The organism is Cyanobium sp. ATX 6A2 (genome assembly GCF_024346355.1).
Lineage (GTDB): Bacteria > Cyanobacteriota > Cyanobacteriia > PCC-6307 > Cyanobiaceae > NIES-981.
This window is the reverse complement of record NZ_JAGQCU010000008.1, coordinates 54072-108935: the sequence shown is the minus strand read 5'-3', so window position 1 is coordinate 108935 and position 54864 is coordinate 54072. Positions and strand designations below refer to the sequence as shown.

52 protein-coding genes and 1 pseudogene (1 of these 53 cut by a window edge) are annotated in these 54864 nt (G+C 72.4%); 22 read left to right on the top strand and 31 right to left on the bottom strand.

Going from position 1 to position 54864, the window contains the following annotated elements:
* A protein-coding gene (locus KBY96_RS09330; protein ID WP_254979084.1) for an alpha/beta fold hydrolase crosses the window boundary here: on the top strand, positions 1-267 show its final stretch. The gene continues 672 nt to the left of window position 1, outside the view; 267 of the gene's 939 nt are visible here — the last part of the coding sequence; its start codon lies beyond the left edge, outside the window; its stop codon occupies positions 265-267.
* Here the strand turns inward: KBY96_RS09330 and KBY96_RS09325 are convergent.
* Positions 197-1414 (bottom strand): FAD-binding oxidoreductase, encoded by a 1218-nt coding sequence (locus KBY96_RS09325; protein WP_261358277.1) that lies wholly within the window; start codon positions 1412-1414, stop codon positions 197-199. The genes KBY96_RS09330 and KBY96_RS09325 overlap by 71 nt on opposite strands.
* A 17-nt stretch (positions 1415-1431) precedes the next feature.
* On the opposite strand from KBY96_RS09325, the gene KBY96_RS09320 reads away from it, so the two are divergent.
* Positions 1432-2952 carry a four-carbon acid sugar kinase family protein gene (locus KBY96_RS09320; RefSeq protein ID WP_254979082.1) on the top strand — a complete coding sequence of 507 codons (1521 nt, stop codon included), beginning with the start codon at positions 1432-1434 and terminating at the stop codon, positions 2950-2952.
* Here the strand turns inward: KBY96_RS09320 and KBY96_RS09315 are convergent.
* From KBY96_RS09315 to KBY96_RS09250, 14 genes and pseudogenes are all read right to left on the bottom strand, one after another.
* The gene (locus tag KBY96_RS09315) at positions 2882-4459 is read right to left on the bottom strand and encodes a metallophosphoesterase (protein ID WP_254979081.1); all 1578 of its coding nucleotides are present in this window, start codon (positions 4457-4459) and stop codon (positions 2882-2884) included. The genes KBY96_RS09320 and KBY96_RS09315 overlap by 71 nt on opposite strands.
* Positions 4460-4480: 21 nt before the next feature.
* Positions 4481-5800: a diacylglycerol kinase family protein gene (locus KBY96_RS09310; RefSeq protein WP_254979080.1), complete on the bottom strand. Its 1320-nt coding sequence runs from the start codon at positions 5798-5800 to the stop codon at positions 4481-4483.
* Positions 5801-5810: 10 nt separating this feature from the next.
* Positions 5811-6851: a lytic transglycosylase domain-containing protein gene (locus KBY96_RS09305; RefSeq protein WP_254979079.1), complete on the bottom strand. Its 1041-nt coding sequence runs from the start codon at positions 6849-6851 to the stop codon at positions 5811-5813.
* A 31-nt stretch (positions 6852-6882) separates the two neighbouring features.
* On the bottom strand, positions 6883-7383 hold the full coding sequence (locus KBY96_RS09300) for a hypothetical protein (RefSeq protein ID WP_254979078.1): 501 nt from the start codon (positions 7381-7383) through the stop codon (positions 6883-6885).
* Positions 7384-7389: 6 nt separating this feature from the next.
* Positions 7390-8070, bottom strand: coding sequence for an MnhB domain-containing protein (locus tag KBY96_RS09295; protein WP_315859485.1), 681 nt, complete (start codon positions 8068-8070; stop codon positions 7390-7392).
* Positions 8067-8324, bottom strand: coding sequence for a hypothetical protein (locus KBY96_RS09290; protein ID WP_254979077.1), 258 nt, complete (start codon positions 8322-8324; stop codon positions 8067-8069). Before KBY96_RS09290 ends, KBY96_RS09295 begins: the two co-directional genes overlap by 4 nt.
* The gene (locus tag KBY96_RS09285; RefSeq protein ID WP_254979076.1) at positions 8321-8725 is read right to left on the bottom strand and encodes a Na+/H+ antiporter subunit E; all 405 of its coding nucleotides are present in this window, start codon (positions 8723-8725) and stop codon (positions 8321-8323) included. Before KBY96_RS09285 ends, KBY96_RS09290 begins: the two co-directional genes overlap by 4 nt.
* Positions 8713-10242, bottom strand: coding sequence for a proton-conducting transporter membrane subunit (locus KBY96_RS09280; protein ID WP_254979075.1), 1530 nt, complete (start codon positions 10240-10242; stop codon positions 8713-8715). The genes KBY96_RS09285 and KBY96_RS09280 overlap by 13 nt, the downstream gene beginning before the upstream one ends.
* Complete coding sequence (locus KBY96_RS09275; RefSeq protein ID WP_254979074.1) at positions 10239-10631, bottom strand: cation:proton antiporter subunit C; 393 nt, start codon at positions 10629-10631, stop codon at positions 10239-10241. Before KBY96_RS09275 ends, KBY96_RS09280 begins: the two co-directional genes overlap by 4 nt.
* A 49-nt stretch (positions 10632-10680) precedes the next feature.
* Positions 10681-11649 (bottom strand): annotated as a pseudogene (locus KBY96_RS09270) (PQQ-dependent sugar dehydrogenase); the annotation flags it as partial.
* Positions 11650-11721: 72 nt separating this feature from the next.
* A complete protein-coding gene (locus tag KBY96_RS09265) occupies positions 11722-12558 on the bottom strand; it encodes a transglutaminase family protein (RefSeq protein ID WP_254979073.1) in 837 nt (278 codons plus the stop codon).
* A gap of 109 nt (positions 12559-12667) precedes the next feature.
* A complete protein-coding gene (locus KBY96_RS09260) occupies positions 12668-13417 on the bottom strand; it encodes an NYN domain-containing protein (protein WP_254979072.1) in 750 nt (249 codons plus the stop codon).
* Entirely contained in the window at positions 13414-14751 is a 1338-nt protein-coding gene (locus KBY96_RS09255; RefSeq protein ID WP_254979071.1) for a (Fe-S)-binding protein, read from the bottom strand. The genes KBY96_RS09260 and KBY96_RS09255 overlap by 4 nt, the downstream gene beginning before the upstream one ends.
* Positions 14752-14776: 25 nt before the next feature.
* The gene (locus KBY96_RS09250; RefSeq protein WP_254979070.1) at positions 14777-16219 is read right to left on the bottom strand and encodes an NADP-dependent isocitrate dehydrogenase; all 1443 of its coding nucleotides are present in this window, start codon (positions 16217-16219) and stop codon (positions 14777-14779) included.
* Between the two features lie 131 nt (positions 16220-16350).
* Between KBY96_RS09250 and KBY96_RS09245 the strand changes: the two genes are divergently transcribed.
* From KBY96_RS09245 to kdsB, 6 genes are all read left to right on the top strand, one after another.
* The gene (locus tag KBY96_RS09245; protein WP_254979069.1) at positions 16351-16794 is read left to right on the top strand and encodes a hypothetical protein; all 444 of its coding nucleotides are present in this window, start codon (positions 16351-16353) and stop codon (positions 16792-16794) included.
* A gap of 78 nt (positions 16795-16872) precedes the next feature.
* Positions 16873-17592 (top strand): heme oxygenase (biliverdin-producing), encoded by a 720-nt coding sequence (locus KBY96_RS09240; protein WP_254979068.1) that lies wholly within the window; start codon positions 16873-16875, stop codon positions 17590-17592.
* Positions 17593-17639: 47 nt separating this feature from the next.
* Complete coding sequence (locus tag KBY96_RS09235) at positions 17640-18713, top strand: glycosyltransferase (protein ID WP_254979067.1); 1074 nt, start codon at positions 17640-17642, stop codon at positions 18711-18713.
* 10 nt (positions 18714-18723) lie between these two features.
* The gene (locus KBY96_RS09230; RefSeq protein ID WP_254979066.1) at positions 18724-21144 is read left to right on the top strand and encodes a UvrD-helicase domain-containing protein; all 2421 of its coding nucleotides are present in this window, start codon (positions 18724-18726) and stop codon (positions 21142-21144) included.
* A gap of 16 nt (positions 21145-21160) precedes the next feature.
* A complete protein-coding gene (locus KBY96_RS09225; RefSeq protein WP_254979065.1) occupies positions 21161-22387 on the top strand; it encodes a CCA tRNA nucleotidyltransferase in 1227 nt (408 codons plus the stop codon).
* Entirely contained in the window at positions 22387-23184 is a 798-nt protein-coding gene (gene kdsB / locus KBY96_RS09220) for a 3-deoxy-manno-octulosonate cytidylyltransferase (RefSeq protein ID WP_254979064.1), read from the top strand. The genes KBY96_RS09225 and kdsB overlap by 1 nt, the downstream gene beginning before the upstream one ends.
* A 6-nt stretch (positions 23185-23190) precedes the next feature.
* Here kdsB and KBY96_RS09215 read toward each other — a convergent pair whose 3' ends face one another.
* The 8 genes from KBY96_RS09215 to KBY96_RS09180 are packed head-to-tail and all read right to left on the bottom strand — an operon-like array spanning position 23191 to position 32634.
* Positions 23191-23760: an HAD family hydrolase gene (locus tag KBY96_RS09215; protein WP_254979063.1), complete on the bottom strand. Its 570-nt coding sequence runs from the start codon at positions 23758-23760 to the stop codon at positions 23191-23193.
* 23 nt (positions 23761-23783) lie between these two features.
* Entirely contained in the window at positions 23784-24605 is an 822-nt protein-coding gene (gene kdsA, locus KBY96_RS09210; protein WP_254979062.1) for a 3-deoxy-8-phosphooctulonate synthase, read from the bottom strand.
* Positions 24602-25648: an SIS domain-containing protein gene (locus tag KBY96_RS09205; protein ID WP_254979061.1), complete on the bottom strand. Its 1047-nt coding sequence runs from the start codon at positions 25646-25648 to the stop codon at positions 24602-24604. The genes kdsA and KBY96_RS09205 overlap by 4 nt, the downstream gene beginning before the upstream one ends.
* A gap of 28 nt (positions 25649-25676) precedes the next feature.
* A complete protein-coding gene (gene selD, locus KBY96_RS09200; protein WP_254979060.1) occupies positions 25677-27872 on the bottom strand; it encodes a selenide, water dikinase SelD in 2196 nt (731 codons plus the stop codon).
* Between the two features lie 41 nt (positions 27873-27913).
* Positions 27914-28837: a pentapeptide repeat-containing protein gene (locus KBY96_RS09195; RefSeq protein ID WP_254979059.1), complete on the bottom strand. Its 924-nt coding sequence runs from the start codon at positions 28835-28837 to the stop codon at positions 27914-27916.
* Positions 28834-30729: a DUF3488 and transglutaminase-like domain-containing protein gene (locus KBY96_RS09190; protein ID WP_254979058.1), complete on the bottom strand. Its 1896-nt coding sequence runs from the start codon at positions 30727-30729 to the stop codon at positions 28834-28836. The genes KBY96_RS09195 and KBY96_RS09190 overlap by 4 nt, the downstream gene beginning before the upstream one ends.
* 23 nt (positions 30730-30752) lie before the next feature.
* Positions 30753-31754, bottom strand: coding sequence for a hypothetical protein (locus KBY96_RS09185; RefSeq protein ID WP_254979057.1), 1002 nt, complete (start codon positions 31752-31754; stop codon positions 30753-30755).
* A complete protein-coding gene (locus KBY96_RS09180; protein WP_254979056.1) occupies positions 31741-32634 on the bottom strand; it encodes a MoxR family ATPase in 894 nt (297 codons plus the stop codon). The genes KBY96_RS09185 and KBY96_RS09180 overlap by 14 nt, the downstream gene beginning before the upstream one ends.
* 63 nt (positions 32635-32697) lie before the next feature.
* On the opposite strand from KBY96_RS09180, the gene KBY96_RS09175 reads away from it, so the two are divergent.
* The gene (locus KBY96_RS09175) at positions 32698-33816 is read left to right on the top strand and encodes a histidinol-phosphate transaminase (RefSeq protein ID WP_254979055.1); all 1119 of its coding nucleotides are present in this window, start codon (positions 32698-32700) and stop codon (positions 33814-33816) included.
* 41 nt (positions 33817-33857) lie between these two features.
* On the opposite strand, the gene KBY96_RS09170 is transcribed toward KBY96_RS09175, so the two are convergent.
* Entirely contained in the window at positions 33858-34931 is a 1074-nt protein-coding gene (locus KBY96_RS09170; RefSeq protein WP_254979054.1) for a glycosyltransferase, read from the bottom strand.
* A 62-nt stretch (positions 34932-34993) separates the two neighbouring features.
* Between KBY96_RS09170 and KBY96_RS09165 the strand changes: the two genes are divergently transcribed.
* Positions 34994-35803, top strand: a complete 810-nt coding sequence (locus KBY96_RS09165; RefSeq protein ID WP_254979053.1) for a hypothetical protein — start codon at positions 34994-34996, stop codon at positions 35801-35803.
* 1 nt (position 35804) lies between these two features.
* Here the strand turns inward: KBY96_RS09165 and KBY96_RS09160 are convergent, their stop codons facing one another.
* Positions 35805-36086 carry an EF-hand domain-containing protein gene (locus tag KBY96_RS09160; RefSeq protein WP_254979052.1) on the bottom strand — a complete coding sequence of 94 codons (282 nt, stop codon included), beginning with the start codon at positions 36084-36086 and terminating at the stop codon, positions 35805-35807.
* Positions 36087-36167: 81 nt separating this feature from the next.
* Here KBY96_RS09160 and KBY96_RS09155 point away from each other — a divergent pair, with 81 nt between their 5' ends.
* The 3 genes from KBY96_RS09155 (at position 36168) to KBY96_RS09145 (ending at position 38598) form a co-directional block, all read left to right on the top strand.
* Positions 36168-36893, top strand: a complete 726-nt coding sequence (locus KBY96_RS09155) for a response regulator (RefSeq protein WP_254979051.1) — start codon at positions 36168-36170, stop codon at positions 36891-36893.
* Complete coding sequence (locus tag KBY96_RS09150) at positions 36871-38181, top strand: ATP-binding protein (protein ID WP_254979050.1); 1311 nt, start codon at positions 36871-36873, stop codon at positions 38179-38181. Before KBY96_RS09155 ends, KBY96_RS09150 begins: the two co-directional genes overlap by 23 nt.
* Before the next feature lie 117 nt (positions 38182-38298).
* Positions 38299-38598 (top strand): glycine zipper 2TM domain-containing protein, encoded by a 300-nt coding sequence (locus KBY96_RS09145; RefSeq protein WP_254979049.1) that lies wholly within the window; start codon positions 38299-38301, stop codon positions 38596-38598.
* Here KBY96_RS09145 and KBY96_RS09140 read toward each other — a convergent pair.
* A complete protein-coding gene (locus KBY96_RS09140; protein WP_254979048.1) occupies positions 38595-39464 on the bottom strand; it encodes an NAD(P)-dependent oxidoreductase in 870 nt (289 codons plus the stop codon). The genes KBY96_RS09145 and KBY96_RS09140 overlap by 4 nt on opposite strands.
* Positions 39465-39476: 12 nt before the next feature.
* Positions 39477-40682, bottom strand: a complete 1206-nt coding sequence (locus KBY96_RS09135) for a phosphoglycerate kinase (RefSeq protein WP_254979047.1) — start codon at positions 40680-40682, stop codon at positions 39477-39479.
* A 109-nt stretch (positions 40683-40791) separates the two neighbouring features.
* On the opposite strand from KBY96_RS09135, the gene KBY96_RS09130 reads away from it, so the two are divergent.
* The 3 genes from KBY96_RS09130 to KBY96_RS09120 are packed head-to-tail and all read left to right on the top strand — an operon-like array spanning position 40792 to position 43084.
* A complete protein-coding gene (locus KBY96_RS09130; protein ID WP_254979046.1) occupies positions 40792-41163 on the top strand; it encodes a universal stress protein in 372 nt (123 codons plus the stop codon).
* A complete protein-coding gene (gene ylqF, locus KBY96_RS09125; RefSeq protein ID WP_254979045.1) occupies positions 41163-42125 on the top strand; it encodes a ribosome biogenesis GTPase YlqF in 963 nt (320 codons plus the stop codon). The genes KBY96_RS09130 and ylqF overlap by 1 nt, the downstream gene beginning before the upstream one ends.
* Positions 42122-43084: an RluA family pseudouridine synthase gene (locus KBY96_RS09120; protein ID WP_254979044.1), complete on the top strand. Its 963-nt coding sequence runs from the start codon at positions 42122-42124 to the stop codon at positions 43082-43084. The genes ylqF and KBY96_RS09120 overlap by 4 nt, the downstream gene beginning before the upstream one ends.
* A 3-nt stretch (positions 43085-43087) precedes the next feature.
* Here KBY96_RS09120 and KBY96_RS09115 read toward each other — a convergent pair whose 3' ends face one another.
* Entirely contained in the window at positions 43088-44689 is a 1602-nt protein-coding gene (locus tag KBY96_RS09115; RefSeq protein ID WP_254979043.1) for an ABC transporter ATP-binding protein, read from the bottom strand.
* Positions 44690-44814: 125 nt separating this feature from the next.
* Between KBY96_RS09115 and KBY96_RS09110 the strand changes: the two genes are divergently transcribed.
* From KBY96_RS09110 to KBY96_RS09100, 3 genes are all read left to right on the top strand, one after another.
* The gene (locus tag KBY96_RS09110) at positions 44815-47163 is read left to right on the top strand and encodes a bifunctional (p)ppGpp synthetase/guanosine-3',5'-bis(diphosphate) 3'-pyrophosphohydrolase (RefSeq protein ID WP_254979042.1); all 2349 of its coding nucleotides are present in this window, start codon (positions 44815-44817) and stop codon (positions 47161-47163) included.
* 201 nt (positions 47164-47364) lie between these two features.
* Positions 47365-48846: a YdiU family protein gene (locus KBY96_RS09105; protein WP_254979041.1), complete on the top strand. Its 1482-nt coding sequence runs from the start codon at positions 47365-47367 to the stop codon at positions 48844-48846.
* A gap of 124 nt (positions 48847-48970) precedes the next feature.
* On the top strand, positions 48971-49159 hold the full coding sequence (locus KBY96_RS09100; RefSeq protein ID WP_254979040.1) for a hypothetical protein: 189 nt from the start codon (positions 48971-48973) through the stop codon (positions 49157-49159).
* Between the two features lie 45 nt (positions 49160-49204).
* Here KBY96_RS09100 and KBY96_RS09095 read toward each other — a convergent pair whose 3' ends face one another.
* Positions 49205-49696, bottom strand: coding sequence for a DUF2062 domain-containing protein (locus KBY96_RS09095; protein WP_254979039.1), 492 nt, complete (start codon positions 49694-49696; stop codon positions 49205-49207).
* Between KBY96_RS09095 and mnmE the strand changes: the two genes are divergently transcribed.
* Positions 49695-51074: a tRNA uridine-5-carboxymethylaminomethyl(34) synthesis GTPase MnmE gene (mnmE, locus tag KBY96_RS09090; RefSeq protein ID WP_254979038.1), complete on the top strand. Its 1380-nt coding sequence runs from the start codon at positions 49695-49697 to the stop codon at positions 51072-51074. The genes KBY96_RS09095 and mnmE overlap by 2 nt on opposite strands.
* Before the next feature lie 21 nt (positions 51075-51095).
* On the opposite strand, the gene KBY96_RS09085 is transcribed toward mnmE, so the two are convergent.
* Positions 51096-52667 carry an NCS2 family permease gene (locus tag KBY96_RS09085; RefSeq protein ID WP_254979037.1) on the bottom strand — a complete coding sequence of 524 codons (1572 nt, stop codon included), beginning with the start codon at positions 52665-52667 and terminating at the stop codon, positions 51096-51098.
* Between the two features lie 86 nt (positions 52668-52753).
* On the opposite strand from KBY96_RS09085, the gene KBY96_RS09080 reads away from it, so the two are divergent.
* Together KBY96_RS09080 and nadC are read left to right on the top strand one after the other, a co-directional pair.
* Positions 52754-53296, top strand: a complete 543-nt coding sequence (locus KBY96_RS09080; RefSeq protein WP_254979036.1) for a TerB family tellurite resistance protein — start codon at positions 52754-52756, stop codon at positions 53294-53296.
* 26 nt (positions 53297-53322) lie between these two features.
* Positions 53323-54174 carry a carboxylating nicotinate-nucleotide diphosphorylase gene (gene nadC, locus KBY96_RS09075; protein WP_254979035.1) on the top strand — a complete coding sequence of 284 codons (852 nt, stop codon included), beginning with the start codon at positions 53323-53325 and terminating at the stop codon, positions 54172-54174.
* A gap of 17 nt (positions 54175-54191) precedes the next feature.
* Here nadC and KBY96_RS09070 read toward each other — a convergent pair whose 3' ends face one another.
* Positions 54192-54857, bottom strand: coding sequence for an NAD(P)H-dependent oxidoreductase (locus KBY96_RS09070; RefSeq protein WP_254979034.1), 666 nt, complete (start codon positions 54855-54857; stop codon positions 54192-54194).
* Positions 54858-54864 lie beyond the last annotated feature (7 nt).

Sequence of the window (54864 nt, the reverse complement as noted above, 5' to 3'; positions counted from 1 at the left end):
TTTGCCCAGCTCAGCTGCCCGTTGCTGCTGCTCTGGGGCATCCGCGATCCCTGGATCAACGCCGCCGGCCGCCGGGCGGCGTTCCAGCGCCACGCCCCGGCGGCCACCACCGAGGTGGTGCTGGAGGCCGGCCACTGCCCCCACGACGAGGTGCCCGAGCAGGTGAATGCCGCCCTGCAGGAGTGGCTCGATGGCCTCAAGGCAGGGGCTGAACCCCTGGCAGCCGCCCCCGCGCCAGCTGCTGTTTCGGATCGAACTGCCGCTTGAGCGCCTCGATCAGCGGCCGCGAGGGGGCATCCAGCCAGGCGGGGATGGCCGCCCCGGCAGGTCCGGGCGGCTGACACAGCACGGTGAGTTGGCCCCCCAGTTCCTGGCAGCGGCGGCGCAGGGCCTCCACCCGGTAGGCCGGCATGGACGCGGCCGCGGCCCAGAGGTCGCCCAGGCCGCTGCCGGCGCCGATCACCGCGCTCAGGCCACGGAGTTCCGGGGCCTCCAGCAACGCCGGCACGCGGGCGGGGAGCACGCCGGCGCGCAGCAGCCAGCCGGGCCGGGGCGTGGTCGCTCCGCGGCCCAGCTCCAGATGGACCTCCAGGCGTTCGGGCGCGAGGGTCTCAACCCGGATGCCGGCCTCTGCCGCCTGCTCGCCGATGCAGGCGATCTGCTCCTCAAGGGTCTGGGGGCTGATGCTGGCCAGGCTGATCAGCAGCGCCGCCCCTTCGTCGCTGGTGGCGCCGGCCAGGGTGTGGCGGTGCCAGTCGAGTCGCTCGGGGCTGAGGCTGGAGCCGAGCAGCCAGCGGGCCAGGGGCTGCAGCTGCCTGAGCGCACCGCTCAGCCAGAGGCCGCGGCGCTGGGGCGGCAACGGCTGGGTGCGCAGGGTGACCTCGGTGATCAGGGCCAAAGAGCCCCAGCTGCCGCACAGTGGCCGCATCAGGTCGTAGCCGGCCACGTTCTTCACCACCTTGCCGCCGGCGCGGGCAGCGGTGCCGTCGGCCCGCATCAGGCCGATGCCGATCAGCTGGTCGCGCACGCCCAGGTAGCGCTGGCGGTAGCCGCCGGCCAGACCCCGGGCCACCAGCCCGCCCACCGTGCCGGCGCCCAGGCCGTTGGCCGTGGCGGGGGCATGGGTGCCCCAGGGCCAGTCGAGGGACAGCCACTGCCGGTGGCGGGCCAGCTCCTGCTGCAACCCCACCAGTGGTGTGCCCGCCTGCACGGTGACGGTGAAGTCGCCCGGGTTGTGCTCCACGATCCGATCCAGCCGCGCGGTGCTCAGCACCAGCGCCTCGCTCTGCCCCGGCCCAGGCTGCACCGGCGGCCCCCAGTCCAGCCGGCTGCCGCTGCCGGCCGGCAGCCAGGGCAAGGCCTGCCGGTGCAGATCCCGCACCAGCTCCTGCAGCTCGCGGGGCTCAGGGCGCATCACGGCACGATGGTGCCATGGCCGCCGTTCCCCTCAAGATCGTCGTCTTCGACGACGACCCCACCGGCTCCCAGACCCTGCACAGCTGCCCGCTGCTGCTGCGCTGGGATGCCGCCAGCCTGCGTGCCGGCCTGGCCAATCCCTCGCCGTTCCTGTTTCTGCTGGCCAACACCCGTGCCCTCGATCCGGATGCGGCCGCTGCGCGCGTGCGCCAGATCTGCCGGGCCCTGGGGCCGGCCCTGGAGGCGGCCCGCAGCGAGGGACTGATCGGGCGCTGGTTGCTGGTGAGCCGCGGCGATTCCACCCTGCGCAGCCACTTCCCCCTGGAGGTGGAGGTGATCGCCGCCGAACTGGGCGGGACCGGTGGCGTCGACGCCACCCTGCTGGTGCCGGCCTTCCTGCCCGGCGGCCGCAGCACCCGCGCCGGGGTGCACTGCCTGCACGGCGAGCCGGTGCACACCACCGCCTTCGCCCGCGACCGGCTGCTGGGCTACCGCAGCAGCTTTCTGCCCGACTGGGTGGAGGAGAAGAGCGGCGGGCGCATCCCGGCGGCCTCCGTGGAGCGCCTCAGCCTGGCGGAGCTGGATGCCGCCGCCGGGGGCCCGGGCTTCACGGAGCTGTGCCAGCGGCTGGCGGCGCTGGCGGGCAACCGCTGTCTGGCTGTGGACGCGGAGCGGCCGCAGCAACTGGCGGCCCTCGGCGCCGCGGTGCGGGACCTCACCGGGCCCGCGGCCGCCGCGCGCTGGGGCCGGCCGCGGCGGTTTCTGTTTCAGGCGGCCGCCAGCCTGCTCAACGCCCTGGCGCCGATCGGCCCCCAGCCCCTCGCGCCAGCGGCCCTGGCGGGGCTCCGCCGCCGCGGCCCCGGCGGCCGCTGGCTGCCGGGCCTGGTGCTGGTGGGTTCCCACGTGCCCCTCGCCGATGCCCAGCTGGAGGCCCTGCTGGCCGGGCCCGGCTGCAGCGGCATCGAGCTCGAGGTGGCCAAGCTGGCCCGGGTGCTGGAGCGGCCGCTGCCCGCCGAGCTCCTGGCCTCGCTGGAGCGCGGCTGGCTGCAGCGGCTGGAGGCGCAGCTGGCCGCCGGCCGCACGCCGGTGCTCTTCACCAGCCGGGGGGAGCTGCACTGCCACTCGGCCGGCGAGCGGCGCCGGCTGGGACTGGAGCTGGCGGCCCTGATGGCTCGGCTCGCCGCTGCCCTGGCGCCGCGCCTGGGCTACCTGATCAGCAAGGGCGGCATCACCACCCACACCCTGCTGGCCGAGGGGCTGGGGGCCTCTCTGCTGGAGCTGCAGGGTCAGCTGCTGCCGGGGCTGTCGCTGGTGCGGCTGCCCAGCGGCGATCCAGCCCTGGCGGCCGGCCTGGCGGGCCTGCCGGTGCTCACCTTCCCCGGCAACCTGGGCGCTGCCGGCAGCCTGCGCCAGGCCTGGGAGCTGATGGAGCACCCCCAGGCGCTCACAGCGCTGCCGCAGCCGCTCACAGCTGGATCGGTTCCAGAGGCCGGCAGTGCCAGCGGCCGGCGGCCCGCTCCGCCACCAGCGGGGTGAGCGTGAAGCGCGGCGGCGACCCGGCGGCCACATCCACGCGCAGGCCGGAGTAGCGGCGTTGCAGCGCGGAGCCATGGCCATGGCGGCCATGGAAGAAGTGGCTGCGGGCCAGCGGGCTGCCGTCTGCGGCGTGCAACTCGGGCCCCTGCAGCCGCTGGCGGCGCAGGCTGTAGCCACTGCCGCCGCACACCACCCAGGGGATGCCGGCATCGCCGCGGCCGTTGTCGGCCACCCGCACCAGTTCCAGGCAGTGGGCATGGCCGCTGAAGGCCAGATCCACCAGCGGCCGGCCCTCCCGCCGCTCCCCCAACCTGGTGGCCACCCGATCGAACACCCGCTGCAACTGGCAGCGCACGGCCAGGGTCTGGGCCTGGTTCCACTTGGTGGCCTCGGTGACGTAGGGGGGGTGGTGGAGCACCAGCAACCGGCCGCGCACCGCCGGGTTCTGCCAGGAGGCCAGCAGCTGGCGCTCGAACCAGGCCAATTGCTCGCCGTCGAGCGCCGGGGGCCGGCCGGCGCGGGCGGCAGCGGCGCTGGCAAGCTGCTTGTCGATGTCGCGGATGCGCTCATCGAGCTCCTCCGCCAGGCCCAGGGCATCGGCGCGGCTGTCGTCGGCCTGGTCGTCGTGGCGGCCCGTCAGCCAGTCGCCCCCCAGCTCGCGCAGCAGCACCGCCTGTTCGGCCTCCAGGGCCTGGCGGTGCTGCAGCAGGGTCTCGCGCCCGGCGCGATCGCCGACTCCGGCGAGGGGTTGGTTGAAGGTGTTGGAGTCGAGGGCGAACAGGTCGATGCCGGCCCAGCGGCTGGCGTAGTAGCGGTGGGGCAGGCGCGTGAACCGCCCGGGGCGGTAGAGCAGGGCGCGGCCGCCATCGGCGCCGTCGGCCGCGGCGCTGCGGGTGGAGGCCAGGTGGGCCTTCAGGCTCTGCTCCGGCACGGCGGCCAGCCGGTCTACGAAGGCCTCGCTCCAGGCCTGGCCGCAGAAGGAGCCGTGCCAGCCCACATCGAGGTTGACCCAGGGGCGCAGCAGGCGCCTGGGCAGGGCCGTGAGCAGCGACAGCAGCGCCAGGGGCAGCGGCAGGTCGTAGTAGTCGTGGTTGCCGAGCACCGGCAGGAACGGCCGCCGGAACACCAGTTCGCTGTGGCGCAGCTGCCGCCAGTGCTCGCCCCCCACCAGCCACTCGCGGTAGGGGCGGATGAAGTTGCGGCGGTATTGCTCGCTGGAGCCCACCAGGTACACCACATCGCCGGTGTGGAGCAGGAAGCGGGCGTCTTCGCCGTGGGCCAGGAGCAGCTCGGCCACCAGCCGCTGGGGGTCGTTGCGGCCGCGGCGGCCGGTGCCGCTGTCGCCGATCACCAGGAAGCTGAAGGCCTCGCTGCCGCCCGGGTCCCCCTCCAGCACCAGCCGGCAGGGGTCGATGCCGGCAGCCGCCAGGGCCGGATGGCCCCAGCGCACCCGCTCGGCCATGCGCCGGATCTTGGAGGCGATGCCGGCTTCGCTGGCGAAATTCATGGGGCAGGGGCTGCGCCGGGATCAGGCCGGGGATCGGGTCAGGGGGGTGATCACGCTGAGCGATTCGGGACGGCAGCGGATGTGAACGCTGTCGGTGGTGATCATCTCGCCGTCGACCACCAGTCGCTGGGGGGAGTCGGTGACGATGTGAATCTCCCTGGCCCGCAGGCCGAGCAGGTCGGGGTGGCTGGTGGGTGACTGCACCACCGCCGAGGTCATCAGCGCGGCCAGGGCATTGAGGCCCTGCAGCCGGTTGGCGGGGGTGGCCACGGTCACCTCCAGCAGGCCGTCATCGGGAATCACCTCGCCGAAGCCCTGGGCCAGCACCGAGGTGCCCGGGGCCACGTTGGCCACGGTGATGGCGGCGGCCTGGAGCTCGCTGGTGGTGCCGTCGATCGTGAGGCTGGCCTGGAAGGGCTGCTGGCTGAGCAGCTGCTGGGCCCCTGCCAGCACGTAGGCCAGGGTGCCGAGGCGGTTCTTGAGGTCGCGGCTGGCCCGCTCCACCATGCCCGCCTCGAAGCCCAGTCCCGCCAGCAGCACCATCGGGGTGTCGTTGCAGAGGGCGGTGTCGAGCCGGCGCTCGTGGCCCACCAGCAGCACGCGGCAGGCCTCGCTCAGATTCAGCGGAATGCCCAGGGCGGAGGCGAAGGCGTTGGCGGTGCCGCGTGGGATCACCCCCAGGGGAATGGCGGTGCCCGCCAGCACCCCGGCCACGGCCGAGACGGTGCCATCTCCGCCACAGGCCACCACCATGGCGTCGCTGGTGTCCCCCTCGCCCCGGGCCTCGATCAGGTTCACCAGTTCGCGGGTCTGCGCGGCCGGATCCCCATCCGCGCGGGTGAGCACCACGCTCATCAGCAGCTGGGGCTCGAGCAGGGAGCGGATGCGGGCCAGGTCAGCGGTGGGATCGCCGTTGCCCGCCACCGGGTTGAACAGCAGGTAGGCCAGCCGACTGCGGCCCAGACCCCGCAGGGCCAGATCGGCGCTGGCGGGGTTCAGGGCCAGGGGGGTCCGGGCGATGGCGCAGGCGCGGATCAGCAGCGCCGCGTCGGGCTGGCTGTGGGCCGGGGTGCCGGCAGCGGGGAAGGCCACCACGGCCCCAACCTCGCCGCTGAGCACCAGGGCGGCAGCGCGGATGTCGGCACCGGCGGAGAGACTGCCCAGCTCGTGCCGCTCACTGAGGCTGAGGCCGGCGATCGCCGGCCGGCTGGCGATCGCCTCGGCCAGTTCACTGTTGGCCAGCAGCCGGTAGCCGGTCAGCACTGACAGATGCCGCTTCAGCCAGTCGAGCATGGGTTCGGGTGCCGCCGCCTCGGCCAGCAGCACCAGGGCGTTGCTCATTGGGCTGGGTTCATCGGGGCGGGCCGCTGGCGGGCACCTGCTGCAGATAGGCGCTCACCGAGATCGGCCCGTTCTGGGTGTAGCCCACAGGCAGCCAGAGGTCACCGGCCACGGTGTTCACGTGGATCTCCCAGTGGTAGAGGCCGATGTAGGCCTGGGGATCATCGCGCAGCAGCGAGGCGTAGAGGAGAACGGCGCGGCCGTAATAGTCGCTGTTGTTGTAGCCCCACAGCCCCTTGCGGATGTCCTGCAGGCCCCCGCGGCGCACCAGGTAGCGGGCGGCGGCCTGGATGGCGTCGTGGGGATCACGGATGTCGCCCGCTCCCACGCCGGGCTGGGCCCAGGTGGTGGGCAGAAACTGCATCGGCCCGTGGGCGTTGGCCACCGACACGCCATCGATGCGGCCCATGCCCGTTTCCACCAGGTTGATGGCCGCCAGAACCTCCCAGTCGATGCCGGTGGCGGCAGCGGCCTTGCGGTAGTGGGCCAGCAGCTCCTCGGCGGGGGCGGGCGGAATGATGCGCCAGGCCGGCAGGGCGGCCAGCGGCCGGCTGCGGCGCTGCATGGTGAGGAACTCCCGGCGGGCGGCCAGGTGGCGTTCAGCCACGCCGCGCCAGGCCGGATCCAGCGCGGCCAGCACCGCTTCCGACTGGGCGGGCTGCTGGGAGAGCTGGCGGTAGATCACCTGCTGCTGGTGGCCCAGCCGCGGCAGCTGCTCGGCGGCGGTGGTGGGATCGCGCAGGGCCGTTTCCACCGCCGTGAGCAGGGCGGCCAGCTCGGCCGGATCGGCCGGCACCAACGGGTAGTGGCGGTCATCGGCCAGGCGCGGCAGCGAGGGATCCTCCGGCAGGGTCACCTGGGTGGGCTGAGCAGCCTCCGTGGGATCGCCGCTCTCGTTGAGGGCCAGGGCGCTGAAGCGCAGCGCCGGCCCCAGGGCCAGACTGCCCAGCACCGCCAGGGCCAGACCCCCGCCGGCCAGCCGCCAGCCCGTGGCCGGCCGCCAGCCGCGGGCCGGGGGCCGGAGGCTCGGTTGGGGCTGGCGCTGGGCCATGCGGGGCAGCTGCTTCGGCATTTCGTCGACGCTACCGGCTCCGGCCCGGGGCGCCCGCCGCACGCTCGAAGCTGGGGTCGAGCAGGGCAGTGGTTTCGATGCAGAGCAGCAGGGCGTCGGTGGCGGCCCGGCGATCGAACTGGCCGAGCACCAGCCCCTGCTCGAGGGCCTCCAGCCGCGCCCGGGCGGCCAGGGCGCGGCCCACCTTCTCCTCCAGCCGGCTGGTCTGCAGCAGCTGGGTGGATACCGAGGCCACCACCGAGGCCGCCGAGGCCAGGCCGCAGAGCAGGCGCCAGGAGGGCACCGACAGATTCAGGGCTTCAGTGAGACCGGTGGTGAAGGCCTGGCCCCCGAACGTGGGAGCGGCGGTCAGCAGCGCTGCGGCGCTGCTGAACAGGATCGAGGCGTTCACGAGTTGCCGGCGCTGGGGCAGCGAGCGGCGCAGGAAGCGATCGAGCTGGGCGCGCCGGCTGCGCATCTGTTCGATCAGTGGATCCGGCAGTGGATCCGGGCTCACCTCCGGGGTGGTCATGGCGATTCAGAGCAGGCCGCGGTAGCGGATGAACATCTGCACCATCGTCCAGGAACCCAGCGTCACCTTCACCGCCATCAGGGCGTTGAGGATCGGGATCCAGCCGCCGCTCTCCAAGGCCCCGAAGTTGCCGCGGGGCAGGTTGAGCCCCTCCAGGCTGAGGAAGGCCAGCACGATGAACAGCAGCACCGCCAGCTTCTCGATCAGCTCGGTGCGCTCCAGGTTGCGGTGGGTGGCCTCTTCGGACGGCAGCGGGCCATGGCCGGATTGCACGATCAGCAGCAGGGCCAGGGCGGTACCCCCCGCCACCCCGGCGGCGAACCCGCCCCCGGGGGAGAGGTGACCGCGCAGGGCCAGTTCCACCGCCACCAGTGCCGCCATCGTGGCGCCCAGCCGGCAGAGCACGAGCACGGCGGGGTCATCGAGGCCGTGGATGCGGGCTTGGGGGTGCTCGCCGCTGAGCATCCACACCACCCCCATCGAGGCCAGGGTGAACACCACCACCTCGGCCACCGTGTCGTAGAGGCGGGTGTACAGGAGCACACCCGACACCAGGTTGGGCACCCGGGTCTGCTCGCTGAGTGCGGTGATCAGCGCCCCGTTGGCAGCGGTGTCAGGCAGGGCCTGCAGCAGGGGCGCCAGCGCCACCGCCACGGCCGCCAGCACGTGCAGGGAGCGCAGGCTCATGGGCTCGGCTGCTCCCGCTCCCGCAGCAGGTTGGCGATCAGCAGGATGCCGGCGTTGCCCACGCTGAGCACCAGCACGCTCACCAGGGCCGGCATGGGGTCGTCGCGCACCACCGCCACCACCAGCATCACCAGCGCCACCTTGGTGGACAGGCTGGCGAGGGCGGCCAGGCGATGCCAGAGCTCGCGCGTGCGGCAGGCCACCGCGATCGGGATCAGCAGAGCCAGCACCATGCCGTCCACCAGCCAGGTCATGGCGCCCGCTCCGGCGTGAGGGTGTGCACGTGGTAGTGGCGTCCGGCAGGGTCCATCTCCAGGCAGATGCTGAAGGGGGTGAGGGTGATCGCGAACACCTCCAGGAACATCAGCACATCGTTGCGGCGGCCGTTGCCGGGCACCAGGTCGCAGCACTCCCGCAGCGGCCGTCGTGTCAGCAGCAGTGCGGCCTGGTGGAACGCCTGGGGAATCGCCACCAGCACCGCGCCCACGGCCACAGCCAGCTCGCGCAACGGCACCCCCCTGCTGCTGTGGAGGGGCAGCAGCAGCGCCACCGCTGCACCGATGAGCACGTTCAGCGTGCGGGGATCCTGGGTGAGCAGCATCCAGATCCCCACCCGCAGGGCCACGTTGAGCAGCGCCGCGATCACGCCTGCCACCCCAGCAGGGCGAGCAGCACCGCCGCGAGCATCACGATGGCCCCGAGCAGTTCGTCGAGCCCCTCCAGCTGGGGCCGCCAGGCCGGCGCCGGTACCGGCGCGGAGACCGGGGCGGATGCAGAAGCGTGGAGCAGGCGGTGCAGCATCAGACCGGCCGCGAAGACGGACGCGCTCTTCAGCATCGCGCCGGCCAGTTCCTGGGGGTCCATGGCCGTCCACAGCGGCAGCACCCAGGGGCTGGCACTGAGCAGCACCAGGGCGCCCACCAGCACGGTCGCGCCGGTCGCCGCCGCGGGAGTGGCTCCGGCGTCGGCATGGGCGATGCCGTGCGGGCTTCCTGCCGGGGTGCTCAGCGTTGCCAGCGGCGGCCCCCAGATCCGGGCGTACACCGCCACCGTGCCTGCGCCGAGGGCCGCTACCAGCCAGCCGGCCGCACCGGGCAGCTGGCTGCTGAGCTGCTCCTTGGCCAGGAATCCCAGCAGCGGCGGCAGCCCGGCGATCGAGAGGGAGGCGAGCATCAGCGGCCACCACAGGCGGGGCGCCAGGGGCCGCTGGCGCCAGCCGGCCAGGGCCGGATCGGGGATGTGTCGGGCGAGCAGGAACAGGGCGGCCTTGGCCAGCCCGTGGCCGAGGGCGTAGAGCCCCCCCACCGCCGGCAGGATCACCACCAGGCCCATCTGCGCCAGGGTGCTCCAGGCCAGCAACCGCCGCAGGTCGGGTTCCAGCAGGGCCAGCAGCACCCCGGCGGCTGCGCTGGCGATGCCCAGCCAGCGCAGCACAGGCAGCAGGCTGACGGCCTCGGCACTGATGCGCAGCAGCGGCACCACACCGGCGCTCACCACGGTGCCGGAGAGCAGGGCCGACACCTCCAGCGGCCCCTCGGCGTTGGTGCGCGGCAGCCACAGACCGGCCACGAACACCTCGGCCTTGGTGAGCAGTGCCACCGCCAGCAGGGCGAGCACGAGGCCACCGGACTGGCCCACCGCGGCCAGAGCGAAGCTGTGCTGCTCGAGGTAGAGCAGGGCGCAGCCGATCAGGAACAGCAGCATCACGGTGTTGCTCACCAGCATCAGCCGCAGGCCCAGCCACACCTGCCGGCGGCCTCCACCCAGCACCAGCAGAAGGAAGGCGGCGATGCCCACCACTTCAAGGGCCACATAGATGCTGATCAGGTCGGCGGCGACGATGGCGCTGTTGACGCTGCCGTGCAGCACCAGCAGCAGCAGCGGCCATGCCTCCCGGCTGGGTCGCCCCCAGCCGTCGAGCAGCACGGCGGCGCACACCAGAGCGTTGAGCAGCAGAAAGGGTGCGGCCAGGACATCGGGCTGGATCGTGATGCCCAGCGGACCGAGCAGCTGCAGGCTGGCCGGCAGCCAGCTCTGCTGGGCCGCCAGCGCCATGGCGCCGGTGCCCAGGCAGGTGACCAGCACGGCGAAGCGGCCGATCACCGGCAGCAGGGCGGCCAGGAAGGCCGCCAGCAGCGGCAGCAGCAGCCAGGCGATGGTGATCCCGTTCATGGCTGTCCAGCTCGCGGCCCGGCCGCTTCCGGCTCGTCGAGTTCGGCCACATCGAGGGTGGGATCGCGGCTCGCCAGCAGCGTGGTGGCCAGCAGCAGCAGCGCCTGCACCGAGAAGCCGATCACGATCGCGGTGAGGATCACGGCCTGGGGGATCGGATCGGCGTAGGCAAGCGCGGCCTGGGGATCCACCACGGGGGTGTCGCCGTGCAGGATCGGTGTGATCAGGCCGTCGCGGGCGGCGATCAGCACGAACAGGCTGATCACGGCGGTGCTGGTCACGTCCATCGCCAGCACTTTCAGGAACAGGTTGCGGTGCCGCAGCAGCCCCACCAGGCCCGCCAGCACGGCAATCAGCACCAGCAGCTCGAGGAGGCGAAAGGCGGTCATGCCCGGGTGGCGCGGCGCTCCAGGTTGTCAGCACAGCTGGCTCGCCCGCTCACCGGGGCTCCAGGCGGATCAGCTGGCCGTCGCCGGAGCTGTCGGTGAGCACATAGAGCAACCCATCGGGGCCCTCACGCACGTCGCGCACGCGGCTGCCGATGGGGATCGTCTCCTCGCGCACCACCAGGCCCTCGTCGTCGAGGTGAAGCCGGTGCACCGCGGCCGACACCAGCCCGCCGGCGAAGAGCTGATCGCGCCACCCGGGCACCGTGCGGCCGCTGGCCACGGCCAGGCCGGACGGGGCGATGGCGGGGGTCCAGACCCGGCGCGGATCCACCATGCCCGGGGCCGTGCGGGTGGGGGTGATCTCGGGGCCGCTGTACTCACGGCTGTGGGTGACCAGGGGCCAGCCGTAGTTGGCACCGCGCTTCACCAGGTTGAGCTCATCGCCGCCGCGGGCGCCGTGCTCGCTGGCCCAGACGCGGTTGCGCGCCGGGTCGTAGGCCAGCCCCTGGATGTTGCGGTGGCCGAGGCTCCAGACGGCGGGATGGGTGCCGGCCTGGCCCCTGAAGGGGTTGTCGGCCGGAATGCTGCCGTCGGCATTGAGGCGCAGGATCTTGCCCAGGGCGCTTGCTGGGTTCTGGGCCTGCTCGCGGATCAGGGCGCCATCGAGCTGCAGCGGTGGGTTGCCGCCGTCGCCGATCGACACCAGCAGGGTGCCGTCGCTCAGCCAGAGCAGGCGCGAGCCGAAGTGCTGGCTGCCGCGCTTGGGCTGGGGCACCTCGAACAGCACTTCGAGGTTGGTGAGGGAGCGGCCGTCGAAGCGGGCCCGGGCCAGCCGGGTGTGGTTTGCCTCCGGGGTGCCGGCGGCGTAGGTGAAGTACACCCAGCGGGTGCCGGCGAAGCGCGGGTGAACGCTCCCAACGAGCAGCCCGCCCTGACCGGCGGCCAGAACTGCGGGCACGCCGGCGACCGGCTGGGGATCGAGCACGCCGTCGCGCACGATCCGCAGTCGGCCGGGCCTCCGGCGGCTCCGCCCGGGCGCAGCCGCCGCCCACGAGCAGCACCCCGGCGAGCACCAGGGCGGGGGCAGCGGTCACGGCGCCAGAGCGGCCGCGGGCTCCGGCGTGGCGATCTCCTCGGTGATCACCTCGAAGCGGAGCAGCTGGTGCTCGCCGAAGGAGAGCAGGAAGGGCACATCGCCGGCGTCGCGTCCGCGGGCGATCAGCACCCGGCCGCAGCGGGGGATGTTGTGGCGGGCGTCGAACACATACCAGCGATCGCCGAGAAAAGCCTCGAACCAGGCGGAGAAATCCACCGGTGCCTCGCCCATCGGGATGCCCGTGTAGCCGAGGTAGCCGGTGCAATAGCGGGCGGGGATGTTGAGGCAGCGGCAGAAGCTGATGGCCAGGTGGGCGAAGTCGCGGCACACCCCGGCCCCATCGGCGAGGGTGTGGCTGGCGGTCTTGTGCGGTGCCACGGCCTGGTAGTCGAAACGGATGCGGTCATGCACCCAGTCGCAGATCGCCTGCACCCGCTCCCACCCCGGGGGGGTGGCCCCGAACTGCTGCCAGGCCAGGGTCATCACGGCCGGTGTGTCGCAGTAGGCGCTGGCGGTGAGGAAGGGGTAGGTGTCGATCGGCAGCGACTGCACCGGGCACTGGGGGGCTGAGGGCTCCACGGGGTCGGGGCTGTCCGGGCAGGTGATGGCTGTGGCGTAGCGAAAACGGGTCACGCCGCTGGGGGTCACCATGCGGCTCCAGCGGTTGCCACTGCGATCGGTGAGTGCCTCGAGGGTGCGATCGGGATCCAGCTCCACCCGCTCGGGGGCCTGCAGATCAGGCAGCAGCCCCATGTGGGGACGCACCAGGGTCAACACCGGGGTGGGCGCCTCACACTGCAGCTCCAGCAGGCAGCCAAGGGAGAGGAGCACGGAAGCGGGCGGAGCGACAGGTTGGCTCCATTCTCGTGGCTGGGGGTGGCCGGCGGGACTGCCGCCCGCCGCTGTGCCAGGGAGCGCGCACCGGCCTCAGGTTTCCGTGTCAGCCCCCTCTCACCTGTACGAACAGGTGCATCTGCTGGCTGCCGGGGCTCATCGGCACTTCCTTCACGGTGAGGTAGGTCTGGCCCTTCACCAGTTCACTGAGCTTGCGGAAGCCGTAGTTGCGGGCGTCGAAGGAGGGGTCGTTCTTCTGCAGCAGGCTGCCCACCATGCCCAGCGGCGCCCAGCCGTCCTCCTGGGTCACGGCCATGATCGCCTCGCACAGGAACGGCTTCAGTTCCGGGGCGCTGTCGTCGCTGCTGTCGCTCGCCGGCCGCCGGCCGCTGCCGCCGGTAGCGGTACTGCCGCTCCCGCGCTTGAGGATGTCGGTGTAGAGAAAGCGGTCGCAGGCGGCCACGAACGCCTTCGGCGTCTTGCGCTCGCCGAAGCCGATCACCAGCAGCCCCTGCTCGCGGATGCGGGTGGCCAGGCGGGTGAAGTCGCTGTCTGACGACACCAGGCAGAACCCATCCACCCGGCCGCCGTGCAGCAGGTCCATGGCGTCGATGATCAGGGCTGAATCGGTGGCGTTCTTGCCGCTGGTGTAGCTGAACTGCTGCACCGGCACGATCGCGTGCACATTCAGCACGTCTTTCCAGCTGCCCAGCTGCGGTGTGGTCCAGTCGCCGTAGGCCCGCTTCACCGAGGCGGTGCCCACCTGGGCCACCTCGGTGAGCAGATCGCTGATCACCGACGCCTGGGCGTTGTCGGAATCGATCAGCACCGCCAGGTTGGGCGCTTCGCGGCTCATGGTTCGCTCGTGCCCGCCTGCCAGCTGCGCTGCAGCAGCTCCAGCGGGTGCAGCACCGGCAGCGGCTGTTCCTGCCCGGCCATGTGCTGGCGGATCTGCAGGGTGCAGCCGATGTTGGCGCTCACCGCCAGCGCGGCGCCGGTGCCGGCCAGGTCGGCCGCCTTGATCCGGCCCAGCTCCGCCGCCTCCATGGGCTGCACCAGGTTGTAGATGCCGGCACTGCCGCAGCACACGCCCGCCTCCACCGCCTCCTTCACCCGCAGATGGGGGATCTGGCGCAGCAGCTGGCGGGGCTGCTCGCGGATGCCCTGGCCGTGCAGCATGTGGCAGGCGTCGTGGTAGGCCACCGCCAGCGGCCGCTCGGCGCTGGCCGCCGTGCCGTCGGCGTGGCTCAGGGGTGCCAGCCGGACCTGGAACGCCTCGCTCAGCCCCAGCCGGGAGAGAAACTCGTGCGCGTCCTGCACCTGAGTCGCAAACCGAGAGCCGCGCTCGGCCCAGCCCGGCTCCTCCGCCAGGATCGAGCCGTAGTGCTTGAGCGTGTGGCCGCAGCCCGAGGCCGCAACCAGCACTGCATCCAGCGGCCCCACCGCCTCGAAGCTCTTCACCAGGGCGCTTGCCAGCTCCCGCGTCTGGCGCAGCTCGCCCTGGTGGTGGGTGGCGGCGCCACAGCAGCCCTGCTGCTGTGGGATCACCACCTCGATGCCGTTGGCACTGAGCACCTCCAGCGCCGCCCGGTTCACGGCCGGATCGAACAGCCGCTGCACGCAGCCCAGCACCAGCCCCACCCGTGCCCGCCGCTCCCCCACGGCCGGCACCACCTGGGGAAAATCGTCGCGGAAGGCCTCGGGTGCCAGGGGCGGCAACAGCCGCTCCATCGCCTCGAGCTGGGGCCCGAACAGCCGGGTGAATCCGCTGCGCCGCACCAGGGCCTGCAGTGGCGTGCCGGCGTAGGCCCGCAGTGGCCTGAGCACCGCCCGCAGCCGCTGCGGGTAGGGCAGCAGGGCGAACAGCAGCCGGCGGAAAGCGCGCTGGACCGGCGTGCGCAACTCCGGGGCGTTGAGTTTGGGGCGGGTGGCCTCGATCAGCTGGTCGTAGCGCACCCCCGAAGGGCAGGCGGTGACGCAGGCCAGGCAGCCCAGGCAGCTGTCGAAGTGCTGGGCCACCGTGACATCGAGCTGCAGCTCGCCGGCCTCGATCGCCTTGAGCGCGTGGATGCGGCCCCGCGGCGAATCCATCTCCGTGCCAAGCACCCTGTAGCTGGCGCAGCTGGGCAGGCAGAAGCCGCAATGCACGCAGGGGTCGGTGACCCCCTCCGGTAGGCCGGGCAGTGTCATGGCCTGAGTCTGCCCGGCCCGGCGCTCAGCCGCCGAAATGGCGCACCACGGCATCGGCAAAGCCGCTGCAGCTCACCGGCTCCACCCGCGGCTCCATCAGCCGGGCCAGGTCGTAGGTGACCTCCTGGTTGGCGATGGCGGCGCTGATGCCCTGGGTGATCAGGTCGGCCGCCTCCTGCCAACCCAGGTACTCCAGCATCATCACGCCGCTGAGAATCACCGAGCCGGGGTTGATGCGGTCGAGGCCGGCGTGCTTCGGGGCGGTGCCGTGGGTGGCCTCGAAGATCGCCGCGTTGTCGCCGATGTTGGCGCCGGGGGCCATGCCCAGGCCGCCCACCACCGCCGCCGCCGCGTCGGAGATGTAGTCGCCGTTGAGGTTGAGGGTGCAGAGCACGGAGTACTCCTGAGGCCGCGTCTGGATCTGCTGGAAGATGCTGTCGGCGATGCGGTCGTCCACCAGCACCATGCTCTTCCACTTGCCGTAGCCGTGGCTCTCGCCGATGGCGGCCAGCACCCCCTTCACCTCCTCGTCCACCGCCTGCTTCTTCTCGGGGGTGAGGCTGTCGTAGCCGGGCTCGATCAGACGGGCGTTGTCCTCGATACTGAGACCGTGGTTGCGCGCCAGGTTGTCGAGGATCCAGCTCTCCCGCTCGGTGACGCACACGTCGCGGAATTCGCTGGTGGCCAGCTCGTAGCCCCAGTCGCGGAAGGCCCCTTCCGTGAACTTCATGATGTTGCCCTTGTGCACCAGGGTCACGTGGCGCTTGTTGCCCAGCAGGCCCAGGGCGTGCTGGATCGCCTTGCGCACGTGACGCTGGGTTCCCGCCTTGCTCACCGGCTTGATGCCGATGCCGGAGCCCTCGGGGATGCGGCGGTTGCCGAGTTTGCCGTTGGCCGGGATCACCGTGTTGTTGAGGTGCTCGATCAGCTCCAGACACACCGGATCACTGGCCTCCCACTCGATCCCCATGTAGATGTCCTCCGTGTTCTCCCGATACACCACCACGTCCAGGTCCTCGGGGCGCTTGTGGGGGCTGGGGGTGCCCTCGTAGTAGCGGCAGGGGCGCACGCAGCAGTAGAGATCGAAGATCTGACGCAGGGCCACGTTCAGCGAGCGGATGCCGCCGCCGATCGGGGTGGTGAGGGGCCCCTTGATGGCCACGCCGTACTCGCGGATGGCGGTGAGGGTGTCCTCCGGCAGGTACTGGTAGGTGCCGTAGCGCTCGCAGGCCTCGTCGCCGGCGTACACCTTGAACCACTCGATCCGGCGCTCGCCGCCATAGGCCTTCGCCACCGCCGCATCCAGCACCTTCTGGGTGGCGGGCCAGATGTCCACCCCGGTGCCGTCGCCGCGGATGAAGGGAATGATCGGGTCGGCCGGAACGATCGGCTGCCCCCCCTCAAACCGGATCGGGGTGCCCGCCGTGGGGGGGGTGAGCTTCTCGTAGCTGGCGGAGCCGGTAGCCATTCCTGCGGCACAGACGCAGCGCCGAGATTAGGTTTCAAACCCAGCTGGTACTGCTCAGCACCAACCGGTTGTGCGCGTCGACGCACACAACCCCCCACCCGAGCCCAACCACTCTCGCCATCCGATCCGGCATGAATGCCGCCGACCAGGCCCGCAATCTGGAACTGGCCCAGGCAATCGCCTCGGTGGCGGCCCTGTTCCGCCGCCAGTTTCCCGATGCCCGGGCCAACCTCACCCCTTGGCGCGACGACCCCCACACCCGCGCCTGGGCTGAGCGGGAGAGCCTCGACCTCTCCTTTCACTTCCCCGGCTGGAACCCCCGTAACCAGTGCCGCTCGATGCTGGTGCAGCTGCGCCTGGAGCGCCCGCCGGAGGGGGCGGCCCGGCCGCGGCTGATCGGCGTGCTGATCCGCGGTCTCACCTATGAGTCGGAGCGCTGGCGGCTGGCCACGATGGGCGACTGGCAGCCCTCCGGCAGTCACCTGCCCCAGCCGGCGGTGGCGGGCAAGCTGCAGCAGCTGTGCCGCGACCTGTTCGAGCTGTTCCGCGACGCCGGCAACGCCGCCGCGGCGTAACCCTTCGCAACCTGAACGGGACCTGTGCCGGAGCCCGCGCCTAACTTGGCTCCCTGCCTGCCACGAATCCCATATCCCATGGCCGTTGCCCTCGCCTCCCAGCTGCGTGAAGGGACCAAGAAGTCGCACACCATGGCCGAGAACACCGGCTTCGTGAGCTGCTTCCTCAAGGGCGTGGTGGACAAGGCCAGCTACCGCACCCTGGTAGCCGACCTCTACTTCGTGTATTCGGCGATGGAGGAGGAGATCGGCAAGCTGCGCGCGCAGGGCCATCCGGTGGTGGCGCCGGTGGGCTCCCCCGAGCTCAACCGCCGTGAAGCTCTCGAGCTCGACCTCGCCTACTACTTCGGCGCCAACTGGCGCAGCACCATCGAGGCCACACCCGCCGCCAAGGAGTACGTGGCCCGCATTCATCAGCTGGGGGCCGAAAGCCCCGAGCTCCTGGTGGGCCATCACTACACCCGCTACATCGGCGATCTCTCCGGCGGCCAGATCCTCAAGGCCATCGCCCAGAAGGCCATGAACCTGGGCGAGCACGACGGTCTGCGCTTCTACGAGTTCGACGCCATCCCCGACGAGAAGGCGTTCAAGACCGCCTACCGCGCCACCCTCGACAGCCTGCCGATCGATCAGGCCACCGCCGATCGCATCGTGGCGGAGGCCAACCACGCCTTCCACCTCAACATGAAGATGTTTCAGGAGCTGGAAGGCAACCTGGTGGCCGCCATCGGCAAGGTGCTGTTCGGCTTCCTCACCCGCCGCCAGCGCAGCGGCAGCACCGAGGCCATCGCCGCCTGAGCCTCGCCCGGGCTGCGGCAAAGTCGGCTCGCCCGGCCGCCCCGCCCTTGCGTTCTCTCCGCTTTCTGGTGCCCGGCACCAGCGGCCGCCTGCGCAGCGGCGGCCTGCTGGTGGAGCTGCAGACCGCCCGCCTGCTGCGGGAGTTTGTGCCCACCGAGGTGGTGACCTACCGGCGGCGGGAGCGGGAGCGGCCGTTTCTGGCCGACCTGCTGCGTGCCGAACCGCTCAGCGGCCCGGCTGCCCGCCAGGTGCTGTGGATCGTGAACTGGGGGTTCGAGGTGCCGCGCCAGCTGCGCGCTCTGCGCGGCCGGCCGGTGGCCTATCACGCCCACAGCAGCGGCTACGGCTTCCGCCTGCCCCCGGGCGTGCCGGTGCTGGCAGCCAGCCGCAACACCCTCGGCTACTGGGGCCAGTGGGCCAGCCGCAACCCCCTGTTCCTGGTGCCCAACGCGCTCGAGCCGATGTGGCATCAGCGCGGCGATCGGCCGCTCAACCTCGGCGCTCAGTCGGGCCCCGGCTCTCGCCCGATCGATGTGCTGGTGCAGCGGCGCAAGAGCAGTGCCTACCTGCTGGAGTGCCTGGTGCCGGCCCTGCGCGCCCGCGGCCTGGCGGTGACGGTGCAGGACGGCTGGGTGGATGACCTGGTGGACCTGTTCAACAGCGCCACGGTGGTGCTCTACGACTCCGCCGACCACTGGCGCGTCAGCAGCGTGAGCGAGGGCTTCGGGCTGCCGCCGCTCGAGGCCCTGGCCTGTGGCTGCGTGGTGTTCAGCAGCTTCAACCACGCCCTGGCCGACAGCCTCGATCCCGGCGGCATGGCCCACCAGCTCGGTGCCGGCACCCTGGCGGTCGACGTGGAGCGCATCGGCGCAGCCGTGGCCGATCCGGGGGGCTGGCGGCCGTCAGCGCGGCGGTTGGAGGCCCTGCTCCACGAACACAGCGAGCCGCGCCTGCGGGACAGCTGGTGCCAGGCCCTGGAGGCCATCAATGCCCACTTCGATCGCCTCGAGGCCGGCGAGCCGCCGCTGCGGGCGCCGCCGTTGGTGGCCCTGCGCTGGCGCCGCTGGCGCGGCCGCCTCAGCCGCCTGCTTGCCGCTGGCGCACCGCGGCGCGGTGCCTAGGGTTGCCGTGATGAGTGCCTTTCTCAGCGGCCTGAACGACGCCCAGCGCCGGGCGGTGGACCACCACAGCGGCCCGCTGCTGGTGGTGGCCGGCGCCGGCAGCGGCAAGACCCGTGCCCTCACCCACCGCATCGCCCACCTGGTGGGCCACCACGGCGTGGATCCAGCCGAGCTGTTGGCCGTGACCTTCACCAACAAGGCCGCCCGGGAGATGAAGGAGCGGCTGGAGCTGCTGCTGGCCCAGAAGCTCGCCCAGAGCCAGTTCGGCCAGCCCTGGAGCACCCTGCCGCCCGTGGAGCAGCGCCAGCTGCGCGGTCGCATCTACCGGGAGGTGATCAAGGACCTCTGGATCGGCACCTTCCACGCCCTGTTCGCGCGGCTGCTGCGCTTCGACATCGACAAGTACCGGGATCCCGAAGGGCTCACCTGGACGCGCCAGTTTTCGATCTACGACGAGGGCGACGCCCAGAGCCTGGTGAAGGAGATCGTGACCCAGGAGCTGGGGCTCGATCCCAAGCGCTTCGAGCCCAAGAAGGTGCGCTGGGCGATCAGCAACGCCAAGAACCAGGGCTGGCTGCCCGAGCAGCTGGAGGCCGATGCCGGTGGCCAGCGGGGCAAGCTGATGGCGGAAACCTACCGCCGCTACCGGCGCGCCCTGGCCGCCAACAACGCGCTCGATTTCGACGATCTGCTGCTGTTGCCGGTGCAGCTGCTGCGTCAGAACGAGCAGATCAGGGGCTACTGGCACCGCCGCTTCCGCCACGTGCTGGTGGATGAATACCAGGACACCAACCGCACCCAGTACGACCTGATCAAGCTGCTGGTCACCGATGGCCGCGACCCGGACAGCTTCGACAGCTGGGATGGCCGCTCGGTGTTCGTGGTCGGCGACGCCGACCAGAGCATCTACAGCTTCCGGGCCGCCGATTTCACGATCCTGATGGGGTTCCAGGACGACTTCGGCGACGGCGCCCCCGACGACGCCACCCGCACGATGGTGAAGCTGGAGGAGAACTACCGCTCCACCGCCACGATCCTGGAGGCGGCCAACGCCCTGATCGCCCACAACAGCGAGCGCATCGACAAGGTGCTGCGGCCCACCCGCGGTGCGGGGGAGCCGATCACCCTCACCCGCTGTGACGACGAGATCGCCGAGGCCGAAGCGGTGGTGCAGCGCATGCGCATGCTCTGCGCCGCCCACGACGAGCTGCGCTGGGGCGACATGGCCGTGCTCTATCGCACCAACGCCCAGTCGCGGGCCATGGAGGAGTCGCTGGTGCGCTGGGGCATCCCCTACATCGTGGTGGGCGGCCTGCGCTTCTACGACCGGCGCGAGGTGAAGGACATGCTCTCCTACCTCAAGCTGCTGGTGAATCCGGCCGACACCGTGAGCCTGCTGCGGGTGCTGAACGTGCCCCGCCGCGGCATCGGCAAGACCACCATCGAGCGCCTCACCGACGCCGCGGGCCAGCTCGGCATCCCCCTCTGGGATGTGGTGAGCGACGCCGAGGCGGTGCGCTCCCTGGGCGGGCGCTCGGCGAAGGGTCTGCTGCAGTTCTGCGCGTTGATCAACGCCCTGCAGCGCGCCGCCCAGGACGTGCCGCCCTCGACGCTGCTGCAGCAGGTGATGGAGCAGAGCGGCTACCTGGCCGAGCTGATCGCCGCCGGCACCGACGAGGCCGAAGACCGCCGCCGCAACCTCAACGAGCTGGTGAACGCCGCCCTGCAGTACCAGGAGGAGAACGAGGAGGGCTCCCTGGAGGATTTCCTGGCCTCGGCGGCCCTGGCCAGTGACGCCGACAGCAAGGACACCGAGCAGGACCGGGTGACGCTGATGACCCTGCATGCCAGCAAGGGGCTGGAGTTTCCGGTGGTGTTTCTGGTGGGGATGGAGCAGGGGCTGTTCCCCAGCTTCCGTTCCCTCGACGACCCCTCGTCGCTGGAGGAGGAGCGGCGCCTCTGCTATGTGGGCATCACCCGGGCCAAGGAGCGCCTGTTCCTCTCCCACGCCAGCGAGCGGCGGCTCTGGGGCGGCATGCGCGAGCCGGCCGTGCCCTCGGTGTTCCTGGCGGAGCTGCCCGAGGAGCACGTGCAGGGGGATGTGCCCCGCAGCGGCGGGGCGGCGATCCGCCGCGAGCAGCGGCTCGATCGCCTCACCCGCGTCGACCGCGACGACAGCCGCCGGGTGGCCGGCGGCGGCGGGGCCGGGGTGCCGGCCAACGCCGTGCGGAGGCGCACGGCCGCAGCGGTGCCTGGCAAGGCCTGGGCGGTGGGCGATCGCCTGCGCCATGCCGCCTTCGGCGAGGGCCACGTGACCCACCTGTTCGGCAGCGGCGAGAAGATCTCGCTGGCCGTGAAGTTCGAGGGCATGGGTCCGAAGATCCTCGATCCGCGCCTGGCGCCGATCGAGCCCCTGGCCGGCTCGTCCTGAGCCCGGCGGTGCAGGTTTGAGCTCGGTGCTGGACATCCCCGGCATTCCCGCGGCCCTGCCGCCGCTGCTGCTGGCTCTGGCGCGCGAGCAGCGGGTGGCCCTGGTGGGGGGCGCCGTGCGCGATCTGCTGCTGCACCGGGTGCACAACGACCCCTGGCGCGGCCTGCCCGATCTCGACCTCGTGGTGGAGGGCCGCGCCGGCGACTTCGTGCGCCGCCTGGAACGGGCCCTGCCCCCCGGCAGCCTGCGCGCCGTGCTCGAGCACGGCGCCTACGGCACGGTGGAGCTGGAGCTGGTCATCGATGGTGCGCCGGTGCTGCTCGATGTGGCCTCGGCCCGGCGCGAGACCTATCCGGTGCCGGGGGAGAACCCGCGCGTGAGTCTCGGTGCCCTGGCCGACGACCTGGCCCGGCGCGACTTCAGCATCAACGCCATGGCCCTCGATCTGGCCAGCGGCCGCCTGCTGGATCCCCACGGCGGCCAGGTCGATCTGCAGCATCGCCGGCTGCGCTGGCTGCACGCCACCAGCGTGGCCGACGACCCCACCCGGCTGGTGCGCGGCGCCCGCTATGCCGCCCGCCTGGGCTTTGAACTCGATCCCGCCAGCCGCGAGCAGGTGCGCGCCACCCTGGCGGCCTGGCCCTGGGCCTGGGCGCCAGGCGCTCCCCCCGGCCAGGCGCCGGCGGCCCTGGGCACGCGCCTGCGCATGGAACTGGAGTTGCTGCTCAAGCGCGAGCCCTGGCGGCCGGCCCTGGGGGCCCTGCAGCGGTGGGGGGGGTTGGTGTTGCTCGATTCGGCGCTGCAGGCCGACCGGCGCTGGCAACAGCGGCTCTGGTGGGCGTGCCGTTTCCAGTTGCCATTGCTGCCGGCCCTGGTGGCAGGCGCCGCCGATCCCATGGCCCTGGCCGAGCGCCTGCAGCTGCCCCACCGCCAGCACCGCCTGCTGGCCCAGTGGCTCTTGTTATGTCGGCGGCTGGCCGCGGCGGCCCCGGCGCCGGGTGATGCCGCCGCCTGGTGCGAACTGCTCGAGGCTCCAAGCCAGTCTGTCGAGGCCGTGACCCTGGCCGTGGTGGCCGGCGGGGGGCCTCGCCGCCCGCTGCTGCGCTGGTTGCTGCGCTGGCGCCAGCTCAAGGCTCCGCTCAGCGCCGCCGAGCTGATCGCCGCCGGCTGGCGGCCAGGGCCGGAGCTGGGGGCTGAACTGCGCCGCCTACGCTCGCAGCGCCTGGCCCAGGAACGCTGCTGATGGTCGAGCAGACCGCCAACGCTTCCGAAAGCGCTCCTGTGGTGGTGGCGGTGCCGGCGCGGCTGGCCTCCTCGCGGCTTCCGGGCAAGGTGATGGCCGACATCGGCGGCAGGCCGATGCTGCAGCATGTGCTGGAGCGCTGTAGCCGGGCTCGGGGCGTGGCGGCGGTGTTTGCCTGCACGGACAGCCCCGATGTGGTGCGGGCCTGCGATCACTGGGGCTTCAACGCCCTGCTCACACCCGAGAGCTGCAGCAGCGGCAGTGAGCGGTTGGCGGCGGTGGCGGCGGAGCTGGTGGCGGCCGGTGGCGCCGCACCCCAGGACACGCTGGTGATCAATGTGCAGGGCGATCAGCCCCTGCTCGATCCGGCGATCATCGAGGCGATGGCCGCGGAGTTTGGCCGCCGTCGTCGGCCGCCGGTGCTCACCCCGGTGTACCGGCTCGCCGGCGAGACGATCCACGACCCCAATGTGGTGAAGGTGCTGCGCGCCGGTGACGGCCGGGCGATCACCTTCTCCCGCACCGCCCTGCCCCACGTGCGCGACCTTCCCCCGGAGCAGTGGCACCGGCGTACCCCCTACTGGGGCCATGTGGGCCTCTACGGCTACCGGGGCGACGTGCTGGCCGGCTGGGGCCAGCTGCCCCACTCGCCCTTGGAGGAGCTGGAGAAGCTGGAGCAGCTGCGGCTGATCGAGGCCGGCATCCCGATCGCCACCTTCTCCGTGTCGGCCGACTGCCTCTCCGTGGACACCGCCGAGCAGCTGGAGCAGGTTCGCCGGCTGGTGGAGACGCTCTGACAGCCCTCAGCCGTTGCCCTCGCGCCAGCCGTGACGCTGCAGTGCCTTCAGGGCACCGCGCTGCTGCAGCAGCGCCTCCGCCAGTTCCCGCAGGGCGCCGTTGCCGCCGCGCCGGCGCAGCACCCAGTGGGCCCGCTGGCGCAGGCCGTTGGCCCCATCGGCCGGGCTGATCAGCAGGGCCACCCGCGGGCGCACGGTGAGGTCGTTGAGGTCGTCGCCGATGAAGGCGGTGTGGGCTGGTGCCACCGCCAGCTCGGCCTGCAGCTGCTCCAGGCCGGCGGCCTTGTCGCCCACCCCCACCCGGCAGTGTTCGATGCCCAGGTGGCGCGCCCGCTGCTCGATGGCCCCGCTGCGTCCACCGCTCAGCAGCGCCACCTCGATGCCGGAGCGCTGCAGCATGCGCACCGCCAGGCCGTCGCGCACATCGAAGCGCTTCACCACCCGGCCGCTCTCGTCGTAGTGCAGGCCGCCGTCGGTGAGCACGCCGTCCACATCGCACACCAGCAGCCGCACCGCCGCCAGCCGGCGGCCCAGCAGCAGCCGCTGCAGGCGGGAACGCAGACCCAGGCCGGTCACCGCGGCAGCTTCCCGTGAGTCATCTACAGCGTGCTCACGGCGCCGCCGCCGGCCACCACCTGACGCAGCTCCATCAGTTGGCCCAGCAGGGCCTCCAGCCGGTGCAGCGGCACCATGTTGGGCCCGTCGCTGAGGGCCTGCTCCGGATCGGGGTGCACCTCCATGAACAGCCCGTCCACGCCCACGGCCACCGCCGCCCGCGCCAGCGGCGCCACGAACTCCCGCTGCCCCCCGGAGCTGGTGCCGCGGCCGCCGGGCTGTTGCACGGCATGGGTGGCATCGAAGATCACCGGGCAGCCGGTGGCCTGCAACTGGGGCAGGCTGCGGTAGTCCACCACCAGGGTGTTGTAGCCGAAACTGCTGCCGCGCTCGGTGAGCCAGAGGCGGCCGCTGGCCGCATCCAGACCGCTCTCGGCCAGTTTGGCCACCACCTGGGCCATGTCCCAAGGGGCCAGGAACTGGCCCTTCTTCACATTCACGCACTTCTCCGTGCCGGCCACGGCCCGGGCGGCCGCCTCCAGCAGGTCGGTCTGGCGGCAGAGAAAGGCGGGGATCTGCAGCACGTCCACCGCCTCGGCGGCGCTGGCGGCCTGGTGGCTCTCGTGGATGTCGGTGAGCACCGGCACGCCGATGAGCTCGCGCACCTCCGCCAGAATCGCCAGCCCCTCCTCGGGGCCGGGCCCGCGGAACGACAGGCCGGAGCTGCGGTTGGCCTTGTCGAAGCTGGCCTTGAACACGTAAGCGATGCCCAGCCGCCGGCAGAGCTCGCTCACCTGCTCGGCGATGGTCAGCACCAGATCGCGGTTCTCGATCACACAGGGGCCGGCGATCAGGCGGAAACTCATGGGGTTTGGGCGGTGCTGAAGCCAGCCTGCACCAGATCATGCAGCCGCAGCAGGCCCACCAGCTGGGCGGGGTGGTCGGGGTGGACCACCGGCAGCACCGAGATCGCCTGGCGGCGGTTGTGCTCCATCAGCTCGAGGGCCTCAGCGGCGAGCACCTCCGGCGTCACGGTGATCGGGTCGCGGGTGGCCATGGCGGCGGCCGTCACCTGGTCCCACTCGGCGGCCCGGTGGCGCTGCAGGGCGCGGCGCAGGTCGCCATCGGTGATCAGTCCGGCCAGGTGAGCCGGCTGCCCCTCGCCATGCACCCAGGTGGCGCCGAGGCTGCCGCGCTTGGGACTGCCCCGGGTGAGCTCGGCGATCACATCCGGCAGGGGGGCGTCGGGGGCCAGGGGGGTGAGCTCGTGGGCCGGCACCATCAGATCCGCCACGGTGAGGGTGAGGCGGCGACCCAGGGCGCCGGCCGGGTGGTTGATGGCGAAGTCCACCGGCGAGATGCCGGCCCGTTCCATCCACACCGCCGCCAGAGCATCGCCGACTGCCATCGCCACCGCTGTGCTGGCGGTGGGGGCCAGGTTGAGAGGGCACACCTCCCGGTCCACCGAGGCGTCTAGCACCACATTGCAGCCGCGGGCCAGGCTCGAGCCCAGCTGCCCCACCAGGGCGATGCGGTGGGTGCCGCGGCGGATCAGGTGGGGCAGGATTGCCAGTAGCTCTGCGGTTTCTCCGCTGTTGGAGAGCAGCAGGGTGACGTCGTCAACGGCGACGATCCCAAGGTCGCCGTGCAAGGCATCCAGTGGATTGAGAAAAACTGCGGTCAGGCCGATGGACGAGAAAGTGGCCGCGATCTTCCGGGCGACGATGCCGCTCTTGCCTACCCCAGTCACCACCAGCTTGCCGCGGCGTGCACGGCAGCTCTCCAAGTGAGTTAGGGCTATTTCCACCTGATCGGGATCGAGGCGAGAGGCGGTAGCGGCGATCGCAGCAGCCTCTTCCACTAAGCAACGGGTGAGGGCGGACAATCGCAACGGAGAGGTTTGCCTCATTCTCACAGCCTGGGCGAAGAACTGGCACTCATCCCCGGCTGCGCACCTGGCCGATCACCCGCGCTGCGCCGAATCCCCGCTGCTTCAGGCCCTCCAGGGCGGCCTGAGCGGCGCCGGCCGGCAGGGCCGCCAGCAGGGGTCCGCAGGTCTGGGGATCGATCCACAGTGCCTGGCGGGCGGCCTCCACCGCTGCCGACGCTGCGACACCGGCCGGGCCGCAGAGCCGCACCGGCCCCTGCAGCAGGTTCAGGGCGGCGGCGTTGGCGGGGGCCAGGCTGCTGGCGTAGCCCCGTTCCAGCAGCTCCAGGGCGCCGGGCAGGGCCGGCACCGCCCCCGCATCCAGGTGCACCTCCAGCTCCGGCGGGCTGGCGGCGAGCATCTCCCCCAGGTGGCCCAGCAGCCCGAAGCCGGTGATGTCGGTGCAGGTGCGGCAGCCCAGCTCCCGCAGCGGCGCCACCAGCTCCGCCTGGCTCTGCTGCATCTGCGCGAGGGCCTGGTCGATCCAGGCGGCCGGCGCCGCCCCGGCCATGGCGGCGGCGAACAGCACGCCGCTGCCCAGGGGCCGGGTGAGCAGCAGCACCTGGCCCGGTTGCAGCGGACCCTTGGCCCAGTGCTGCTCCGGACCCACCTCGCCGTTCACGCTCAGGCCCAGGGCCAGGCCGGCGCCGTCGCGGCCCTCGAGGGTGTGGCCGCCGAGCAGGTCTGCCCCGAGGGGCTCCAGCACCGAGACGATGCCCGCCAGGGTCTGGGCCAGCCACTCCTGCTGCAGCCGCGGCGCCGCCTGCGGCAGGGTCACCAGGGCCTGGGCGGTGGTGACGCGCGCCCCGCAGGCCCAGAGGTCGCTGCAGGCGTGCAGGGTGGTGAGGCGGGCGTTGAGCCAGGGATCGCCCACCAGGGCCGGAAAGCCATCGACGCTCTGCAGCAGCAGCGCCCCGCTCCCCTGCCGGCCGATCACGGCGGCGTCCTCGGCCTGGCCCTGCAGGCCCGCCTGCCGCAGGCCGGCCGCCAGGGTGGGGGCCGGCAGCTTGGCGGCGCAGCCGCGGCAGGCCATGGCGCCCCCGTCCTTGCCTGGTGCGTTGTCTGATCTCGCCATCGCCCCCAGCGCCGTGAAGCGGTCCATGAACCCCTGGTCGATGCGGTTCTTCCAGCGCCAGAGCAGCCGGCTCGGCCCGATGGCCAGTGCACCCCAGAGGGCGATCGCCCGGGGCTGCGCCGGCCGGCTGCCGTCGGCGAGCAGCTGCAGGGCCCGGCCCTGGGGGCGCCAGCGCCGCAGCCCGCTGGGTTCGGCGGCCAGCGGGGTGCTCAGGCAGCACTCCAGGTTGGCCGCCAGGGTGGGCGCGGCCCGCACCGCCCACACCCCCGAGGCCGGCCGGGGGTCGGCGGCGATCAGGCCGCAGTCGCCGCTGGCGAACAGGCGCGGCTGACCCAGCACCTGCAGGCTGGGCTCGGTGAGCACCCGGCCACTGCCCGGCTCCGTGGGCAGGCCCGCCGCTGCCAGCCACAGCGGGGCGCCGCTGCCCGTGCAGGCCAGCGATGCCGGCTCCGCAGCTTCCACCTGGCGCCGCACCGCGATGCCGGCCTCAGCCAGCAGCCGCTTGCCCAGCCGGTTGGCCGCTGGTGATCCCAGATGCAGCTCCTGGCCGCGCAGCAGCAGCGCCGGCCGCCAGCCGCGCCCCCGCAGCGCCAGGGCCACCTCCACGGCCGCCGCGCCGCCGCCGCGAATGGGCAGATCCAGGCCCTGGTCCAGGCCCTGGTTCTGGGAGTGGTTGGCTTCGGCGAGGCTGGCCTCGGCCCAGGCGAGAAAGGGCTCCAGGGGCTTCACGGCCATGGCCCCGGGGCCTGGGGTGGCGGTCACGGAGCCCACGTCCAGGCTCAGCCAGTCCCAGTGCAGGGGCGGTCGCCCCGCGAGCACCAGCGTCTGGCCAGCCGGATCCAGGCCGGTGATCTCCGCGGCGATGAAGACCACCCCCGCCAGCTGGCACAGGCGCCGCAGGTCGATGGCACAGGTGTCGCGGTCGTAGAGGCCGGCCAGCAGGCCGGGCACCATGCCGGAGTACAGCGCGGTGCTGGTCCGGCTCACCAGGGTGATCGCGGCGCTGTCCAGGGCCACGAATCCCGATCCGCTCCGGCGCTGAGCGGCCATGGCCCAGCGCAGCAGCACCAGGGCGTGGGTGTGGCCGCCGCCGGCGAGAACCAGATGTCCCTCAGGCCGTGGACTGTGCACGGAGCGCTGACTGTGCACGGGGCGTGAAGGGCCGGAGGCCTTCAGAAGGGCAGCGGCATGAAGGCCTTGGCGGCGATGGGTGCCAGGAACTGCAGGGCCCCCAGAGCCCCGCTCACGGCCATCATGCCGACGCCGTTGCCACCACCGCCCGGCTGCCGCGGTGTGTCCTTCACCTGCAGGGCCGCCTGGCGCAGCTGTTCAGCCTGCTCCCCCTCGCCGGCGGCCTCATAGAGGCTGGCGGCGTAGGCGAAGTCGTTGGAGGCCTCCTCCCGCTTGCCCAGCTGGCTGCGGGTGATGGCCCGCGCCAGCCAGCTCACGCCGGCGGCGGGTTCGCGGCGGATGGCGGCGCTGAAGAACTGTTCGGCTTCCGGATAGCGGCCTTTCTGGGCTGCCTCCACACCGGCGTTGTGGAGTTCCCCAAAGCTCAGCAGTCCCTGGTCGATGCCCCGTGCCCCCTGCCAGTGGGCCCGGCTGAGGGCCCCGGGGCTGAGCAGGGCGCCGCTGAGGTCCGCCTGGCGCAGGTCGGTGCCCTCCAGGCGGGCGCCGCGCAGGTCGGCGCCGCGCAGTGAGGCGCCCATCAGGCTGGTGAAGCTGAGGTCAGCCCCGCTCAGGCGGGCGCCATCGAGCCGCGCCTGGCCCAGGTTGGCCCTTTGCAGGCGGGCGGCGCTGAGGTCGGCATCGGCCAGCTGGGCATGCACCAGGTCGGCACCGGCCAGATCACAGCCCTGGCAGCGGCGCTGTTCCAGCAGCTGGATCAGGGCTTCGGTGCCAGCGGCCGGGGTCGTCTCCGCAGGCGCGCGCAGCTGGGCACGGGCAGACGGCCCGCCGGCGAGCAGCCCCGCCGTGCCGAGACCGGCGGCCGTGACGAGGGAGATGGCCGCTGACAGCACCGCACTGACGGCGCTGGAGCTTCTGACGCTGGCGCGGCGGCTGGTGGCCAGGATGGGCCGGCGACGTGGGGTCATGGCCCGGATCCACTTGCCTGCCTTATAGCGCTGCTGCGGGCCTGCTTCAGCTGGCGCAGGGATCTTCTCCATCTGGTTGTCGCCTGCTGCGCTGCCCGGTGGCGGCCGTGTGGCCCCGCGTAGCGACGCTGGGCATGGCTGCTGGCCAGCTCGCTGAGCGGCGCGGCCAGGCTCGGGTAGGCCTGACCTGCGCGCCGGCAGAGGGCCTCCAGGGTTTCGCCCGGCTCCGGTTCGAGCCGGAGGCTGCGCAGCAGGGCCAGCAGGTTGGCCAGGTCGCGGGCGGTGCGATCCCGGCGCGGCCGCGAACGGCGCAGCTGCCAGGGCACCAGGGCAGCGACCAGGCCCAGGACCACGCCGATCAGGATCACCAGGCCCAGAGCCCAGCGCCGGCCGCCCAGCAGCCAGGCGAGCAGCGCCTCCTGGCGGCTGCTGTCGAAGCCCAGCCACCAGCGGCTCCAGGCCATGTCCAGCCCCCACCACTGGCGCTGCAGCCAGCGCCAGCCGCCCTGGGCCTGGGGCGTGTCGGCCCGCTCCGCCGCCGCCGCCGGGCCCTCCCCCGCGGCCGCCGTGGCCCAGCCGCTGGGGTCGACCCGCAGCCAGCCCCGGTCAGGCAGCCACACCTCGCTCCAGGCGTGGGCATCGCTCTGGCGCAGCTCCAGGTAGCTGGCGCCGCCCACTGGCACCACCCAGTTGCCGCCCAGATAGCCGCTCACGGTGCGGCTGGGCACTCCCGCGGCCCGCATCAGGGCGCTGAAGGCGCTGGCGTAGTGGCCGCAGAAGCCCACCCGGCTCTCGAACAGAAACACATCCAGCCCGTTGCGCTCCGGCAGTGCCCCGGGGCGTCTGTCGTAACGGAAGCCGCCGGCCTGGAACCAGGCCTGGGCCGCCGCCACCCGGGCCGCCGGATCCGGCAGCTGGCCCCAGCGCCGCCCCAGGGTCAGCAGCCTCGGATTGGTGCCCGCCGGCAGCGTCAGGACCTCAGGGGAGGGTGGCCGCCGCTGCCAGGGCAGGGGCGCCGCTGTCGGCCGCAGCCGGTAGCTGCGGCGCTCGATCGGTGGCCGCAGCAGACGCAGCTCCCCGTCCGGCTTCAGCCGCAGGCTGGGGTCGGCGCTGCCGCCGCGTCCATCCCAGGGCACGGCGGTGAAGCGGCTGGGCTCCGCCAGCCACACCTGGTCGCGATTCTCGGCCGCCTCCGGAGTGCTGCCAAGGCCAGTGTCAGCCTCGGTTGCACCGGGCTCCCGTCGGAGCAGCTCCTCGTCCTCGTCGTCCCGCTGCCAGCGGCGGCCGTCGAAGCGCTCATGCACCAGCACCCGCCAGTAGCGCTGCTCCGCTGGCGGCGGCCGGTCGTCGCCGAAGGCCACCCGCGCCGCCGCTCTGTCGTCGTCCACCAGGGTGGCGATGCTGCCCGGGTCCAGGTCGGCGCTCAGGCCCGTCACCGCCCGCCCCGTGGGTCCGGCGGGCATGGCCGTGAGGGGCTCCAGACGCGGCACCAGCAGAAACAGCACCAGGGCCATCGGCAGCGCCGCCGCCAGCACCTGCAGGCTCTGGCGCAACAAGCGCCGCCAGGGGGTGGCCAGCCCGCTCTCCAGCTGCAGCAGACCCGCCAGGCTGAGCACGGCGGCCAGCAGCTGCACCAGGCTGGGGAGCAGGTCGGGCAGCTGGGCCGCCTGCAGCCCGCACACCAGCAGCTGCAGCAGGGACACCAGCCGCCGGCCGCCGCGGTCGCGGGCCTCCACCAGCTTCAGGGCCGCCAGCAGCAGCAGCGCCAGGGTGAGCACCCCCAGCAGCCAGGTGGGATCGAGACCCACGCTGCCCGCCGCCAGCGCGGCCATGGCCATCCACTGCAGCTGCCGCGGGGGCAGAGAGGACTCGGCGGGGGGGCGGCGAAACATGGACACAGGTGGGCCTCAGACCCTCATCCGGGGATGCTGGGGAGGGTTCTGGGAGGAGCCGTGGCCAGGGCCAGCAGGCAGCGGTTGCGGTGCTGCCGCCCCTCGCCGGGGGGTACGCGCTGGTGCGTCAGCACCAGGCCGTAGGCCTCGCCACGGCGGCTGCGCAGCCAGACCTCGGCGGCCAGATGCTGCAGCGCCCGCTCCGGCTCCACCCCCGCCGCCGGCATCAGCAGCGGCGGCTCGCCGACGGGGTCAAGAAACACCTTGCTGAGCCTGCCGCGGCCCTGGGCCAGGGCCTTCCAGGCCACCCGCGCCTGGCTCTCCTGGGGCCGATGGGGGCGCAGGTCGTGCCAGTGCTCGCTGCCCTCGCTCCAGGCACCGGCCTCGGCGGTCCCGGCGGCCGTGCCGGTGGGTGCGGCCCGGCCCACCGGTCCCGGCCGGCGGGCGGGGATCACGGCCTGGCGGGCGGCGGGGGCCCAGCGGCTCCAGCACACGAACAGGCCCAGGGGCGCGGTGGTGCTGATCAGCAGCAGGCCGGGGGCCCGCAGGCCGCGCTGATCGCAGCGCCAGGGGAGCTCGATGCTGCTCGTGCCCGCCGGGATGCGCCGCGGCGGGGCGGAGCGGACAGCGGCCGGCTGGCCGGCCAGGCGCAGGCGGATGGCGTTGCGGGCGTGGCGGCTGCGGGCCAGCAGCGGGTAGGTGAGGGGTTCGCCGGCGAAGCCCGGCTCGCTCCTGGCGCACTCCAGTTCCAGGCCCTGCAGGTTGCAGTGGGTGAGATGCAGGGCCAGGAGCTGCAGGGTGAGCATCAGGAAGCTGAGCAGCAGCGGGCCGTTGCGCTGGGTCTGGATCCCCACCAGCTGCAGCAGCAGGGCGCCCCCCAGCCAGAGCAGGCCGAAGCTGGTGGGCAGGATGTAGAGGTTGCGCAGCCGCAGCTGCAGCCGCTCGCCTTGCTGCACCCGCCCGAAGCGACCCGGCCAGCCGAAGCCAGTGCCGCCGCTGCCGTCGCCGCCTTCAGCGGATCGCATCCACCGTCTCCAGCAGGGCGCGGCTGAGCTGGCCGCCGCCGGCGGGATCGAGCCGGTGCTCGGCCACGGCGCTGAACACCGCCTGCACGTCGGCGGGGGTGACGAAGTCGCGACCCTCCAGCAGCGACCAGGCCCGGGCCGCGGCCAGCAGCCCCTGGGAGGCCCGCGGGGAGAGCGGCGCTCCCGGACGGTCGGGGGCCCGGCTGGCGGCCACCAGATCGAGCAGGTAGTCGATCAGGGCCGGGCTGCAGTGCTGCTGCCGGCAACGGCGCCGCAGGCTGAGCAGATCCTCCGGTTGGCCCGCCGCCACCATGGCCCCCAGGTCGAGGGCCTGGCCGCTGAGCAGGGCCCGCTCGGCGTCGCGCTCCGGAAACCCGAGGCAGAGGCGCATCAGGAAACGGTCGAGCTGCGACTCCGGCAGGGGTGAGGTGCCCACCTGGTCGAGGCTGTTCTGGGTGGCGATCACCATGAACGGCACGGGCAACTCGTGGCTGATGCCGTCCACACTCACCCTGCCCGTGGCCATCGCCTCCAGCAGGGCGCTCTGGGTGCGGGGGCTGGCGCGGTTGATCTCGTCGGCGAGCAGCACCTGGCTGAACAGGGGGCCGCTCTGGAAGCGGAAGTGGCCGCTGGCGGGATCGAGCACGTTGATGCCGGTGAGATCGGCAGGCAGCAGGTCGCTGGTGAAGCTCACCCGCTTGAAGGCCAGGCCGTAGCTGCGGGCCAGGGCCTCCGCCAGGGTGGTCTTGCCGGTGCCGGGCAGATCTTCCATCAGCAGGTGGCCGCCGGCCAGCAGACAGGCCAGGGCCAGCCGCACCGGATGCTCCTTGCCCAGCAGCACCCGGCCGATGCCGGCCAGCAGATCGTTCCAGGCAGCCAAGACCCTCCGCCGGCATCCCCTGATTCTGGCGCCACGGTCGGTGGCGGGCCGTAGCGTTCGCCTATGGGCAACGGGCAGGCGAGCGAGCGCCATGGCGGCAACCTGGCGGCCGCCGCCCGGCGGCTTGGCCGCTCCCCAGGCTCCCTGCTCGATGCCAGCGCCTCACTGGTGCCCTTCGCTCCGCCTGTGGCGGCGCGTCTGGCACTGCTGCGGGCCTCGCTGGGAGCGGCGCCGCGGGTGTACCCCGACCGCGGCTGGCAGCGCCTGCGGGCGTTGCTGGGCCGCGAGCACGGCCTGCCGGCCGACTGGGTGCTGCCGGGCAACGGCGCCGCCGAGCTGTTCACCTGGGCGGCCCGGGACGCCGCCGCCCTAGGGGAGAGCCTGCTGCCCACCCCTGGCTTTGCCGACTATCAGCGGGCCCTGGCCTGCTGGGGCGGAATCTCCCGACCCCTGCCCCTGCCGCTGCGCTGGGACGCCGCCTTCCCCCAGCCCTTTCCCACCGGCGAGGCCAGCGCCCCGGCCAGCGCCTCTGCCAGCCCCCCGGTGCTCTGGCTCACCAACCCCCACAACCCCACCGGCCAGCTCTGGAGCCGTGCCTCCCTGGAGCCGCTGCTGGACCGCCACCCCATGGTGATCTGCGATGAGGCCTTTCTGCCCCTGGTGCGGGGCGGGGAGGCCCAGTCGCTGATTCCCCTGCTGCCGCGCCATCCCAACCTCGTGGTGGTGCGCAGCCTCACCAAGCTGTTGTCGCTGGCGGGCCTGCGGCTGGGCTATGCCCTGGGCGCTCCCCAGCGGCTGGAGCGCTGGGCGGCCTGGCGGGATCCCTGGCCCGTCAACGGCCTGGCCCTGGCAGTGGGGGAGACCCTGCTGGAGCGACCGCTCTGGCTGCCGCGCTGGACGGCGCGGGTGCAGCGCTGGACGGCTCTGGAGGGTCCCTGGCTGGCCAGGCGGCTGCAGCGCTGGCCGCAACTCATGCCCCTGCCCTCGGCCGCCAACTTCCTGCTGGTGCGTGGCGATGGCTCCCTGGAGGGCTTGCGTGCCGGTCTGGAGGAGCGCCACGGCATCCTGCTGCGTGATTGCCGCTCATTCGCGGGCCTTGGCGAGCGATGGCTGCGCATCGGCCTGCAGCAGCGCCGCGGCCACCGCCGCCTGCTGCGGGCCCTGGAACGGGAGCTGGGCTGAGGGGAGCTGGTCTGAGACGGCCGGGCGGCGGCCTCCGGCCTTCAGGCCAGCTCCACCAGCAGGGTCGCCAGGCGCCGGTCGGCGTCGCGCACGGCCAGTTGCTCCATGCCCGCGCCCATGGCCGTGAGCGGATCGGCGGCCGGGGCGACGCCCCGCAGCCGCGGCCCCAGCAGCCTCCAGATCGCCCGCTCCAGGGTGGGCTGGTCGGGCGCATGTTCGGCCACGATCACCGCCGCCCCCAGCCGGGCCGCAGCCTGGGCGTTGGCGTCCTGGTGGCGGTCGGCCGCCGCCGGATAGGGCACCAGGATCGCCGGGGTGCCGCACACGGCCAGCTCGCTCAGGGCCCCGGCGCCGGACCGGCTGATGGCCAGGTCGGCGCGCTGCAGCAGGCCGGCCAGCTCAGCGCAGAAGGGCCGCTCCACCACCCCCGGCGGCAGGGGGCCGCCCGCCTCCGGGTCCTGGCGGCCGGTGAGGTGCACCACGCGCACACCCTCGGCGCTGAGCCGCCCCAGCAAGGGGCGGAGCATGCGGTTCAGCCCCACCGCTCCCTGGCTGCCGCCCATCACCAGCAGCAGGGGCCCGGGACCCTCCGGCAGCCAGTGGGGGGCGGGTGTGGGCTCCAGAAACTCCCGGCGCACCGGCGTGCCGGTGACCAGCGGCCGGCAGCGGGGCAGCCGCGCGGCGGCGTCGTCCAGCCCCACCGCCACGCGGGTGCACAGCCGCCCCAGCAGCCGCGTCACCCGGCCCGGCACGGCGTTGCTGTCGTGCAGCACCACCGGCACGCCGCACCAGCGGGCCGCCAGGATCGCCGGTGCGGCGATGTAGCCCCCGCTGCTGAACACCACGTCGATGCGTTCGCGCCGGATCAGCCGCCGCACACTGCCGATCGCCCTGAGCAGCCGCAGCAGGTTGAGCAGCTTGCGCAGTCCGCGCCCCTGCAGCCCCCCGGCGCGCACGGTGTGCAGGGGGTAGCGGCTGGGCACCAGCTCCCGCTCCAGCCGATCCGGCACCCCCAGCCAGAGCACATCCCAGCCTCTGGGCAGAGCCTCGGCCACCGCCAGGGCTGGAAACAGGTGGCCACCGGTGCCGCTGGCGGCGACAAGGAGCCTGGGCATGGATGGCGCTCTCGAGCGCGCCTAACTTAAAAGCGCTTTCTCCAAGCGCTTCCTGCAGGCCCATGCGGCGTTTCCGCTTCCTCTCCAAACACCGCTTGCCCCTGGCGCAGACCGCCGTCCGGGCCACCACCGCTACTGCCAGAGCCGCTGCCCTTGCCGCTGGGGCCGCGCTCTTGCTCATCGCGGCCCTGCCCGCTCGGGCGGCGGCCCCCTCCCCCCAGCAGCTCCAGGCCCTGGAAGCGGCCTTCAACGGCCAGGGTGATCTGGCCCCGCTGCTGCAGGAGGGGCCGGGCCTCGACCCGGCGGCGGTGCAGGCGCGCCGGCAGCAGCTGCTCAGCCGCTTCCCCGACGCCCGCTGGCAGCTGAGTCCAGGCCCCGAGCTGCCGGGCGGGCGGCCGACGGTGCTGGTGCAGGTGCGTGGCAGCCGGGAGGACGGCCCCCTGCGCTTCCGCCTGGAGGCCGAACAGCAGCTTTTGCTGGAGAGCGACGGACGCCGCATCAACGGCCAGACCGTGCTGCGTGAGCAGGCGCTGCTGCGCAGCGGTGCTGTCGATCTGCCGGTGACCCTGCTGATCCCCGACGCCGTGCTCACCGGTCAGCGCTACGACGTGGACGTGATCGTGGATGAGCCCCTCGATGGGGCGATCCTGGCCGGCGGCATCGCCGACATCACGGGCGACCAGGTGGCGGCGCTTGACAGTCCCTCCCTGCGCATCGGCGCCCTCGGCGGTGGCGGCCTGTTCCGGGTGGTGCGGGCGCCTCTCAATCCCGGCGAGCAGACCTGGGCGGTGCTGCTCGTGCATCCCGACGGCCTGGTGAGCGCCAGCAAGCGGGTGCGGGTGGTGGCCGAGCGCGAGCAGCTGCAGCCCTGATTCAGCGCAGATCAGCGGGCACCAGGTAGCCCTTGCCGTCCTGGTCGAGGCGGTCGAAGTGCCGCTGCAGATAGCGGTTGCGGCTGGCTTCCTGGCGATCGAGACGGCCGTCGCCGTTGCTGTCCAGCTGGCGGAGCAGACGCTCCATCCGCCGCTGGTAGTGCTCCTGCTCATTGGCCAGCGCCGCCGGCAGCCCCTCCACGGCCAGTGATGGGGTGGGGAAGACCACCCCCGCCAGGCCAGCCATCAGGGCGCCTGCGATCGCTCTTGTGAAGCTGTTCATGACGTCAGGCTATGCAGCGCCTGCGGGGCCTTTGTGGCCAACTCCCAGGCAAGCTGTGACCGGATCTTTCCGGTGGAGCTGATGGCAGCGGGCCAGCGCATCTGGGTGGTCGATGACGACCCCGAACTGCGCAAGATGGTGGGCACCTACCTCACCGACCAGGGCTACGACGTGCGCTGCCTGGCCAACGGGGAACAGCTGCTGGCCCGCCTGGCCGGCCAGCGGCCTGATCTGCTGGTGCTCGACCTGATGCTGCCCGGCGACGACGGCCTCACCCTGCTGCGCCGGTTGCGCGACGGCGGCGATGACCTGCCGGTGGTGATGCTCACCGCCAAGGGCGATGCGGTGGATCGGATCATCGGCCTGGAGCAGGGGGCCGACGACTACCTGGCCAAGCCGTTCCTGCCCCGGGAGCTCACGGCGCGCATCGAGGCGGTGCTGCGCCGCCGGGTGGCCCTGCCGGCCGGCACCCCGCTGGCGGAGGGAGAGCGGATCAGCATCGGTGAGCAGGTGCTGGATCTGGGCGCCCGCACCCTGGAGTGCGACGGCGCGGTGTCCGTGCTCACCTCAGGGGAGTTCGCTCTGCTGGCGGCGTTTGTGCAGCACCCGCACCGGCCCCTGTCTAGGGAGCGGCTGGTGGAGCTGGCCCGCGGGCCCGACTCGCTCACCGACAGCCGCAGCATGGATGTGCAGGTGTCGCGGCTGCGCAAGCTGGTGGAACCTGATCCCGCCCGCCCCCGCTACCTGCAGACGGTGTGGGGCTATGGCTACGTGTTTGTTCCCGATGGCCAGCCTCGCAGCCGTTAGGTCGGCCCTGCGCTACGGCCTGCCTGGCCTGGGGGTGGCCCTGCTCGCTTCGGTCCAGCTGCAGGTGCTGCTGGCGGAGCGCCTGCAGCGCGACCGGATTGCCCAGCAGGGGCCGGAGGTGCTGTTCCAGCTGCGGCTGGCCGAGCTGGCCCTCGACCGTCTGCCGCCCGCCAAGCTGGCCCGGCTCAGTGGCCTGCCCCTGCGGGTGGGGGCGACTCCGCCCACCCGCCGCGACCGTGCCCTGGAGGACCAGGCGGCGTTGTTGCGCCAGGAGCTCTGCCCGGGGGCCGAGCCCTGCCCCACGGTGCTGCCGGCGGCAGGCCCCCTGCGGGGGGTGTGGGTGGAGGTGCTGGCGCCCCTGGATCCGGTGTGGTTGCTGGTGCCGATTCCTCCCGTGCGCCCCTGGCCGCCGGATCCCTGGCTGCTGCTGGTGGGCCTGGGCCTGGGCACCGGCACAGCCCTGCTGCTGTTCTTCTGGTGGGAGGTGCAGCGGCCGTTGCTGCAGCTTCAGCAGGCTCTGGCACGGGTGGGCCAGCACCAGTGGCCCGGCCTGCAGCGCGAGCGCGGCACGGCGATGGTGCGGCAGCTCACCGGCCGCTTCAACGCCACGGTGCAGCGCCTGCAGGCCGCCGAACGGGAGCGGGCCGTGATGCTGGCGGGCATCGCCCACGACCTCAAGAGTCCGATCACCCGGTTGCGATTTCGCCTCAGCCTGGCCGATCTGCCGGCTCCCGATCTGCGCCAGGCGGAGGCCGACCTGGCGGCCATGGAGCGCATCACCGGCCAGTTCCTGCTGTTCTCCGGTGGCGGTGACAACGAGGCTGCCGTGGCCGTGCCGCTCGAGCAGCTGCTCGCCGAGCAGGCGGCCGGGCTGGATGCCGCTCAGCTGGAGCTCGATCTGGAGCCCCTGGAGCGGGTGGTGCAGCCGGTGGCCTTGGCCCGTGCCGTAGCCAATCTAATCGACAACGCCCGCAGCCATGGCGCACCGCCGCTGCGTCTGCAGCTGCGGGCTGCCGAGCCGGCGGGAGAGGGCTTCCGGATCGTGCTCTGGGATGGCGGCACGGGCATTGCGGCTGAGCAGTGGGATCAGGCCCTGATGCCGTTTCAGCGCCTCGATGCCGCCCGGGGCGGCAGCGGCCACTGCGGCCTGGGCCTGGCGATCGCCGCCCGGGTGGCCCGGGCCCATGGCGGCCAGCTGGAGCGGCTGGAGGGCGATGCCGCCGGCGCCAGGCGGTTTGGCATCGCCCTGCAGGGACGTTCGATCGGCCCGGCCCAGGGCCAGTCGTAGAGCGGCGGTTGGTCTTCTGGACGCATTTGGTCACAGCTTGGGCCCGGTTCAGTTGCACCTCACCGGCTCGGTGCGCGAAGAGTTGAGGGGTGCCAGCTCAGTTGCTTCCTCAATCCCATGCGTGCTGCTCTGCTTCCTCTCGCCCTGGTGGCCCTGGCCCTGCCGGCTCCGGCCCTGGCCTTTCCCTACGGCTCCCAGCCCATCCAGGCCTACGACGTCCCCCAGCCCCTGGCTGCCGAGGGCAGTGCACCGCGCGCCTGCAATCCGGCCCTCCCGGTGCTGGGAGCGGTGTTCGGCGGCACCGTGGGCACCCTGATGGCCAGCGGTTCCAGCAAACGCCGCCGCAACCGCCGCTGGACCCTGCCGCTGGGTGCGGCGGCAGGAGGCCTGTTCGGCGGTGCGGTGTCGGGCTGCTAGTCGGTGTCCCGGGTGAACCAGCGGGCCAGGGCCGACACGTCGTCATCGCCATGGCCCGCTGCCAGCAGCGCGTCCTCCATGGCGGCCACCAGCTGGCTCACGGGGAGCTCCAGCCCAACGGCCGCGGCTGATTCCAGGGCAATGGCCAGGTCCTTGCGGTGCAGGGCCAGCCGGAATCCCAGCGGGAAGTGGCCGTCGAGCATGGTGCCGGCGCGATGGTCGAGGGCCCAGGAGCCGGCGGCGCCGGCGGCCAGGGCCTCCCGCACCTGGGCCATCGGCAGCCCCAGCCTCTGGCCCAGGGCCATGGCCTCGGCCACCGCCGCATAGCTGCCGGCCACCAGCACCTGGTTCACGGCCTTGGCCTGCTGCCCGGCGCCCACCGGCCCCAGGTGGGTGATGCGGCTGCCCACCACCTCCAGCAGTGGCCGGGCCCGCTCCAGATCGCTGCTGGAGCCCCCCACCAGCACCGACAGGCTGCCGGCCCGGGCGCCTTCGGTGCCACCGGTCACCGGGGCGTCGATGTAGCCCACCTGCCGGCGGGCCAGATCCACGGCCAGGGCCTGGCTGGTGCTCGGGGCGATGGTGGAGAAATCCACCACCAGGCTGCCGCCGGCCAGCTTGGGGCCCACGGTCTCCAGCACGGCCCGCACGGCGGCGTCATCACTGAGGCACAGGCAGATCAGCCCGGCTCCGGCCACCGCTGCCGGCGCTGAGGCGGCGCTGGTGGCCCCGGCGGCCACCAGCGCCGCTTCCGGGCCCGGGCTGCGGTTGTGCACCGCGAGCCGCACTCCCGCCCGGGCCAGGTTGGCGGCCATCGGCGCACCGAGGGCCCCCAGCCCGAGGAAGGCGACGGCGGAACCGGCCATGGCTGGGGTGGCTCAGGCCTCGTCGAGGGCTGCCACGCCGGGCAGCACCTTGCCCTCAAGCAGCTCCAGGCTGGCGCCGCCGCCGGTGGAGATGTGGCTCATCTGCTCGGCCACGCCCACCTTCTCCACGGCGGCCACGGAGTCGCCACCGCCGATGATCGTGCAGCAGCCCTTGCCGCTCAGCTCGGCCAGGGTGTGGGCGATGCCGTTGGTGCCGGCGGCGAAGGCGTCGAACTCGAACACGCCCATGGGGCCGTTCCAGATCACGGTCTTGCAGTCGGCCAGGGCTTCCTGGAAGGCCTTGATCGAGTCGGGGCCGATGTCGAGGCCCATCCAGCCATCGGGGATGGCGTCGATCGACACGGTCTGGCTGTTGGCGTCGGGGGCGAAGGTGTCGGCCAGCACCACATCGGTGGGCAGCAGCAGCTGCACGCCCTTGGCGGCCGCCTTGGCCTCGAGCTCCTTGGCCAGCTCAAGTTTGTCCTCTTCCACCAGGCTCTTGCCCACCGCCAGGCCGCGAGCTTTGTAGAAGGTGAAAATCATGCCGCCGCCGATCAGTACCTTGTCGCACTTGTCGATCAGGGCCTCAAGCACGCCGATCTTGGAGCTCACCTTGGAGCCGCCCACGATCGCGGCCAGGGGACGCTTGGGCTCGTCGATGGCGCCCTGCAGGTACTGCAGTTCCTTCTCCATCAGGTAGCCGGCCACGCTGGGGCTGAGGGCCTTGGTGACGCCCTCGGTGGAGGCGTGGGCCCGGTGGGCGGCACCGAAGGCGTCGTTCACATACACATCGGCCAGGGCGGCGAGCTGGGCTGCGAAGCCGGGGTCGTTCTTCTCCTCCTCGGCGAAGAAGCGCACGTTTTCCAGCAGCACCACATCGCCCTCGGCCATGGCGGCCACCTTGGCCTCGGCGTCGGGGCCGATGCAGCTGTCGGTCTTCACCACGGTCTTGCCCAGCAGCTCGCTGAGGCGGGCGGCCACGGGGGTGAGGCGCATGGCCTCGTTCACCTGGCCCTTGGGACGGCCGAAGTGGGCCGCCAGGATCACCTTGGCGCCCTTGCCGCTGAGGTCGTTGATCGTGGGCAGGGCGGCGCGGATGCGGGTGTCGTCGGTGATGGCGCCGGCGTCGTCGAGCGGCACGTTGAAGTCAACCCGCACCAGCACCCGTTTGCCGCGAAGGTCGTCGACGCTGAGGCTGGAGAGGGATCGCTTCGCCATGGGACGCGTTTGGGATTGGGGATAAACGGGCGGGAGCTTAGCCCGCACCGCGTCGTTCAGACTGAACCCCTGCCCGGCACCACCTGGATGGAGCCGAGCCCCGCCAGCGATGTTCAAAACCGTTCTGTTTCCAATCGACCGCAGCCGTCAGGCCATGGACACGGCCGCGGTGGCCCTGCAGCTCGTGCAGCAGCACGGCAGCCGGCTGGTGCTGCTCTCGGTGGTGGAGTCTGGTGACGACGAACCCGCCGTGGCCCAGCTGCTGGAGCAGGCCCGCGGCAGCTTCCAGCAGGCCGGCGTGGCCTGTGAGGTGATCGAGCGCGAGGGCAAGGCCGCCTTCGTGATCGGCGATGTGGCCGATGAGATCGACGCCGATGTAATCGTGATGGGCACCCGCGGCATCGCCCTCGAGAGCGATCAGCAGAGCACTGCGGCGCGGGTGATCCAGCTGGCCCCCTGCCCCGTGCTGGTGGTGCCCTGATGGGCGATTCCGCCGCCGTTTCGCCGTCCCCTGAGCCGTCCACGGGGCTGAGCGTCAACGCGCCGGCGATCCAGTGGTATCCCGGACACATCGCCAAGGCCGAGCGGGCCCTGCGCGCCGCCCTGGCGAAAGTGGACCTGGTGATCGAGGTGCGCGATGCCCGCATCCCCCTGGCCACCGGCCACCCGCGCCTGCAGCGCTGGATCGGCAGCCGCCAGCACCTGCTGGTGCTGAACCGGGTTGACATGATTCCGGCTCCGCTGCGGGCCGAGTGGACGGACTGGTTCCGGGCCCGCGGCCAGGCCCTGCTGTGGTGCGATGCCAAGGCCGGCACCGGCGTGAAGCAGCTGCAGCAGGCGGCGATCCGCAGCGGTGAGGCCCTCAACGCCCGCCGTCTCTCGCGGGGGATGCGGCCGCGGTCGGTGCGGGCCCTGATGCTGGGCTTTCCCAATGTGGGCAAGTCGGCCCTGATCAACCGTCTGGTACGCCAGAAGGTGGTGGAGAGCGCCCGTCGCGCCGGCGTCACCCGCAGCCTGCGCTGGGTGCGCCTGGGTCAGGATCTCGACCTGCTCGATGCCCCCGGCGTGTTGCCGCCGCGGCTGGACGACCAGCTGGCGGCCCTGCGTCTGGCCCTCTGCGACGACATCGGCCAGGCGGCCTACGACTCCGAGGCGGTGGCCGTGGCCTTCATCGCCCTGCTCAGCGCCTTGGAGGCGCTGCCGGCGGCAGGCGTGACGGCCGGCCTGCTGGAGCGGCGCTATGGCATCGCCCTTGGAGCGCTCAGCAGTGGCGCCCCCGACGCCGAGGTTTGGCTGGCGGAGGCGGCCGAGCGCCACACCAGCGGCGACACGCTGCGGATGGCCACCAAGCTGCTCGACGACTTCCGCTGCAGCCGGCTGGGGGCGATCGCCTTAGAGCTGCCGCCCCTGCCGTCCCCGCTGCCCCTGCCAGCGGCGCCATGAGCGGCTTCGCCGAGGGCGAGGGCGAGCTGCTCACGCTCACCTATGCCAAGCCGTTGCCGATGCGGCTCGATCGCTGGCTGGTGAGCCAGCGGCCGGAGCAGAGCCGCGCCCGCATCCAGAAGTTCATCGATGCCGGTTATGTGCGCGTCAACGGCGTCACCGGCCGGGCCAAGACACCCCTGCGCCCCGGGGACGGCGTGGAGCTGTGGATGCCGCCACCCGAGCCCCTGCCCTATCTGGTGGCTCAGCCGATCCCGCTGGATGTGCTCTACGAGGATTCGCACCTGATCGTGCTCAACAAGCCCGCCGGCCTCACCGTTCATCCGGCCCCGGGGAACCGGGACGGCACCCTGGTGAACGGCCTCCTGCACCACTGCCCGGATCTGCCGGGCATCGGCGGCGAGCTGCGGCCCGGCATCGTGCACCGCCTGGACAAGGACACCACCGGCTGCATCGTGGTGGCCAAGAGCCAGGAGGCGCTGGTGAAGCTGCAGGTGCAGATCCAGACGCGCATCGCCTCCCGGGAGTATCTGGCGGTGGTGCACGGTCAGCCGGCGGCCGATGCCGGCACGATCGTGGGGGCGATCGGCCGCCATCCGGTGGATCGCAAGAAATATGCGGTGGTGAGCGACGGCAGCGGCCGCCACGCCCGCACCCACTGGCGGCTGGTGGAGCGCCTGGGCGACTACGCCCTGCTGCGCTTCAAGCTCGACACCGGCCGCACCCACCAGATCCGGGTGCACTGCGCTCACATGAACCACCCGATCGTGGGCGACCCGATGTACTCCCGCTGCCGCCGGCTGCCCCTGGAGCTGCCCGGCCAGGCTCTGCACGCCGTGGAGCTGGCGCTGAACCATCCGATCAGCGGCGAGCGCCTGGTGTGCGAGGCGCCCCTGCCGCCGGTGGTCACGGCTCTGCTGGAGCGGTTGCGCCGCCGCGGCCAGCCCCAGCGTTCGTGACCATCAGGCCAGGGCCGGCAGCCGCGGGCAGGCCTCCACCAGCTGCCGCGTGATCGCCGCCTGGGGCCGGCGCAGCAGGGCAGCGCCGGGGCCCTCCTCCACGATGCGGCCGCCGTCGAGCACGATCACGCGGTGGCAGAAGCCGCTGGCCACCGCCAGGTCGTGGGTCACGAACAGCATCCCCAGCCCCAGGCGGGTCTGGAGATCGCGCAGCAGCTGCAGCACGTCCGCCTGCACCTCGGCATCGAGCATGCTCACGCTCTCGTCGCAGAGCAGCACCTTCGGCTCCAGGATCAGGGCGCGGGCGATCGCCACCCGCTGCTGCTGGCCGCCGGAGAGCTGACGCGGCAGGCGGTTCTCAAATGCTTCCGGAGGCGTCAACCCCACCGCCGCCATGCCCTGGCGGGCGCGCTCGCGGGCGGCGCTGCGGCTGGCCAGGCCATGGATCAGCAACGGATCGGCGATCGCGTCGCCCACGCGCATCTGGGGGTTGAGGCAGGCCAGCGGGTCCTGGAACACCATCTGAATGCCGCGCCGGACGCGGCGCAGGCTGCCGCCCCGCAGCTGCTGCAGGTCTGCCCCCTCCAGGCGCACGGCGCCGCCCCGCACCGGCGCCAGCCCCATCAGCGCCCGGCAGAGGGTGCTCTTGCCGCAGCCGGAGGCGCCCACCAGGCCGATGGTCTCGCCCTGCTGCAGGTTGAGGCTGACGCCATCCACCGCCTTCAGCCACTGGCGCTGCCAGGGCAGGCCCGGCAGCGGATGCCAGCAGCGCAGTGCCTCGATCTCCAGCAGCAGCGGCGCCGCAGCCGGGGCCTGGCTCTCGCTGCCCTCGCGCTCCCGCGCCTTGGCCACGAGCCGCCGGGCCAGGGCTGATCGCGGCGCGGTGAGCAGCTGCCGGGCCGGGGCGCGCTCGATCAGCCGGCCCTCATCGAGCACGGCGATCTGGTCACACCAGCGCCCCGCCATGGCCAGGTCGTGGCTGATCAGCAGCAGGGCGCTGCCGGCTTCGCGGCAGAGGCCCGTGAGCTCGGCCATCACCTGGCCGGCCACCGCCACATCCAGGCTGGTGGTGGGCTCATCGGCGATCACCAGCGGCGGATTGAGGGCCATGGCCAGGGCGATCGCCAGCCGTTGGCGCATGCCACCGCTGAACTCGTGGGGATAGCTGCCATAGCGGTCCACGCCGATCCCCACCCGCCCCAGCAGCTCTTCGGCCCGCTGGCGCAGCTGTCTGCGGCCCCAGCCGGGGCGATGGGCCCGCAGGGTGTCGGCCAGGTGGTCGCCGATGGTGAGCAGCGGGTTGAGCCGTGTCATCGGGTCCTGGAACACCAGCCCCACCGCCTCCCCGCGCAGGCGGCGCAGGGCCGGTCGCCGCAGGCTGCGCGGATCGCGCCCCGCCAGCAGCAGCTCGCCGCTGCAGGCGCTGCCCTCCGGCAGCAGCTGCAGGGCCGCCCGCGCCACCGTGCTCTTGCCGCAGCCCGAGGGCCCCACCAGGGCCAGGGTCTCGCCGGGGTTGAGGCACAGATCAAGGCCGTCGAGGGTGGGCCGCTCACACTGGGGATAGGTCACCCGCAGCTGGCGCAGGCTGAGCACGGGCTCGGTCATCAGCGGGAATCGGACTGGGACATGAACAACGGCCTGTGCGGATTCGTCCCCGAGTGTCGCTGGCTGCATACGATGAAGCCACTCCGCAGGACCCCATGCTCCGGGCGGCCACCGATCTGAATCCGATGGCGGATTCCACCGCGGTCCTGGCCCCGGAGCAGAGCGTGCTGGCCACGCAGCGGTCTTCTGCCCCATCCCCCGCCGTCGGCCCTGGCCTGGGACGGCGGCCGATCCACAGCCCCGCCGACTACGGCGTGCCGCTGCCCGAGTGGTTGCAGCGCTGTATCGAGCATGTGCCCCCCGGCAGCGGCCAGTGCTGTCCCACCGACGCCGAGGCCCTGCTGGCCTCGGCGTTTGACTTTGCCTTCCAGCTGCACCAGGGCCAGTACCGGGCCACCGGCGAGCCCTACATCATCCATCCGGTGGCCGTGGCGGATCTGCTGCGCGACATCGGCGCCAGCGCCGCGGTGATCGCCGCCGGCTTCCTCCACGACGTGGTGGAGGACACCGACGTGACCCCCGAGCAGCTCGAGGAGCACTTCGGGGCGGAGGTGCGGGCCCTGGTGGAGGGTGTCACCAAGCTCGGTGGTCTGCACTTCACCAACAAGACCGAAGCCCAGGCCGAAAATCTCCGGCGCATGTTCCTGGCCATGGCCAGCGACATCCGCGTGGTGTTGGTGAAGCTGGCCGACCGGCTGCACAACATGCGCACCCTCGCTGCCCTCAAGAGCGAGAAGCAGCAGCGCATCGCCCGCGAAACCCGCGAGATCTACGCCCCCCTGGCCAACCGCCTGGGCATCGGCCGCTTCAAGTGGGAGCTGGAGGATCTGGCCTTCAAGATCCTGGAGCCCGAGGCCTACCGCGACGTGCAGCAGCAGGTGGCCAGCAAGCGCAGCGACCGGGAGGAGCGCCTGAGGGTCACGGTGCAGCTGCTGCGCGACCGGCTCGCGGGCATGGGTCTGGCCGATTGTGAGGTGAGCGGCCGCCCCAAGCACCTCTTCGGCATCTGGAGCAAGATGCAGCGCCAGCAGAAGGCCTTCCACGAGATCTACGACGTGGCGGCCCTGCGCATCATCTGCCCCGGCCTGGAGGGCTGCTACCGGGCCCTGGCGGTGGTGCACGACACCTTCCGGCCGATTCCCGGCCGTTTCAAGGACTACATCGGCCTGCCCAAGCCCAACGGCTACCAGTCGCTGCACACGGCGGTGATCGGCCGCCACCGCCCGATCGAGGTGCAGATCCGCACCGCCGACATGCACCAGGTGGCCGAATACGGCATCGCCGCCCACTGGAAATACAAGGAGGGCGGCTCACCCGCCGCCTCCGGAGCCGATGCCGAGCGCTTCAACTGGTTGCGCCAGCTGGTGGACTGGCAGAAGGACGACGGCGGCGAGGACAGCAGCGACTTCCTGCGCTCGATCAAGGAAGACCTCTTCGATGAGGAGGTGTTCGTATTCACCCCCAGAGGGGATGTGCTGGGGCTGCGCAAGGGCTCCACGGCTGTGGATTTTGCCTATCGGATCCACTCGGAGGTGGGCAATCACTGCCAGGGGGTGCGCATCAACGACCGCCTCTGCCCCCTGGCCACGCCGCTGCAGAACGGCGATTTCGTGGAGGTGATCACCAGCAAGAACGCCCACCCCAGCCTCGACTGGCTGAACTTCGTGGCCACCCCCACGGCCCGCAACCGGATCCGCTCCTGGTACAAGAAGAGCCACCGCCACGAGAACATCCAGCGCGGCACCGATCTGCTGGAGCGGGAGCTGGGCCGCGATGGCTTTGATGCCCTGCTCAACGGCGAGGCGATGGAGCGGGTGGCGCGTCGCTGCAACCTGGTGGGCACCGACGATCTGCTGGCGTCCCTCGGCTTCGGTGGGGTGACCCTGCATCAGGTGCTCAACCGCCTGCGCGAGGAGCTGCGCCTGGCCAGTTCGGCCGCGGCAACGCCCCTCAGCAACGCGGAGCTGGCCCGCAATGTCTCAGCCCAGGGCGAGCTGGCCGCGTCCCGGCCGGCGGTGCATGGCAGCGACAGCCCGATCCTGGGGCTGGAGGGGCTCGACTACCGCCTGGGCGGCTGCTGCAGTCCCCTGCCCGGGGAGCCGATCCTGGGGGCCGTGGCCCTGGGCAACCATGGCATCACCATCCACCGCCAGGACTGCGCCAATGTGGCTCAGGTGCCGGCCCAGCGCCGCCTGCCGGTGCGCTGGAATCCGGCGCTGGAGCAACCGCGCCGCTACCCGGTGCAGCTGCGCATCGAGGTGCTCGATCGGGTGGGCGTGCTCAAGGACATCCTCACCCGCCTCTCCGATCACCGCATCAACGTGAGCGATGCGCGGGTGCGCACCACCCCCGGCAAACCGGCCCGCATCGACCTGCGCGTGGAGCTGGAGAGCTCCACCCAGCTGGCAGCGACGCTCAACCAGATCCGCTCGATGGCCGACGTGCTCGACATCGCCCGCACGGGCGTGGGTTGAGAGCGCCTGTGCCGGCCGACCGGAGGCGGCCCACCAGCTGAGCGGGCGGCCCCACAAGCCTCTGACGCCAGCTCATCGGCTCCGTCGCGGCAGCCGCACCCCCAGCCGGCGGCCACTCTCCTTAGGGTCGCCGAATCCTGGCGTGTCATGCGGCTGCACTGGTGTGCCAGGCGGCTGCAGCGGTGGGCACGTCCTTCTGTGATGACCAGCACCCCCGCCATCGCCAACCCCCTGCTGGGCCTGCCCTTCGAGCCCGCCGTGGAGGGTCTGGGTCCCGACTACTGGGATGTGGTGGAGGCGGCCCGCTTTCCCCGCACCCAGCTGCGCTTCCGCAACGACGCGCTGCTGCGGCAGCTGGGTGTGGATCCAGGCGCCATCAGTGACGCCGACGTGGAGGCCGCCTACGGCCGCTTCGAGGCGCGCACACCACTGCTGGCCCTGCGCTACCACGGCTACCAGTTCGGTCACTACAACCCCCAGCTCGGTGACGGCCGCGGTTTTCTCTACGGCCAGCTGCGCGATCGCCACGGCCAGCTGCAGGACCTCGGCACCAAGGGCAGCGGCACCACTCCCTGGAGTCGCGGCGGCGATGGCCGCCTCACCCTCAAGGGTGGCGTGCGCGAGATCATCGCCAGTGAGGCCCTGCAGCGCCTCGGGGTCACCACCAGCCGCACCCTGACGCTGATCGAAACCGGCGAAGACCTCTGGCGCGGCGATGAGCCCTCCCCCACCCGCAGCGCGGTGATGGTGCGCCTGGCCCGCACCCACCTGCGCTTCGGCACCTGCGAGCGGCTGCGTTACCTGCGTCAGCCCGATCGCCTGGAGCGCCTGCTGCGCCACGTGGTGGCCCACCACTACCCGGAGGTGGCCGCCTCCGGCAACAGCGAGCCCCAGCTGCTGGCCTTCTACGGCGAGCTGGTGGAGCGGGTGGCCAGGCTCACCGCCGCGTGGATGGCGGCCGGCTTCACCCACGGGGTGCTCAACACCGACAACATGTCGCTGGCCGGCGAGAGCTTCGACTACGGCCCGTTCGCCTTCCTGGAGCAGTGGGATCCACGCTTCACGGCGGCCTATTTCGATCACAGCGGCCTCTACGCCTACGGCCAGCAGCCGGCGATCACCCATCACAACCTGCGCCTGCTGCAGGAGCCCCTGGCGATGCTGCTGCCCCGGGCTGAGCTGGAGGCGCGGCTGGAGCGCTTCGCGCCCGTCTACAACGCCCACTACCAGGCCCTGCTGCTGCGCCGTCTGGGGCTGATCGCCACGCTGCCCACCGAGCCTGCCGCCAGCAACCCCGCTACGGCGGCCGCCGCAACCCATCTGCCCGATCCGGTGCCCGCCACCCTGCAGCTGCTCGCCGCCTGGCCGGTGGGCTACGGCAGCTTCTTCTCGGCCCTGGCCGCCACCGTCCACGCCGGCGGTGTGCCCGACGACCCCGAAGCCCTGGCGCCCTTTGTGAGCGGGGCCCCCGAGCCCCCCCGCGACCGCTGGCTGGCCTGGCGTGAGGCCTGGTGGGCCTGCAGCCGCCGGCAGGAGCCCAGCCGGATCAGCGCCAGCCTGCAGCGCTGGAACCTGCCCGACGTGCCGATCCGTGCGGTGATCGAGCGGATCTGGGAGGCGATTGATCAGCGCGACGACTGGCAGCCGCTGCACGCCTGGCTGCAAGGGGTGCGGCTGGATTGAGGGCGCCCGGGTGAGGCTGCCCGGGTGAGGGTCTGCCCACACAGGCCCGGCGGGCCGTGCTTTCCACGACAGCGGCCCGGGGCCAACCGGTCTACACAGGGCCCATCGATTTCTTTGCGCAGCCATGACCTCCGACCAGGCGGCCCGCTTGATTGACGACACCCTGGCCCTGGTGCACCACCGGCTCCAGGCCCTGCAGACCCAGGCCCTCGGACCTGAACAGCAGGCCCTGGCGGCCGAATTCCGTGAATGGCGCCATCCCCCCGGTGGCCAGATCGACCTGATGGTGTTCCCCGGTCTGGCCAATCCCTGATGCCGATGGCTGAGGGTTGCCGTTGAACCTGGCGCCAACCGGCGTTCAGCTGCCCTGGCGGCCCTGCTGCCGCTCCAGCCACAGCCAGAAGCAGCCGCCACCGACGGCGCTGGCCACCAGACCCATCAGGGTGGATCCGATCAGCAGCCGGCTGGCCACGCTCCAGCCCAGCTCGCTCAGGCTCTCGGCCCGCAGGGCTCCCATCCCCGGCCAGTCCTTGCTCGGGCCGATCAGCCAGCTGCCCAGCCGGTAGTTGAACCAATAGAGCGGCACGTAGGTGAGCGGGTTGCTGATCCAGGTGCCGGCTGCCGCCAGCAGGTGATTGCCGCGCACCAAGGAGGCCAGGGCCACCCCCAGCAGCGTCTGCAGCCCGAAAAACGGGAAGCAACCGCAGAAGATGCCAGCCGCCAGACCCCGGGCCCGCTGGCCGTGGCTGCCCTCCTGGGCCCACAGCCAGGCCAGGAGGCCGCGTGCCCGCACCAGCAGGCGCTGCAGCAGCGCGGGCAGGGGTGAGCTGCGGGGCTGAAATGGGGGCATGAACGCCACGGACACCATCGCTGCCATCGCCACGGCTGTGGCACCAGGTGAGGGCAGCATCGCGATCGTAAGAATCTCCGGTCCCGACGCGGAGGCGATCGGCCGGCGGCTGTTTCAGGCCCCGGGTGGCCAGCTGTGGGAGAGCCACCGGGTGCTCTATGGCCACGTGCTCGATCCGGCTAGCGGTGAGCGGGTGGACGAGGCGCTGCTGCTGCTGATGAAGGCACCGCGCAGCTTCACCCGCGAAGACGTGGTGGAACTGCACGGCCACGGCGGACTGGTGGCGGTGCGGCGGGTGCTCGAGCTGGTGCTGGCGGCCGGTGCCCGCCTTGCGCTGCCCGGGGAATTCAGCCAGCGGGCCTTTCTCAATGGCCGCCTTGATCTCACCCGCGCCGAGGCGATCGGCGAGATGGTCACGGCCCGCAGCCGCCGTGCCGCCCAGCTGGCCATGGCCGGCATCGATGGCGGCCTGCAGCGTCGGCTCACGGCCCTGCGCCACCGCCTGCTCGATCAGCTGGCGGAGCTGGAGGCGCGGGTGGATTTCGAGGAGGATCTGCCCCCCCTCGATGGCCAGGCCGTGGTGGCCGAGCTGGCGGCGGTGCGCGGGGAGCTGGAGCGGCTGGTGGTGGAGGCGCGCCAGGGGGAGTTGCTGCGCGAGGGGCTGCGGGTGGCGATCGTGGGCCGGCCCAACGTGGGTAAGAGCAGCCTGCTCAACCTGCTCAGCCGGCGCGAACGGGCAATCGTGACCGATCTGCCCGGCACCACCCGCGACCTGCTGGAGAGCGAGCTGGTGCTCGAAGGGGTGCCCCTCACCCTGCTGGACACCGCCGGCATCCGCTCCACCGGCGACCGGGTGGAGCAGCTCGGCATCGCCCGCAGCCGCGAGGCCCTGGCCGCCGCCGATGCGGTGCTGCTGCTGTTCGATCTGAGCATGGGCTGGACCGCCGAGGACGCGGCCCTGCGGGCTTTGGTGCCGGCCGCTGCGGTGCTGCTGGTGGCGGGCAACAAGGCCGACGCCGCCGGCCTGCCGGCGGGACTGGTGGGGCCGGGTGAGGCGGCCGGCAGCCCCGCCGATGTGCGCTTCAGCGCCCTCACCGGCGACGGCCGGGAGGTGCTGGTGGCCGAACTGCTGCGCCGCTGTGGCGCTGGCCCGGTCGAGGGCCTGCAGGTGGCCCTCAACGCCCGTCAGCGCCAGTTGGCCGCTGCTGCCGCCGAGGCCCTCGGGCGCAGTCTCGAGGCCGCCGCCCAGCAGCTGCCCTGGGACTTCTGGACGATCGATCTGCGCGCCGCGGTGCGGGCTCTGGGTGAGATCACCGGCGAGGAGGTGAGCGAGGCGGTGCTGGATCGGGTGTTCGCCCGCTTCTGCATCGGCAAATAGCACCCTGGGCAGGCAGCAGGCTCAGCTCTGGCGGCGGAGGCTGCCCCGGGCCGCCAGGAACACCAAGGCCATCGCCCCGTAGCCCAGGGCCCAGGGCCCACCCACGCCCCAGCCCAGGTGCACCACGGTGTCGGCGCTGGTGAACTGCCAGGCGTGGATCACGCCGAACCAGGCCAGCACGGCGGCGATGCCGGCGCAGGCCGCAGCCGCCAGCAGCCGGGCCTCAATCAGATATACGAGCATGCTGGCCAGCAGCATTGCCGCCACGATCTGCCCCTGCTCGAGGGCAAAGGCCCCGGCGGCCCACACGTCGGCCTGGGCCAGGGGCTGCAGCAGCGCCGGCCCGAATGGATTGGCGGCGGTGCCACTGCCGCCGGCCCGCAGCCCCGCCTTGAGCATCAGCGCCCCCCAGCCCGCCAGCCCCGGCAGCATCCCCAGCGCCACCGCCGGGGCGTGGCGGCGGGGGGTGGCCTGGAAGGCCTGGGCGGCGATCACCAGGCCGATGTAGAGCACGATCGCCATGCCGGCTTCGATCGGCACCAGCTGGCCGATCACCCCGAACAGCCCCAGCAGGCAGGCCGCCCCCATCACCAGGCCGTTGAGCCAGGAGTAGCCGATCCGGGCCCCCATCGCCTTGCAGCCGGGATGGCCGATGTAGATGGTGGTGGGGAAGCAGGAGCCCAGGCTGGCGGCGGCCAGGGTGCCGATGCCGTTGATCAGCATCGAGCTGCGCACGGGATAGCGATCCCCCGCCACCTCGGCGCTCTCCAGGTTCTGGAGGGAGCCGATCACGTTGAACAGGCCCATCGGCACGATCACCCCCAGCCAGGGCAGCAGCTGGCCCCGGGCCTGCCAGAGCTGCCCCAGCCGCAGTTGGGGCAGCCGTAGGCCGATCAGGGCAGTGTTGGTCTGCCATTGCTCCGGATCCAGGCTTGTGAGGCCGGTGGCCCAGGCCAGCACAACGCCCAGCAGCACCGCCACCAGGCCGGCCGGCAGCGGCCAGCGCACCGGCGCGTAGTAGCCCACCAGGATCACCGCCAGCACCGCCAGACCCACCACGGGCTGGGCGTAGGTGCGCAGCAGGAAGCCCAGGGCGATGTAGCCCAGGGCAATCCCGGCCAGGGTGGAGAGCAGGGCCGCCCGGGGCAGCCAGCGCCGCAGCGGTTCGGCCATGAAGGCTCCGGCCGTCTCGATCAGGCCCGAGCCCAGACAGGCGATCAGCCCCGCCTGCCAGGAGAGGGTCACCGCCTCGGCCTCGCCCAGGCCCTGGCCCAGGGCGGTGAGCTTCACCGGCAGCATCACCAGAAACACGAAGGCGAACAGGCTCACCGTGTTGATGCCGTAGGGCAGGGCGGTGCGGTCGTCGCGCCCCTCCTGCCGGGCCAGGGCAAAGGCCTGGCGGGCATAGGCCCCGTTGCCCACCACCAGGCTCACGCCCAGGGCCGGCAGGATCGTGCCGAACACCAGGCTGTCGGGGTAGCCGAGCACGCCGCGGCAGAGACCCATCACCAGCAGGATCTGGATCAGGTTGTTGAGTCCCAGCCCCAGAAAGCCATCCAGGTCGCCCGGGGTCCACCAGCGCGGTTGGGGCATGACCAGAGCCGATGGCAGGGCCCCAGGCTCGCATTCAGGTGCGCCCACAATGGGGGCCTGACGCAGGGGCGCTCCGTCCCATTCCAATGCCCAGCGACCCCACCCCCAGCACTCCCCTCGCCAGCCTCAAGCCGTCCCAGCGGGCCCTGCTGCGCATCGTCTGCTGGGTGGCCTGGGCTGATGGCGATTTCGCCGAGGAGGAGCGCACCCTGCTGCAGCAGGTTGTGGCCCGCACCCTGGCGCCGCTCAACACGGCCGAGGATCCGGCCCTGGCCGTTTCCAGCCTGGCGGCGGAGAACCTCCAGCCGGTGGACGTGGAGCAACTGGTGGCCGACTTGGAGGGGGCCGATGGGCGCCAGCAGGCCGTGAAGCTGGCGGTGCTGATGATGGGTGCCAACCAGCGTCCCCAGGATGACGCTGCGGTGAACCCGGCCGAAAAGAGTGCCTACCGGCGGCTGCTGGCCGCCCTCGCCCTGCCGGAGGCAACGGTGCAGGAGGCGGAGTGGGCGGCTCGCCAGGAGCTGCAGCGGCCCCGCAGCCTGGGGGAGCTGATCTCCGAAACCCTGGCCGGTTTTGGTGCCTGGCCGGCCCAGAGCGACACGGATCTCCCCTTGGGCTACTGGCTGTGACGCCCGCGACCCCGGCGCACCCCCAGTTGCCCTTCACGCCCGCGCTGGAGCAGCAGCTGCGGGCCTGGCTCAACGAAGACATCGGCCGCGGCGACCTCAGCGCCCCGGCCCTGGCTGGCCGCCGTGGTGCGGCCCAGTGGATCGCCCGGCAGGCCGGGGTGTTCTGCGGTGGCGTGCTCGCCGCGCCGCTGTTCGCCCTGCTCGATCCGGCCGTGGAGGTGCGGCTGCTGGTGGCCGACGGCGAGCTGCTGCGGCCCGATCAGCGGGTGCTGGAGCTGTGGGGTGAGGCCAGCGCCCTGGTGGCCGCTGAGCGCACCGCCCTCAACCTGGCCATGCGCCTGAGTGGCATCGCCACCGCCACCGCGGCCCTGGTGGCGCAGCTGGAGGGCACGGGGGTGGCCCTGGCCGACACCCGCAAGACCACGCCGGGTCTGCGGGTGCTGGAGAAGTACGCGGTGCGCTGCGGCGGCGGCCTCAACCACCGCCTCGGCCTCGATGACGCCGCCATGCTCAAGGAGAACCACCTGTCCTGGTCCGGCGGGGTGGCCCCGGCGCTGGCGGCGGTGCGGGCCCAGGCCCCCTGGCCGGCGCGGGTGATCGTGGAGGCCGAAACCGAGGCCGAGGCCCTGGCGGCGGTGCGGGCCGGGGCTGATGGCGTGCTGCTGGATGGCTTCAGTCCCGGCCAGCTGGTCGAGCTGGTGCCGCGGCTGCGGGAGCTGGCCGCCGGCGCCCCGGTGGTGCTGGAGGCCTCCGGCGTGGACCCTCAGGAGCTGCGCGCCTGCGCCGCCAGCGGGGTGGATCTGATCTCCACCAGCGCCCCGGTCACCCGGGCCCCCTGGCTGGATCTTTCGATGCGCTTCTCGCTGCCGCTGGCCTGAAGGATCAGCCTGAGGAATCAGCGGTGCTCGATGAGTTCGCTGGCCGGGTAGCGCACCTTGGCCAGGGTGGCGTACTTGTCCTCGGCGCTGCGGTAGCCGGCGGCGCACACCACCGCACTGCGGTAGGGCGAGGTTTCGAGCCCCAGGATGCGGTCGTAGTCGGGCGGGGAGAAGCCTTCGATCGGGCAGGTGTCCACCCCCAGCAGGGCCGCCGCCGTCATGAAGGTGCCCAGGGCGATGTACAGCTGGTTGCTGGCCCAGGTGGCGATCGTGGCGCTGCGGGGGCCGTGCACGAGATCCTTGGCCATCAGCTCCCGGTAGCCGGCCAGCTGCTCGGGCGCCACACCGCGGGTGTCGCTGGTGGCGCTGATCAGCCGCTCCAGGTCGGCCTCAGTGATCGACCGCTGGGCCAGGAACACCACCAGGTGGGAGGCGTCGGTGATCTGGCTCTGGTTCCAGGAGTGGGGCCGCAGTTCGGCGCGCAGGGCCGGATCGTCGATCACCAGGAACCTCCAGGGCTGCAGGCCGTAGGAGGACGGGGAGAGCACCAGGGTCTGCTCCAGGGCCGCCCACAGCTCGGGGGCAATGGGGCGATCGGCCGCAAAGGTCTTGGTGGCGTAGCGCCAGCGCAGGGCGCTGAGCAGGTCGTCGGGGGCCAGGGTGTCCTCAGGGGCCAGGGTCATGGTGGTG

Bases quoted from the DNA above. Each gene is read 5' to 3' on its own strand.
- KBY96_RS09325 (WP_261358277.1), bottom strand. From the start codon at position 1,414: ATGCGCCCTGAGCCCCGCGAGCTGCAGGAGCTGGTGCGGGATCTGCAC.
- KBY96_RS09320 (WP_254979082.1), top strand. From the start codon at position 1,432: ATGGCCGCCGTTCCCCTCAAGATCGTCGTCTTCGACGACGACCCCACC.
- KBY96_RS09315 (WP_254979081.1), bottom strand. From the start codon at position 4,459: ATGAATTTCGCCAGCGAAGCCGGCATCGCCTCCAAGATCCGGCGCATG.
- KBY96_RS09310 (WP_254979080.1), bottom strand. From the start codon at position 5,800: ATGAGCAACGCCCTGGTGCTGCTGGCCGAGGCGGCGGCACCCGAACCC.
- KBY96_RS09305 (WP_254979079.1), bottom strand. From the start codon at position 6,851: ATGGCCCAGCGCCAGCCCCAACCGAGCCTCCGGCCCCCGGCCCGCGGC.
- KBY96_RS09300 (WP_254979078.1), bottom strand. From the start codon at position 7,383: ATGACCACCCCGGAGGTGAGCCCGGATCCACTGCCGGATCCACTGATC.
- KBY96_RS09295 (WP_315859485.1), bottom strand. From the start codon at position 8,070: ATGAGCCTGCGCTCCCTGCACGTGCTGGCGGCCGTGGCGGTGGCGCTG.
- KBY96_RS09290 (WP_254979077.1), bottom strand. From the start codon at position 8,324: ATGACCTGGCTGGTGGACGGCATGGTGCTGGCTCTGCTGATCCCGATC.
- KBY96_RS09280 (WP_254979075.1), bottom strand. From the start codon at position 10,242: ATGAACGGGATCACCATCGCCTGGCTGCTGCTGCCGCTGCTGGCGGCC.
- KBY96_RS09275 (WP_254979074.1), bottom strand. From the start codon at position 10,631: ATGACCGCCTTTCGCCTCCTCGAGCTGCTGGTGCTGATTGCCGTGCTG.
- KBY96_RS09260 (WP_254979072.1), bottom strand. From the start codon at position 13,417: ATGAGCCGCGAAGCGCCCAACCTGGCGGTGCTGATCGATTCCGACAAC.
- KBY96_RS09255 (WP_254979071.1), bottom strand. From the start codon at position 14,751: ATGACACTGCCCGGCCTACCGGAGGGGGTCACCGACCCCTGCGTGCAT.
- KBY96_RS09250 (WP_254979070.1), bottom strand. From the start codon at position 16,219: ATGGCTACCGGCTCCGCCAGCTACGAGAAGCTCACCCCCCCCACGGCG.
- KBY96_RS09245 (WP_254979069.1), top strand. From the start codon at position 16,351: ATGAATGCCGCCGACCAGGCCCGCAATCTGGAACTGGCCCAGGCAATC.
- KBY96_RS09240 (WP_254979068.1), top strand. From the start codon at position 16,873: ATGGCCGTTGCCCTCGCCTCCCAGCTGCGTGAAGGGACCAAGAAGTCG.
- KBY96_RS09230 (WP_254979066.1), top strand. From the start codon at position 18,724: ATGAGTGCCTTTCTCAGCGGCCTGAACGACGCCCAGCGCCGGGCGGTG.
- kdsB (WP_254979064.1), top strand. From the start codon at position 22,387: ATGGTCGAGCAGACCGCCAACGCTTCCGAAAGCGCTCCTGTGGTGGTG.
- kdsA (WP_254979062.1), bottom strand. From the start codon at position 24,605: ATGAGTTTCCGCCTGATCGCCGGCCCCTGTGTGATCGAGAACCGCGAT.
- KBY96_RS09205 (WP_254979061.1), bottom strand. From the start codon at position 25,648: ATGAGGCAAACCTCTCCGTTGCGATTGTCCGCCCTCACCCGTTGCTTA.
- KBY96_RS09195 (WP_254979059.1), bottom strand. From the start codon at position 28,837: ATGACCCCACGTCGCCGGCCCATCCTGGCCACCAGCCGCCGCGCCAGC.
- KBY96_RS09190 (WP_254979058.1), bottom strand. From the start codon at position 30,729: ATGTTTCGCCGCCCCCCCGCCGAGTCCTCTCTGCCCCCGCGGCAGCTG.
- KBY96_RS09185 (WP_254979057.1), bottom strand. From the start codon at position 31,754: ATGCGATCCGCTGAAGGCGGCGACGGCAGCGGCGGCACTGGCTTCGGC.
- KBY96_RS09175 (WP_254979055.1), top strand. From the start codon at position 32,698: ATGGGCAACGGGCAGGCGAGCGAGCGCCATGGCGGCAACCTGGCGGCC.
- KBY96_RS09170 (WP_254979054.1), bottom strand. From the start codon at position 34,931: ATGCCCAGGCTCCTTGTCGCCGCCAGCGGCACCGGTGGCCACCTGTTT.
- KBY96_RS09165 (WP_254979053.1), top strand. From the start codon at position 34,994: ATGCGGCGTTTCCGCTTCCTCTCCAAACACCGCTTGCCCCTGGCGCAG.
- KBY96_RS09160 (WP_254979052.1), bottom strand. From the start codon at position 36,086: ATGAACAGCTTCACAAGAGCGATCGCAGGCGCCCTGATGGCTGGCCTG.
- KBY96_RS09155 (WP_254979051.1), top strand. From the start codon at position 36,168: ATGGCAGCGGGCCAGCGCATCTGGGTGGTCGATGACGACCCCGAACTG.
- KBY96_RS09150 (WP_254979050.1), top strand. From the start codon at position 36,871: ATGGCCAGCCTCGCAGCCGTTAGGTCGGCCCTGCGCTACGGCCTGCCT.
- KBY96_RS09145 (WP_254979049.1), top strand. From the start codon at position 38,299: ATGCGTGCTGCTCTGCTTCCTCTCGCCCTGGTGGCCCTGGCCCTGCCG.
- KBY96_RS09140 (WP_254979048.1), bottom strand. From the start codon at position 39,464: ATGGCCGGTTCCGCCGTCGCCTTCCTCGGGCTGGGGGCCCTCGGTGCG.
- KBY96_RS09135 (WP_254979047.1), bottom strand. From the start codon at position 40,682: ATGGCGAAGCGATCCCTCTCCAGCCTCAGCGTCGACGACCTTCGCGGC.
- KBY96_RS09130 (WP_254979046.1), top strand. From the start codon at position 40,792: ATGTTCAAAACCGTTCTGTTTCCAATCGACCGCAGCCGTCAGGCCATG.
- ylqF (WP_254979045.1), top strand. From the start codon at position 41,163: ATGGGCGATTCCGCCGCCGTTTCGCCGTCCCCTGAGCCGTCCACGGGG.
- KBY96_RS09120 (WP_254979044.1), top strand. From the start codon at position 42,122: ATGAGCGGCTTCGCCGAGGGCGAGGGCGAGCTGCTCACGCTCACCTAT.
- KBY96_RS09115 (WP_254979043.1), bottom strand. From the start codon at position 44,689: ATGACCGAGCCCGTGCTCAGCCTGCGCCAGCTGCGGGTGACCTATCCC.
- KBY96_RS09110 (WP_254979042.1), top strand. From the start codon at position 44,815: ATGGCGGATTCCACCGCGGTCCTGGCCCCGGAGCAGAGCGTGCTGGCC.
- KBY96_RS09105 (WP_254979041.1), top strand. From the start codon at position 47,365: ATGACCAGCACCCCCGCCATCGCCAACCCCCTGCTGGGCCTGCCCTTC.
- KBY96_RS09100 (WP_254979040.1), top strand. From the start codon at position 48,971: ATGACCTCCGACCAGGCGGCCCGCTTGATTGACGACACCCTGGCCCTG.
- mnmE (WP_254979038.1), top strand. From the start codon at position 49,695: ATGAACGCCACGGACACCATCGCTGCCATCGCCACGGCTGTGGCACCA.
- KBY96_RS09095 (WP_254979039.1), bottom strand. From the start codon at position 49,696: ATGCCCCCATTTCAGCCCCGCAGCTCACCCCTGCCCGCGCTGCTGCAG.
- KBY96_RS09085 (WP_254979037.1), bottom strand. From the start codon at position 52,667: ATGCCCCAACCGCGCTGGTGGACCCCGGGCGACCTGGATGGCTTTCTG.
- KBY96_RS09080 (WP_254979036.1), top strand. From the start codon at position 52,754: ATGCCCAGCGACCCCACCCCCAGCACTCCCCTCGCCAGCCTCAAGCCG.
- KBY96_RS09070 (WP_254979034.1), bottom strand. From the start codon at position 54,857: ATGACCCTGGCCCCTGAGGACACCCTGGCCCCCGACGACCTGCTCAGC.